Genomic DNA, 55,786 nt, shown 5'->3' on the forward strand with positions numbered 1-55,786 from the left:
GCTCCGGCATGGGGCCCTACGCGGCATCGAAGGCGGGCGTGCATCGCCTGACCGAGGCGTTGGCCAATGAATGGAAGGGCAAGGTCACCGTGAACGCGGTGCTGCCGTCGATCATCGACACGAGGGCCAATCGCGCCGACATGCCGACAGCGGATTTCGTCAAATGGGTCACGCCGCAGGAGCTTGCCGAGGTGATCCTGTTCCTCGTCAGCGACGCCGCGAGCGGCGTCACCGGCGCGCTCATTCCTGTCAGCGGACGGGTGTGATCAATCCGGCACGAGCAGCCGCAGATTGCCCCTGAAACGGATGCTCTGCTTGCCCGCGAGCGCGATGCCGCCGCCATAAGCGGTCTCGACGGTGTAGGTGCCGCTGAACCCGATGGTCACGACCTTGCGGCCCCACACCGGGCGCTCGTCGAATGAGGGCGAATGCTCCTCGTTGGTCAGCTCACCCTTCCACTTGCCGTCGGCGGAAACGTAGCTGCCATAGGCGAAGAAAAAGGAATCCCCGCCACGCATGGTGCCATCGCGCAGTACCATGACGCCCTGATTGCCGCCCTGCACGCCGTCCAGCATCTCGATCCGGATGTGATAGAGCCCGTTCCTGATCGTCATGTTCGCGAGCACCCTGTTCCCCGCGCGAGGATATAGCCGGCATGGCCGGATCCGGGCAAATCCCGATCAGCCGTGAGTCCGATCCGGGCTAGACTGCCGGCAACTGATTCTCCGATCGGAAACTCGCCTTGGAAACCGCGCTCTATCTGCCCGTCAAACGATTCCTCGAAGGCCTCGGCTTCGACGTGAAGGGCGAAATTCGCGGCTGCGATCTCGTGGGCCTGAGCGCCGGCGATCCTCCCGTGGTGGTGATCGGCGAGCTCAAGCTCGCCTTCAATCTCGAACTGATCCTGCAAGCGGTCGATCGCGCGCCGGCGGGCGACGAGGTCTGGATCGCGGCAAAGATATCGGCGCGCGGCAAGGGCCGCGAAAGCGATGCGCGTTATCGCAATCTCTGTCGGCGCCTCGGCTTCGGTATGCTCGGGGTAACCGACAAGGGCGAGGTCGAGGTTCTGGTGAAGCCGCCGACCACGGCTCCCCGCCGCGAGCCGAAAACGCGCTCGCGGCTGGTCGCCGAGCATCAGCGCCGCCAGGGCGATCCCGTGCTTGGCGGCAGCACTCGCGCGCCGATCATGACCGCCTACCGGCAGCAGGCGCTGGCCTGCGCTTCCGAGCTCGTTGCTGGCCCTCGGCGCGTGCGCGAGCTGCGCGAACGTTGTCCTGATGCCGGCAAAATCTTGCTTAACAATGTGTATGGCTGGTTCGAGCGCGCCGACCGGGGAATCTACGGGCTGACGACGGCAGGCCATGCGGCGCTGAAACGCTGGCCGCAACAGCGGGTTGAGGTCGATGCCGGTGCTGCGTCACCGCCATGACACCCGACCGGTGCATAGCTGTGATGCCACACTGATTTCATATTGCAATGCAACATCGATGGCACTAGGTATCCCGGCATCAAGACGAGGCCGTTATGAGCGCAGACTGGAATACCAAATATGGCACGCGGCGCGTGCGCCACGATCCGCCCACCCTGGATGAGGCGATCTTCGCCGCCGTCGGCATCACCGACGACCAGGAGCAGCAGGCCGAGATCGCTGCCGCGCTGATGGGGATGCCGCTCGACGTCGTTCAGGCCGAGGTGAAGAAGCAGGCCCGCACCAACAGCCGCATCACCGCCACGCGCGTAATCGCCGGCGAACAGGGCGCACAGCGCTCGGTCGTGGTCGAACGCCGCGTGGTCCGCCGCTTCGGCAACGACAAGCGCACCGGCACCTGAGCGCTCATTCATTTGCTTCGACAAGAAAGCGGACCGGCCTGGCCGGTCCGCTTTTTTGATTCAGGCCTTCGATTTCAGGCCGCGCGATTGCCGTACATGCTGGAAATCAGCTTCCAGCAGGTCGAGTTGAAGCTGAGAAGCGCACGGCCGGCCTTGAACGGCGCCGCCGCGAGATCGGCCAGCTCGTCCTCGGGAGCCTTGGTCAGATCGATCGTGCCGGTGGATTCGCCGTGGCGGAATTGCAGGTGCGCGCCGAACTTCTTGGCGAGCGCGCGCATGGCGTGGTTCTCCGCGCCTGTGGTGATGCGCAGGCTCTTGTAGCCCTTCCAGCGCGCTTCCGCGATCAGGCGGCTGAACAGCACGGTGCCGACGTTCTGGCGGCGCGCGGAGGCTTCCACGCTGAATGCGACTTCGGGCAGCGAATCGCCCTCCGGCGGATGCAGCTCGGCCGCACCGCGAACCACACCGTCGACGATATAGGCGACGATGACGGTGCCATCCTCGGCGCAGCGGGCGGCGTAACGCTCGATGAAGCCGTCGTCGAGAAATCCGTTGAATCGGTCGTGCCGGCTTTCGGCATCGAGCCTGAGCAGGTGATCGCGCAACAGCGGCAATTCTTCCTGCTGGATCAGGGTCCGCACATAGCCCGGGGCGGTGCGGACGGTGTCTTCAAGTACCACGTCAAAACTCCTCTTGGTGTCCCTCGAGGAGGCGTTCGAATCCCTAGGTCCCTAATATTGTGCGTCGCAACAAGCTTTTCAAGACGGGAACCTGCCCAAGTTTGAGGCAAAGGGAACGACTAATTCGTTAATAAAATCAAGGCCCCGTAGTCTTACAGGACCAACTGCGTCTGGGTCACAACAGCGACCAGCTTGCCGTCCTCGGTCTCCAGCCTGGTGGTCCAGACCTGGGTCCGGCGGCCACGGTGAACGGGGGTGGCGGTGGCGATGATAGTGGTTCCCTCCTTGGCGCCGCCAATGAAGTTGGTCTTGCTCTCCAGCGTGGTCGTGCCCTTGGCATCCCCCGGCAGATTGATCACGGTCGCAGCAGCTCCAACGGAATCCGCAAACGCCATCACCGCGCCGCCATGGATCGTGTGATGCAGCGTGCACAGATCGGGGCGTACGGTCATCCGCGCCACCACGCGATCCTTCTCGGCCTCGACGAATTCGACGCCCTTGAGATCGGCGAATGGCATCTTCATCGCTTTAAGCTTTTCCAGCGGCGTCATCGGATCTCCTCCCAATTCATTGTTGCCGCAACGTGAATGGCTTCGCGCGGCAAATCAATGACGTCGGAGGTAGTGGCTGTGACCTCGGAAAGACTTCGCGCCTCACGTCACCGCATTGACGACCTGATATTCCGGCCGCCGCCACACCTCGCCCGCGATCACCTCCTCGACGATTTCGGCCGCCCGGAGGACCTCGCTCTCGCCGATATACAGGGGCGTGATCCCGAACCTCATGATGTCGGGCGCGCGGAAATCGCCGATGAGACCGCGGGCGATCAGGGCCTGCATTGCAGCGTATCCGCCCTCGAAGGCGAAGGAGACCTGCGAGCCACGTTGCTCGTGTGCACGCGGCGTCATGAGCTTCAGAGACGGACAGCGACGCTCGACTTCCGCAATCAGGCGATCGCCGAGCGCCAGCGAGCGCATGCGGACCTCCTTGATGTCGACCCGGTCCCAGATATCGAGCGAGGCCTCCAGCGCCGCCATCGCCAGCACCGGCGGCGTGCCGACGCGCATGCGCTCGACGCCGCCGGCGGCCGCGTAGGCAAGCTCGAATGCGAACGGCTTTGCGTGGCCCATCCACCCGGACAGTGCGGCGCGCGCGTTATCGGCGTGGCGCGGCGAGACGTAGAGGAACGCCGGCGCGCCGGGGCCGCCGTTGATGTATTTGTAGGTGCATCCGGCGGCGAAATCGACGGCGCAGCCGGCGAGATCGACCGGCAGCGCACCAGCCGAATGCGCGAGATCCCAGACGGTGACGATGCCGAGCCCATGCGCCTTCGCAGTCAGCTTCGCCATGTCGTGGCGACGGCCGGTGCGATAGTCGACCTCGGTGATGTAGAGCACCGCGATCTCTTCCGACAGCGAAGCCTCGATCGCCTCCGGCGCCGCCAGGCGCAATTGATGGCCACGCCCGAGTGTCGCCATCAGGCCTTCGGCCATGTAGAGATCGGTCGGGAAATTGCCGGTGTCCGACAGCACGACCTTGCGCGACGAATTCATGTCGAGCGCGGCGGCGAGCGCCTGATAGACCTTGAGCGACAGCGTGTCGCCGACCATCACCGAGCCGACTTCGGCGCCGATCAACCGAGCGATGCGATCGCCGACATGGCGCGGCTGGGCATACCAGCCCGCGGTGTTCCAGGCGCGGATCAGCTCAACGCCCCACTCGGCCGTGATGACGCGATTGACGCGCTCGGCGACGCCGAGCGGCAATGCACCGAGCGAATTGCCGTCGAGATAGATCACGCCGTCAGGCAGGTGGAACAGCGCCCTTGTGTCGTCGTAGACGCGAAGCCTGGTCATGGATGGATCTCTACAGAATGGTGCGGACGCGCCAGAGCTCCGGGAACAACTCGACCTCCAGCATGCGCTTGAGATAGCTGACGCCGCCCGTGCCCCCGGTGCCGCGCTTGAAGCCGATCACGCGTTCGACCGTCGTGACGTGGTTGAAGCGCCAGCGCCGGAAATAATCCTCGAAGTCGACCAGCTTCTCCGCGAGCTCGTACAGCATCCAGTGCGTCTCCGGCGCCTCGTAGACGATACGCCAGGCTTGCAGCACGCCCTCGCTGAAACCGTGGGTCTCGCGGACATCGCGCGCCAGCACGGCGACCGGCATCTTCAGCCCGTTGCGGTCGGCGAGCCGCAGCACCTCGTCATAGAGGCTCGGCGTGGCGAGCTCGGCCTCGAGCAGCTTCGTCGTTTCCACATCGTGCGCGTGCGGCTTCAGCATGGCGTGGTTGCGATTGCCCAGCAGATATTCGATCAGCCGGTACTGGCGCGACTGGAAGCCCGAGGACTGGCCGAGCTGCGACCGGAAGCGCGTATATTCGCTGGGCGTCATCGTGCGCAGCACGTCCCAGGCGTTGTTGAGCTGCTCGAAGATGCGCGACATCCGCGCCAGCATCTTCATCGCGGGCGCCACCTCGTCCCCGGCGATGGCCCGGCGCGCGGCACTGAGCTCGTGGATCGCGAGCCGCATCCACAGCTCCGTGGTCTGGTGCTGGATGATGAACAGCATCTCGTCATGCGCTTCGGAGAGCGGATGCTGTGCGCCGAGGATCGCATCCAGCGCGAGGTAATCGCCATAGGACATGCGGCGGGCGAAATCGGTCTCGGCGCCTTCTTTTGCGGGATCGTAATCGCTGGACGTCATGACAAGCCCTCTCGATCGATCATCCCTGCCCTCATCAGTCGAGCCCGATCAGGCGCGCCGTGATCGGCGACGACGGATCCTTCAGGCCGTCGATCACGGTGAAATGGTTCAGCCCGGGATCGACGACCAGGCGCGTCGGTACGTCGAAGCCGGTCCAGACATTGGCCAGCAGGTCGGACTGGCGGATGAACTCCGGCCTTTCGCTGCCGCCGACCCAGGCAGTCACCGGCGCGTGCCCGCGCGGCAGATACAACGCCGCGCTTTCGAGCGTCGCCTCCTCCATGGTCATGCGCAGCGTCTCGTTCATCTTCGTCTTGAGCAGCGGCCGCAGATCGTGCAGGCCGCTGATCGAGAGCGTGCCGGCAATGCGGTTGAAGATTGCGGGCTCTAGCCGGCCGTCGTCGCACAGCATGCGCGTGACGAGATGGCCGCCGGCGGAATGGCCGGCGAGCCGGATCGGCCCCGCGACGAGCGAAGCCGCTTTCGCAACAGCGGCGGTGATCTCCGCGGTGATGTCGGAGATGCGCGCGGCCGGCGTCAGCGTGTAGCTCGGCAGGCAAACCGTCCAGCCATGGTGCCGCGCGCCTTCGGCGAGATCCGTCCAGGCCGACTTGTCGAAGCGCATCCAGTAGCCGCCGTGCACGAACACGACGAGGCCCTTGCTGTCGCCATCGGGCAGGATCAGGTCGAAACGCTGGCGCTCGCCCGACCCGTAGGCGATATCGGGACGAAAGCTTCTCAGCCCGGCGCGGTAAACCGCCGCCCGCTCCGCCCATTGCGCCGGCATCTTGTCCGAGCCCGGGATATGGGCCGAGTTGGCGTAAGCGTCATCCCAATCGCGCATTGCTACTCCCTCGACGGACTCAGGCCTTGCGATCGGGCGCCAGTCTGCCACCGGGAGCGGCCGCATCCTAGTCTTTATTTTAAGCTTAAAGGATTTGACGGAGCCGTTGTTTCGGGCAACTGGCACCCAGCCAAGATGCCGTAGACGGAGCGGCCTCTACGCCTTCTCCACCCCACACCATTCCGCGATGAACAGTGCCATCGCCTTGGTGGTCTTCTTCAGCGACTCCAGGTCCACGAACTCGTTGAAGCCGTGCATCTCGCCGCCGCTGGCGCCGAAGCACAGGCTCGGGATGCCGTGGTTGAGGCCGTAGAAACGGGTGTCGGTCAGCGCGGTGAAGACGAGATTTTCGACCGCGCCGCCATAAACCTTGTCGAAGGCCTTGCCGAATGCGGCCTCTGGCGCAGCGGAATCGGTCAGCTCATAGCCTTCCGACAGGAAGCCGGACCATTCAACCTCGGGCGGGTTGTTGGCGAGAAAGCGATGGTTGCGCGAGGCAGCCGCAACGCAGGCCAAAATCTCCTTCTGGTGATCGGCGACCGACCAGCCCGGCAGGATCGCGATGCGGCAATCGACGTCGCACCAGGCCGGCACGCTGGACGCCCAGTCGCCGCCCTTGATGATGCCGGGATTGAAATTGATCGGATGGTTGAGCGTCTTGAAGTGACGATCCGCTTTCGCACGCTCGTTCCACTCGATCTCGAGCTTCTGCAAGGCGTGGACGAGGTGATATGCCGCCATGATCGCGTTCGAGCCAGAGCCCGCAAACGCGACGTGGGTCGGATGGCCTTTCACGCGCAGGCGAAACCAGATCACGCCGACCTGCGAGCGCACCATCTTGCCGGCGGTAGGCTCGGGGATGAAGCAGGCATCGGCGCGGTAGCCGCGCTGCAGCGTCGAGAGCGCGCCGACGCCGGTGCTTTCCTCCTCGATGACAGACTGAAAGTGAATTCGCGCCGTCGGCCTGAGGCCGGCCGCCTTGATCGCATCCAGCGCGTAGAGCGCGCCGATGGTGCCCGACTTCATGTCGCAGGCGCCGCGGCCGAACATCTTGCCGTCCTTGATCACGGGCGAGAACGGCGGCGTGTCCCACAATTCCAGCGGCCCCGCGGGCACCACGTCGCAGTGGCCCTGCAGGATCAGCGATTTGCCGGCCTCGGTCGCCGGACGATAGGTGCCGACCACCGAACGTGCCTTGGAGAAGTCATGCTCGATCGGACCGAAGCCGCGCAGATCCTTCAAGTCGTCGACATTGATATGCCAATCGTCCACCTCATAGCCGCGCGCGCGGAGGAGATCGCCGATCATGTCCTGGCACGGTCCCTCCGCCCCGCGGGTCGAAGGGATCGCGACGAAATCGCGTGTCGTCGCAAGCTGGGCTTCGAAGCCGGCATCGACGGCGTCAAGAATCCTCTGCTGCGTTTCGGCATTCATCAGGCAACTCCGGGCATCCAAATGATCAAGGGTGCGCGCAAGCTAGCCGATTTCAGCCGTTCGGGTACTCCACAAAATATGCATCCCGCAATGCATCTTCGAGCAGTCGGCCTTCCGAATAACCAGTCAGCGTCGCAGGGCGCGTCACGCCATCGAGCAGCCGCGGACACGGCTCCGGCGCGCCGAGAACGGTGCGGACCGGAATACGCTCGGCGTAAATGGGCAATTCGTAGTCCTCATCGTCGTCGGCTACACCCTTGGCGCGGACCTTTGCCGAGGCTTCCTCGATCTCCATCGCGATGAAGGAGGTCGCCTTGATTTCCTGGACGTTGCTGGCCCGCAAGCTCGCGGTGCGACCCGGGAAGAAGCGGTCGACCATCGCGACCACCGCGCGCTCTTTCTCCTCGGGATCAGTGACCAGATAGGCGTTGCCGAACGCCATCACCGCGCGGTAGTCGGCGGAGTGATTGAAGCCGCATCGCGCCAGCACGAGGCTGTCGAGATGGGCAACCGTCAGGCACACCCGCTCGCCCCTGGTCTGGTTGCGCAGCATGCGGCTCGCGCTCGAGCCGTGCCAATAGAGCTTGCTCCCTTCGCGCCAGAAGAAGGTCGGCGTGCAATAGGGCTGGCCGTCGATCACGTAGGAGACGTGGCACAGCATCGAGGAATCCAGGATGCGGTGGACGGTGGCGTGATCGTAGAAACCGCGGTCGTGCCGGCGCTTCACCTGGTTGCGCGCTGACGTCGGATAGGAATTCGGGCTCACGGCCACTCCTGTCGTATCTGGAACAATTCCAGAGCCGTTGTAGCGACGCATTTGGTCTGCGATAGTGCCAATTCCATGCAAAAAATTCCGACCAATTCCCCTGGAAAGACCGAACTGCCGCTCGATCTAGCTGGGCCGCATATCACCCCCGGCGCGTCATCGGCACACCGGCTGTACCAGGCGCTGTGCGAGATGATCGTCTCTGGCCTGGTCAAACCGGGCGAGCCGCTGCCGCCCTCGCGCACACTGGCGAAGCAGACCGGCTTTCGGCGCAACGCCGTCGTCACCGCCTATGAGCGGCTGATCGCCGACGGATTTGCGCAAGCGACCGTCGGCTCCGGCACCTACGTCGCGGCGCGGATTCCCACACGTGCGACTGCACCGAAGAAGTCGAAGGTCATCGTCGAGACGCCGCGGCAAGGCGCGCTCGCACTCGGCTGCACGCATATCGACGAGCGCGCGGTGCAGCGTTTTCGCGCCTTCGTCGGCCGGCGGATGCGCGCCTTTGGCAGCGAGCATCTGCATTACGGCGACCCGCGCGGCAGCCGCGAGTTGCGCGTCGCGATCGCCGATCATCTGCTTTCGGCGCGGGGCCTGCGCTGCGACCCCGACCAGATCATGCTCACGTCGGGCACGCTGCACACGCTGCGCATCGTTCTCGGTGCGATCCTGAAGATCGACGATCGGGTCTGGTGCGAGGATCCCGGCTATCCCATCGCGCGCAGGACCATCGCGCAATGCGGCTATCGCACCGTACCCGTTCCCGTCGATGCGCAGGGGCTGCAAGTCGCCAGAGGCCGCACCGCCGCTCCATCGGCGCGCGCGGCCTATGTGACACCGTCGCATCAGTTTCCGCTGGGCGTGCAGATGTCGATGCCGCGGCGGCTCGAGTTGCTGGACTGGGCCAGGCAGGCCGGGGCTTTCGTGTTCGAGGACGATTACGACAGCGAGTTCCGTTATGACGGCGCGCCGCTGATGTCGCTCGCCGGCATCGATCGCCTCCAGCGTGTGATCTACATGGGCACCTTCGCCAAGACACTGTTTCCGGGCTTGCGCATCGGCTATTGCGCCCTGCCCGAGCGTCTCATCGGCGACGTCACCGCCGCGCGCGCCGCGCTCGACCGCTTTCCTGCCACGCTGATGGAGGGTGCGGTCGCCGACATGCTCAATTCCGGCGCGTTTGCGGCCAATTTGAAGCGCGTGCGAAGACTCTATCGCGAGGCACGCGATGCGCTGGCCGAGACGCTCGAGGCGGCCTCGGACGGCGCATTGTCGGTTCCGGTGCCGTCACAGGGCCTGCACCTCGTGGCGCGGTTCGATCCATCGGTTGCGCCTGTCGCCGCGACCGAGGCGAAGCAGGCCGCTGGCGCGGAAGGTTGGCTGCTCGCCGACACCTACGCGCGGGCGCGACCCCTGCCCGGTTTCGTGCTGGGATTTTCGGGGCACGCGGTTCCACACATCGTCGTCGCCGCCGAACGGCTGGCGCGGGAAGCACGCATCGCCTTGCGCAAAGTCAAGCCGGCCCGGCGGGCATAACGAAGGTTGACTATCAGAATCACCGATCGCTCCCTAACATCCCGGCTCGCTTTCGGGATCTCTCATCATGTCACATGTCACAACAATTGGCCGCGCAAGTTGCCTCGCGCTTCTGGTCTCCACTGCGCTCGTGTCAACGGCCTGCGCAACGACGGTCGGACGCGAGCAGGACATCGTCGACCTCAAGCTCGGCCAACGCGTGCAAGTGGATGACGGAACTTGCCCGGCGGGACAGGTCAAGGAAGTGCGCGGTTCGAAGATGACCGACAAGGGCGTCGTGCGAACGGCCAGTTGCGTGCCGCGGTTCGGCCCGAAGTCGAGGTGACCGCCTAAGACTTCGCCGGATCGAACATGCACTGCAGGGTCGGCTTGGCGATCTTGGTGAAGGTCGCGCCGATCTCGCTTTGCTTTGATACCGGCACCCAATCGGTCTCGATGGTGGGAACGCCGGTTTCGCTGATGCCGCGCAGCAGCGCCTCGCGAAGGTCGCGGTCCTCGACAACGGCCGCGGCATGATCATGCAGACAGCCGCAGACCTCCTCCGGATGCTCCCAGCGTCCGAGCATGCGCGGGGCACATTGCCTCACGAATTCGGTGCGCGGGTCCGGCAACCGGCTCGGTGCGCGCACCTGCGCATCAACGGAGCCGATCGTCAGAAGGGTCAGGAACGCCGCGGCGCAGAGACGAAGGTGCATGATGGACTTTGCCGGCTGATGTCTTGTTGCTGATCACAAGCGCGCTGCGAGAACCACCGGCTGCGCCGCCGTGATCGTGACCGGCGAGCCGCTGTAATGGAAGGTGCCGATACCAGGAAGATCGCCGTCCGGCGCGCCGGCGAGCGACGAACCGGCGAGCACGAAGCCGAAAGCCAGGATGAAGCTGAGCGCGCGCATGGCGATGTCCCTGAATTGCGTGGCCGGCGGTCTGCCGTCGTCGTTGTGACGCTGATAACCATCACCGGTTTCTCCCGTGATGCGCCCAAAGCCCAAAATGGTTTCATTGCCGGTGAGAATTGTTTCGTCGGCGGCGGCCTGACGAAACAATTCGCGGAAAACATCAATCATTTCAGAAGGGGCAGCGGCGCCTTGAGCCCGCTTGGGAACCAGCGTTCGGCCTGGCTGAAGCCGTGCGGTCATATCGACGACGTCAGCGCTTCACATGCATTTTACGGTTTTCTGCTGAAGAGGTCGGCATCCGAGGGTCGGATGTGAGGGATGGTCATTATGATGGCGCAAGATCGCGCAACGATGCGCGACACGACGCAGCCGCCGGACCGCGCCGATCGACGGATCAGCCGCCGCAGTGGCTCGCCTGGCGCGATGGCACTGCAATCGGGATGCGGCTACGAGGCCGCGCCGCAGGCATTCGTGCGGCTGAGCGGTTCGCACCTCGTGAAACCGCGCCTCAGCCGCGATCATACTACTGAGTAAAGAAGTCGCCGCATTTCTGGACGTTCGCGTCAGCCGGTCCCCACGGCATGATCGGCACCGTCGAGGTCGAGTTCTTCGGCGATCCCTCGATCAGCTTGTCCGAATAGACCATGTAGACCAGCACATTGCGCTTGGCGTCACAGCCGCGGACGATCTGCATCTTCTTGAAGAAGAGCGAGCGGCGCTTGCGGAACATGTCGTCGCCCTGCTCCATCTTGTCCCTGAACCTGATCGGGCCGATCTGGCGGCAGGCGAGCGAGACGTCAGAGACCTCCTCGGCAAGCCCGAGCCAACCCTTGAACCCGCCCCTCTCCGGCACCGTGAAATGGCAGGCCACGCCCTCGACCTCGGGGTCGTCCAGGCCATAGGTCGCGAGCTTGTCGTTCGGGCTCATCCACTTGAACACGGTGGAGCGGCGGAAGATCAGATCCGGTTCGTCGGCAGCTTGCGCGGTCGCCGCGGACGCGACCAATGCCAGAAGGAATAAAACGAGGCCTTTCAAGCGGATGCCGGAAAGACCGGGGAAACGAGATGACATGAAGTTCTCCGGCAACAAGTCCCCGCAATGTAGGTATGGGATGTCGCGTCAGGAAGATGACGGCAGGCGAACACGGCCGCCGTTTACCGCTCCGTGAGGCTTTTTTGTTACGGATTGGACAAAAGTCGCTGACGGCAGAACTGCCGTGCTAGTGAACGCGTATCCCCTCTGCGACACTAACGTCTGATTTGGATTGCGGATTCGAGGAATGAATAGCGTGAACGGGTCCCCTTTTTCGGCTGCGCCGGCACGGTTGTGGCAGGTCGCGATTCTGGCGGCGGCAGGTGCGATCGGGACAGTGAGCCAGGCGGAAGCAGCGTTCTATTATTATCCTGATTATTCCGACGGATCCTATGGACGGCAGGTACGGCGTATCGAGGAGCCGCGGCTGAGGCCGCAGAAGCGCAGCGCTGCTTCCGCCAGGAACAAGAAAGAGGCGCTCGTCGAGAAGGAGAGCGGCGCGAAGCCGCAAGGTCCGCTCGTCATCGTCGTCTCGATCGAGCGGCAGAAGGTGACGATCTACGATTCCAACGGCGTGTTCGCGGAATCGCCGGTGTCGACGGGGATGAAGGGCCACTCGACGCCGATGGGCGTGTTCAGCATCATCCAGAAGCACAAATTCCACCACTCCAACATCTACAGCGGCGCGCCGATGCCGTACATGCAGCGGATCACCTGGTCCGGTGTCGCCATGCATGCCGGCGTGTTGCCGGGCTATCCGGCCTCGCACGGCTGCATCCGCATGCCGATGGCGTTCGCGGTGAAGATGTGGAACTGGACCAAGATGGGCGCGCGCGTGATCGTCACGCCCGGCCAGATGACGCCGCAAAGCTTCTCGCATCCGATGCTGGCCTCGCTGCGTGTCCCGCCACAGCCCGCAGCAAGCCTCGAGCCGACGACCAGCGTTGGCGACAAGGCGGACAAGGGCGCGCCTGAAAAGGTCACGGACGCCAGCCCCGTCGAGACCAAATCGATCGAGACGAAGACCGCCAGCGCCGACGCCGTGCTCGAGTTGCGCTCCACGGTCGGTCATGCCGTGATGTCTGACGTGACCACGGGCAATGCACCGGTCCGCGAGGAAACCGCCAAGACCGAAGTTGAGACCGAGGTCAGGACCGGCGACACCAAGTCAGCCGAGGCTTCCGAGCCGGTCAAGCAGCCCGACGTAGCTGCGAAGACGGACGAAGCAGCCAAGCCTGCCGACACAGTGAGCCCGGCCGCGAAGCCAGCCGAGGCTGCCGAAGCGCCCAAGGCAATTTCGGACGACAAGGTCGAGGCCGCAAAGTCTGAGCCGGTCAAGGCCGACACGACGGCAACCGAGACGAAGCCCGACGCGGCAGTGACGGCCACGGCTCCTGCGCAAGCTGCTCCGCCGGATGCGAAGAAGGACCAGACCCGCGTCGCCGATCCCGCGCCGTCCGTGAAGCCCGACCTGCCGAAGCGGACCGGCCAGATTGCCGTGTTCATCAGCCGCAAGGATTCCAAGCTCTACGTGCGGCAGAACTTTGCGCCGCTGTTCGATGTGCCCGTGACGATCGCCGCAAGCGACCGGCCCCTCGGCACGCACGTTTTCACCGCCGAAGTCGACAAGTCCGATTCCAATGCGCTGCATTGGTCGGTCGTGTCGCTGCCGGTTTCCGTCCGTGCCGCGGCGCGCGACGATGATGGCCGTGTCGTGCGCCGGCGCGGCGCCACCGTGATCCCTGTCGCCGCAAAGCCCGTGATCACACCGGATAGCCCGGCCGAGGCTCTGGATCGCATCACGATCCCCGCCGACGCCATGGCGAAGATCAACGAGATGCTCACCACCGGCGGCTCGGTCATCGTCTCCGACCAGGGCATCAACCAGGGCGAGACCGGCGAAGGCACCGACTTCATCGTCCGCCTCTACTGAGCCTGGCTGCGATAACGCGGTGTTGAGCGGGACGGCCGCAACGGCGGAGTAAGCTTCGTGCCGGATCACATCCGGGGGACGCCGTCATGATGAACCGCAGAACCGTACTCACCGCGGCGCTGCTCGCAGCATCGGCAACGCGCGCGCGGGCCGATGGCGGCATGAGCCGGATTTCCGCCTACGCCTTCTCCTTCCCGGCGCTATCAGGCGACGACATTCGCCTCGCCGCCTTCACCGGCAAGCCGGTGCTGGTCGTGAACACGGCCTCGCTGTGCGGATACACGCCGCAATATGCGGGCCTGCAAGAGCTCTGGAGCGAGTTTCGCGCGCGCGGCCTTATCGTAATCGGCGTGCCCTCCAACGATTTCGGCGGTCAGGAGCCGGGCGGCACCAGCGAGATCTCGGAGACCGCGCATCACCAATACGGCGTTACCTTCCCCATGACGGCAAAGGCGGTGGTGGTCGGAGCCAAGGCGCATCCCTTTTACCGATGGGCCGCCGAAGCGCGGCCGAAGGAAGTTCCGAAGTGGAACTTCCACAAATACCTTCTCGGTCGTGATGGCTACATCGCCGAGGTGTTTCCATCCGCGGTGGAGCCTGCCGACACCCGCATCAAGACTGCGATCGCGCGGGCATTGGCGGACAGTTGACGCGCCTCTCCAAAGAGGCTTGGGCACAATTGTGGCGAAGCGCCAAACAGCCGTTGCAATGGCGACGGGCCACCATCTAGGCTAGGATGAACGGTAAGATATTTTGGGCAGGATAGGTTTTGCCGGAGGTGAAAAGCCACGGCGGAACAACGGGATCATCTCGAGGACAACACCATGCGTGTGGCGGCAGGACTGATTTTGGCAAGCGCGATCTCTGTTGCGCTGACAGGCGCGGCTTGGTCGCAGACCCCGGCTGCGAAACCCGTGGCGGCCACGCAGGCCGCTCCCGCGCCGGCGCCGGCTGTTGCAGCTCCGGCTCCGGCCGCCGCGGCCCCCGCTGCTGCAGCGCCCGCGTCGCAAGCCGCTGCCTTCCCGCCGCCACCGCAACAGGCGCCGCAGCCGGCGCGCGCGGCCTGCAACAATCCGAACGCACTGGGCGTCGCCCGCACCGTGGAGATCGACACCACAGGCGGTCCCGGCTTCGGCTTCGAGCATTTCAAGGAGCTCGACTTCCTGCGCGACAAGGAGGTCGTCCTGACCTTCGACGACGGTCCCTGGCCCCACAACACGCCCGCCGTGCTGAAGGCCCTCGCCGACCAATGCACCACCGGCATCTTCTTCTCGATCGGAAAGCACGCCACTTACGAGCCGGAGCTCCTGAAGCAGGTGTACGCGGCCGGCCACACCATCGGCACTCACACCTGGTCGCACGCCAACCTCAACAACAAGAAGCTGACCGAAGCGCAACGCAAGGAAGAGATAGAGAAGGGCATCAGCGCCGTGAAGTGGGCGCTCGGCGGCATTTCGCCGGCTGCGTTCTTCCGCTTCCCGGCGCTGCAACATCCGCCGGAGATGGTCACCTATCTCGGCAACCGCAACGTCGCGATCTTCTCCTGCGACATCGACTCCTTCGACTTCAAGGCCTCGAAGCCCGAGAAGGTGATCGAGACCGTGATGAAGAAACTCGAGAACAAGGGCAAGGGCATCATTCTGATGCACGACTTCCAGAAGCACACGGCGGAAGCCCTGCCCGAGTTGCTGAACCGCCTCAAGGCCGGCGGCTACAAGGTGGTGGCGATGCGCGCCAAGGCGCCGGTCGCCTCGCTCCCCGAATACGACCAGGAGCTGATGAAGGACGTCAAGCTGCCGACGGTGAGCACGCGTCCGGTCAGTTCCGTGGTGACGACCGTTTCCGAATAGTCGTCGCTTGACGTTCCATTTCGAAGGCTACGTCATCGTCTCGGCGGACGGCATGCTTGCCGACGCCAGTCGCGTCATGCCCGACAGCCTGAAGTTCGAAGGCGACAAGCTGTTCTTCGAGCAGGCGCTCGATGGCGCCGCGCTGATCGTGCACGGCCGCAACTCGTACGAACAGCAGACGAACTCGCCCAAGCGCAAGCGGCTGATCGCCACCCGCAAGATCAAGGCCCTCACCGTCGATCCGGAGATGCCGAACGCGACGCTGTGGAATCCGGAGCATGCGAGCTTCGAGGATGCCTGCGCCTTTGCCGATGTCGCGGCGGGACGGGTCGCCGTCATCGGCGGCCCCGTCGTGTTCGAGATGTTCATGCACCGCTACGACACGTTCTGGCTCTCGGAAGCCCCGCATGTGCGGTTGCCCGGCGGCGAAGGCTGTTTCGTCGATGTGCCCAGGCGGACTCCGCACGAGGTGCTGGCGTCACACGGGTTGGCGCCGGGCACGCCTTACATGCTCGACGCCGCGCACGACGTCACCGTCACGCCGTGGCGGCGGGGCTAGGCCCCGCCGATCGGCGGCTCAGGGCGTCGGCAGGTGATAGACCAGTGAACCGCGCACCGTGTGGATCGTGCCGCCCGCGCTCAGGCTGGTGAAGAAGCTGTCCGTCAGATCGTCGCGCGTCTCGACATGCGTCATGCGATATTCGGCGCGGGCCGAGATCCTGTCGCTGAAGAAACGCTCGAAGCCGCCGCCGATCGTGGCGCCGTGATATTCGCGCTCCGGACTGGTGCTCTGAATGGCGCCGAAGAGATCGTAGCTGACGGAGCGCGCCGTCGATCCGCTGTAACCGCCGAGCACGTAGACGAGTGTCTCCGGGCTGACGAGATAGCCGGCACGCCCGCCCACGGTCCAGGCCCACTTCACCGAGGCGAGATCCGACGTGATCGTTCCTCCGGCACCGGCGCCCGTCGCCGTAATGCTCGCCCCGCCGTTCGTCGCGACGTCGATCAGGCCAAATGCGCCGATCACCCATTTCGGTGCGATCTGACGATCGTAGCCGATGGTGAAGGTGCCGCCGACATCGGCGCCGCCAAGCCCCGCCGCGTTGAAATCCAGAATGCCAGGGGCCGAGGCCGCAACATGGGGCGTGATGGCGTCACCGCCAATGCCGGCGCCGACATAGACACCGGTCCAGGCCGGATTGAGCGCCGGTGCTACCGCAGTCGTCGCCGCACCGCCGAACTGGCCGAAGCGGTAGGCCGCGCCGATCCGGATCACGTGCTCGGAAAGGTCGGTGGTCCAGACTGCGCCGAGTGGATCGACCGTGGTGTTGTGGCCAAGCCCGACATAGCGATACTCGCCACGCAGCGACCAATTGTTGGCGAGGCGATACTCCGCGCCTGCACCCACCGTATAGCCGTACGCGGTCAGTGCGGGCTCCTGCACGGTGAACGACGGGCCGCCGCCGAGCACCGCGTAATTGAGATTCCAGTTGTTGATGCGCATCTGGCTGTAACCAGCGAGGCCATAGAGCAGAATATCGGGCGTCGCCAGAAATCCGGCACGACCGCCGATGGTCCAGCCCTGGTCGAGCGACGGCATGGCCGCCGTGAGGGTCTGCCCGAAACCAGCCCCGCCCACGTTCACGGTCGTCCGCTGCCGCGACCAGTCGTAATCGACGAAGCCGCCAACCACGAAGCGCGTCGCAACCTGGACGTCGAAGCCGGCGAACGCGGACAATCCGAGATCGGCGCCCTGCAAGCCGTCGAGGCTGAAGAGCGAAGGGCCGCCGCCGAGCGGCGCCAGGTTCGACTGCCCCGACGCGAAGTCGAAGCCAAGTCCTGCGCCGACATAGAACTGGGTCCAGTTCGCCGCGGGCGCCAATTTCGGCGGCGCCTTCACGGGCAGGTCGGCAGCATCAGCCGCCGTGACGGCAAGGGCTGCGGCATGCGCGGCTCCCAGAACAACCACCGCACGCGCCATCAGTCGCTTCGAATGAACCAAGTCCCGCCCCCGAATACGCCACGCCGGTCGAGCCCATCCAACCGGTCGACTGGTCGTATTCGGTTCCGGCAGAGTCCGACAAGGCTAGAAAGGTGCGCGCGGTCCAGCGGCCGCGATTTTGTAGAACCGCTGTGATCTCAAAGCCATAACGTGTGAATGAGGGTTCACGCCACGCGCACTCGCGCGTGCAGAAACGCCTGTCCGGCTAGACGTCGCCGTAGGCGGTTTCGGCCGACCGCGTGGCGCGGCCATACCCCATGATCATGAACAGCGCGCCGATGATCGAGAGATTCTTCAGCGCGTCGACCACCATCGCCGCATTGTCGGGCGCCGCCTGATTCCAGAAATCGGAGAACAGGACGGTCGAGACCGCGACGTAGATGACCATCAGCAGAGCGAAGAAACGCGCACCGAAATTCAGCGCGATCATCAGCCCCGCTATGATCTCGAGCCCGCCGGCCGCGATCGCCAGCAGCTGCGGCGTCGTCATCGCGGTCGCCGTCTCGACCTGCTTGGCATAAGGCGCGATCGCATCGGGCACCACGATCTTGCCAGCGATGAAATCGGCCGTCGCCTGGAGGGGAAAGAACTTGGTCGCGCCCGTGTAGATGAACAGAACGGCGAACAGGATTCGCCCGAAAGTCACGAACGCTGGCATGATCGGCCTCTTGGCAAAACGCTGAGCACGGGACGCACAAGGATTATGAAGAGTCCGTTCGCGGTTTACAAACGGGGAAATGGAAAACCGCAAGTTATTCAAAAGCGGCGGGGCGCCTCTTCCCCTCTCCCCCTACAAGGTCCCTACAAGGGGGGAGAAGGATTTGCACTTCCGACGACGCTTCCGTTCTACGTAAACAACGTCGGCTGCTGCCGGGCCGCGCGCTCCTGCGCTTCGACCACGGCGACCGCCGTCATGTTGAGGATGCCGCGCGCGGTCACCGAGGGGGTGAGGATGTGCGCGGTCCGCGCCGGGCCGATCAGGATCGGGCCGACGGGGAGCGCGTCCGCCAGCGACTTGATCATCTGATAAGCGACATTGGCCGTGTCCAGGCTCGGCATGATCATGATGTTGGCCTCGCCCTCCAGCTTGGAGTGCGGCAGCACCATGCGGCGCGCCGCGGCAGAGAGCGCGGTGTCGCCCTGCATCTCGCCGTCGGCCTCGATCTCCGGATGCTTCTCCTTCAACAGCTGGGTCGCCCGGCGCATCTTGCGCGAGGAGTCGGTGTCGTAGCTGCCGAAATCGGAATGCGAGACGAAGGCGATCTTCGGCTTGATGGTGAAGCGCTGGACGTGGACGGCGGCCAGCGAAGCGATCTCGGCCAGCTCTTCCGCGCTCGGATTGGGCCTCACTTGCGTATCTGCGATGAAGAACGCGCCCTTGCTGGTGATCAGCAGCGCCAGGGCGGCGTAGTCGCTGACGCCAGGCGAGAAGCCGACGATCTCGCGGACGTGGCGCAGATGGCTCATGTAGCGGCCCTCGACGCCGCAGAGCATCGCATCCGCCTCCCCGCGCGTCACCGCGAGCGCTGCGATCACGGTGTTGTTGGTGCGCACCACCGTCCGCGCCGCGTCCGGCGTCACGCCGCGGCGGCCGGCGACCTCGACATAGGACTGCACGTAGGAGCGGTAACGCGGATCGTCCTCGGGATTGACGAGGTCGAAATCCTTGCCCGCCTTGATCGACAGGCCGAAGCGCTTGATGCGCGCCTCCACCACCGAGGGACGCCCGACCAGGATCGGCGTCGCCAGCTTCTCCTCGAGCACCACTTGCGTGGCGCGCAGCACGCGCTCGTCCTCGCCTTCGGCGTAGATCACGCGAACCGGCTGGGTCTTTGCCTTGGCGAACATCGGCTTCATGACGAGGCCGGAGCGGAAGGCGAAGCGCTCGAGCAGCGCGGTGTATTCGTCGAAATTGGTGATGGGGCGCGTCGCGACGCCCGACTCCATCGCAGCCTTTGCCACGGCGGGCGCGATGCGGAGAATCAAACGCGGATCAAAGGGACTGGGGATCAGCGAGCCCGGGCCAAAACCCTGCGTCTCGCCGGTGTCAAAGCCCTGCGCGACCGCATCGGACGGCGCCTCGCGCGCGAGCTGCGCGATGGCCTCGACGGCGGCGTGCTTCATCTCCTCGTTGATGGCGCTGGCGCCGACGTCGAGCGCGCCGCGGAAGATGAAGGGGAAGCAGAGGACGTTGTTGACCTGGTTCGGGTAGTCGGAGCGGCCGGTGCAGATCATCGCGTCGGGACGCACCTTGCGTGCCTCCTCCGGCATGATCTCCGGGGTCGGGTTGGCGAGCGCCATGATGAGCGGCTTCTCGCCCATCGACTTGGCCATCTCGGGCTTGAGCACACCGGGTGCCGACAGGCCGATGAAGATGTCGGCGCCGCCGATGACGTCGCCGAGCGTGCGCTTGTCGGTCTTCTGCGCGTAGACCGCCTTCCAGCGGTCCATCGAGGTGTTGCGCCCTTCGTGCACGAGGCCGTCGATGTCACAGACCCAGATGTTCTTGCGCTGCGCGCCCATCGACACCAGCAGGTTGAGCGTCGCGATGGCCGCGGCCCCTGCCCCCGACGCCACGATCTTGACGTCCGACAGTTTCTTGCCGTTCAGGCGGAGGCCATTGGTGATGGCGGCGGCGACGATGATGGCGGTGCCGTGCTGGTCGTCATGGAAGACCGGGATCTTCATGCGCTCCTTCAGCCGCGCCTCGATCTCGAAGCACTCCGGTCCGCGGATGTCTTCGAGATTGATGCCGCCGAAGGTCGGCTCGAGCGCCGCAACCGTCTCGACCACGCGGTCGATGGTGTCGGCGGCGATCTCGATGTCGAACACGTCGATGCCGGCGAATTTCTTGAACAGGACGGCCTTGCCCTCCATCACCGGCTTGGAGGCCAGCGGGCCGATATTGCCGAGGCCGAGCACCGCGGTGCCGTTGGAGACCACGGCGACCAGATTGGCGCGCGTCGTCAGGGTCGCGGCTTCCGCCGGGTTCTTGGCGATCTCGGTACAGGCGGCGGCAACGCCCGGGGAATAGGCAAGCGCGAGGTCGCGCTGGTTGGCGAGTGGCTTGCTCGCCTGGATCTCGAGCTTTCCGGGGCGCGGCAGACGGTGATAGGCCAGCGCCGCCTGGTGGAGATCATCGGAGTAGGACGACATGCGGTCTCTTGCCTCGCGTTACCGGCCTCAAAATGCATCATCCGGAGCAGCCTTCCAAGCGGTTGGTATTTCCGGGTCGTGGAAACCGGATGAAGCACGGCCGAAGGCCCGGTGGCAACATCCGATTGCGCCCCCATCAACAGGGCGCACTGTCAAACATCTGATAGCGCTAGCTTTCCCTGGGCCTTGCGACGTTCCCCGAAGGTGGCAGCTTGCGCAGCGCACAATGAGCAACGGAGAACGAGGACGAGGACGAGTCACGCTGCCGGGCGACCGAAGCGTCGCTGATGCAGATGATGCAGCTCCTGCAATCCGACCCGCAGAACGCGCTGGCGCAATTCAGGATCGAGGCATCGATGGGATTGCAGGAAGATAGCAAACCCTCGTGTCCCGGACGCGCTGCAACGCGCAAGCGCTGCGCAGCGTCCGGAGCACGAGATCACTTCTGCGGCAGGTTCACCCGCACGTGCAGTTCGCGGAGCTGCTTGGTCGTCGCGTCCGACGGCGCGCCCATCAGCAGGTCCATCGCCTGCTGGTTCATCGGGAACAGCGAGATTTCGCGCAGATTGTTGGTGCCACAGAGCAGCATCACGATGCGGTCGACGCCGGCGGCCATGCCGCCGTGCGGCGGGGCGCCGTACTGGAAAGCGCGATACATGCCGCCGAAGCGGTCGACGACTTCCTGCTCGCCATAGCCCGCGATCTCGAACGCCTTCACCATCGCTTCCGGCACGTGGTTGCGGATGCCGCCCGAGGCGATCTCGTAGCCGTTGCAGGTGATGTCGTACTGGAACGCCTTGATGGTCAGCGGGTCCTGGCCCTTCAACGCGTCGAGACCGCCCTGCGGCATCGAGAACGGGTTGTGGGAGAAGTCGACCTTCTTGTCGTCCTCGTTGTACTCGTACATCGGGAAGTCGACGATCCAGGCGAGTTCGAACCGCTCCTTGTCGGTGAGGTTCAATTCCTCACCGACCTTGTTGCGGGCGAGCCCCGAAAACTTCCAGAACTTGTCGGGATCGCCGGCGACGAAGAAGGCGGCATCGCCTTCCTTGGTACCGATCTGCGCGCGGATCGCGGCCGTCCGCTCGGGCCCGATGTTGTTCGCGAGGGGACCAGCGCCCTCGCCGCCCTCGCGCCACATGATGTAGCCGAGGCCGGGCTGGCCTTCACCTTGCGCCCACGAGTTCATGCGGTCGCAGAACGCGCGGCTGCCGCCGCCGGTCGCGGGGATCGCCCAGACCTGGTTCTTGGGGTCTTCGAGCATGCGCGCGAACACCTTGAAGCCGGAGCCGCGGAAATGCTCGGAGACGTCCTGCATCTCGATCGGGTTGCGCAGGTCGGGCTTGTCGCTGCCGTATTTGCGCAGCGCCTCGGCGAACGGAATCCGGCGCCAGTTCTTGCTCACCGGCTTGCCGTTGGCGAACTCCTCGAACACGCCGGTGATGACGGGCTCCATCGCCGCGAACACGTCTTCCTGAGTCACAAAGCTCATCTCGACGTCGAGCTGGTAGAACTCGCCCGGCAGACGGTCGGCGCGCGGGTCCTCGTCGCGGAAGCAGGGCGCGATCTGGAAATAGCGGTCGAAGCCCGACATCATCAGCAGCTGCTTGTACTGCTGCGGCGCCTGCGGCAGCGCATAGAACTTGCCGGGATGGATGCGCGAGGGCACCAGGAAGTCGCGCGCGCCTTCCGGCGAGGACGCGGTCAGGATCGGCGTGTTGAACTCGAAGAAGCCCTGCCCTTCCATCCGCCGGCGCATCGACTTGATGATCTCGACGCGCGTCATGATGTTCTGGTGCAGCTTCTCGCGACGCAAATCGAGGAAGCGATATTTGAGCCTGATGTCTTCCGGATATTCCTGGTCGCCGAACACTGGCAGCGGCAGGTCGCCGGCCGGGCCCAGCACCTCGATCTCGCTAACGTAGATCTCGATCTTGCCGGTCGGCAGATCGTCGTTGTCGGTGCCTTCGGGGCGGCGGCGAACCTTGCCGTCCATCTTGACCACGAATTCCGAACGCAGCTTTTCGGCCAGCGAGAATGCCGGCGAGTCCGGGTCGACCACGCACTGGGTCAGGCCGTAATGGTCGCGCAGGTCGATGAACAGCACGCCGCCATGGTCGCGAACGCGATGAACCCAGCCCGAGAGGCGGATGGTCTCGCCGATGTTGCTCTCGCGGAGCGCGCCGCATGTATGTGACCGGTAGCGATGCATGGTCGTCCCAAAAATCAATGTCGGAGGATACGAATCGGACGGCCTGAAACGACCGGTCCGACGTTGCGGCAGGGTTTACCCGACGAGGCCGGATGCGGCAACCAAGGGAACGGCCTGTTTTGGGGCTTGAAGCGCCCATTTTTGGCCGATTGGGCCCCAAGCCTTTGCCATCAGGCGTTCCCCGCCTATCTTTACCTCCATGACCGTCCATTTCCCCTTCCAGAACTCCTATTCGGCACTGCCGGACAGCTTCTTTGCCCGCGTCGCGCCGACCCCCGTGGCCGCGCCCCGGCTGATCAAGCTGAACCGGCCGCTGGCGGTCCAGCTCGGGCTCGATCCTGATGTGCTGGAGACCCCCGAGGGCGCCGAGATCCTGGCCGGAAAGACGGTTCCGTCAGGCGCCGATCCCATCGCCATGGCCTATGCCGGCCACCAGTTCGGGCATTTCGTGCCCCAGCTCGGCGACGGCCGCGCCATCCTGCTCGGCGAGGTCATCGACATCGACGGCGTTCGCCGCGACATCCAGCTCAAGGGCTCGGGCCCCACTCCGTTCTCTCGCCGCGGCGACGGCCGCGCCGCGTTGGGTCCGGTCTTGCGCGAATACATCGTCAGCGAAGCGATGTTTGCGCTCGGCATTCCGACCACGCGCTCGCTCGCCGCCGTCATCACCGGCGAGCCCGTGATCCGCGAGACCGTGCTGCCCGGCGCCGTGCTGACGCGCGTCGCGTCGAGCCACATCCGCGTCGGCACCTTCCAGTTCTTCGCGGTGCGCCGCGACACCGATGCGATCCGCCGGCTGGCCGACCATGTCATCACCAGGCACTATCCGGATCTGCTTCAGGCCGAACGGCCCTATCACGCCCTGCTCGGCGCCGTCGTCGCGCGCCAGGCCGAACTGATCGCGCGCTGGCTGCTGGTCGGCTTCATCCATGGCGTGATGAACACCGACAATTCCTCCATCTCCGGCGAGACGATCGATTACGGCCCGTGTGCTTTCATGGACGCCTACAACCCCGCGCAGGTCTTCTCGTCGATCGACGAGATGGGCCGCTACGCCTATGCCAACCAGCCTCGCATCGCGTTGTGGAATCTGACACGCCTCGCCGAATGCCTGCTGCCGCTGTTGTCCGACGACCAGGAAAAGGCCGTCGCGGAAGCCCAGGACATTCTCGGCGCCTTCAGCGAGACGTTCAGCGCCGCCTATCAAGCCGGCCTGCGCAAGAAGGTCGGCCTGTTCACGGAACGCGACGGCGACGAGGCGCTGATCCAGGATCTGCTCGACGCCATGGCCAAGAACCAGGCCGACTTCACCCTCACCTTCCGCAAGCTCGGCGACGCCGCGGCCGATGACGGGGCCGACGTGCGTGCACAGTTCATGGAGCCCGCAGCCTTCGACGAATGGGCCGGCCGATGGCGCGCGCGCATCGCGCTGGAGCCGCAGAGCGCGACCGAGCGGCAAGCCGCGATGCACGCCGCCAATCCGATCTTCATCCCGCGCAACCACCGCGTCGAGGCCGTGATCCAGGCCGCGGTCAACAACGACGACTACGCGCCTTTCGAGGAATTGGTGAAGGTGCTGGCGAAGCCGTTCGAGGACCAGCCGGAGTACGCCGCCTACGCCGATCCGCCGCTGCCGGACCAGCGTGTGTTGCAGACGTTCTGCGGGACGTGACGGTTAGCCACCAGAAGCATCATCACCACTCAAAATCGAGCGCAAGCCGCCAATACCGACCCACTCGACGATTCCGTGATCATCAAGGTCTCGCCGGTCCGATCCAGCGCCACGTTGGTGCAGGTCTGCCCGGTGCATGATTTGATCCGTGCGATGCACTCCCCGTTCGGCGCCAGCACGAAGACATGGCCAAGCGAGGCATGCGCAACGAACAGGCGCCCGGCGCGATCCATTGTAAGCCCATCCGGCCCGCTGGTGCCGAAGAACGAGGCGACGCGCCCGACCTTGGCGACGCCGCCGTCGCGCATCAGCGGCACGCGCCAGACGCTGTTGTCGCGCGTCATCGCGACGAACAGCACCGCCTCATCCGGGCTCAACACAAGCCCGTTCGGGCTTGGCCCGTTCGCGATCAGGCAGTCGAGACGGCCGTCCGCGCGCAAGCGAAACACCCGGCCGCTCGGATCATGCAGCCCGGTCTGGCCCTGATCGGTGAAATAGACATCGCCGTTCGAGGCGATGTGCAGGTCGTTGCAGCCTTTGAAGGACTCCGAGTTGCGATGCGCCAGGATTGGCCTGATCGTGCCGCGTCCGGGATCGAGCTCCATGATGCCTTCATGTAATCTGCCACGAGAATGCGGCCGTCCGGCGCGATCTTCAGGCCGTTCGGCCATCCCCGGTATTCCGTGATCAGAGACCATGTCCCCTCGGGCGCAATCCGGAAGATGCGGCCGAACGGAATGTCGACGACGTACAGATTGCCATTCGCATCGAAGGCCGGCCCTTCGATGAAACTGTCGACGGGATGGCCGCCGCGGTTGGCATCGGCCCAGTCCGAGCGAACGCCGGTGCGACGAAATTCCGCCGGCATCGCCGAAAAGACGCGGCTCTCAAGCCGCCGCGGCGGCGTGTCGAGATACATCATGGCCGTTCGCCGAGCGCGCGGTGCGGCTGCCCCTCATATTTGTAGGCGAACTGCTTCGGCATCGGCCCCTTGTTGCGGTCCTTGCGTCCGGTCTGCTCCCAGGCGTGCGCGAGAATGCCGACCGCGCGCGACAGGCAGAACACGCCTCGCGCCAGCGGCGGCGCAAAGCCGAGTTCGCCATAGATGACGGCGGTGGCACCGTCGATGTTCATCGGGATCAGCTTGCCCTTGCGCGCCTGCATGACGCGCTCGATCGCGCGAGCTGCTGCGGCGTAACGGCCACCGACGTTGCCCTCGGTCGCGGCAGCATCCACCAGCGCGAGCAGCGGTGCGGCACGCGGGTCGACCGGATGAAAGCGATGGCCGAAGCCCGGCAGATATTTGCTGCGGGTCGCGGTGAAATGGTCAATGGCCGCGCCAGCCGCTGCATCGATGTCCTCAGTTTCGCTTCGCCGCAACACGTCGTCATAGAGCTCGACCGCCTGCTCGCCGGCGCCGCCATGGACGTCGTCGAGCGTGTTGATGGCGGAGGCCATCGCGCCATTGAGCGGCAGGCCGCAGCTCACCGCCATCTGGGCGATCGCAATCGACGGCGCATGCGGGCCATGATCGACGGAGGCGACCAGCGCGGCCTGAAGCAATCGTTCCTGCGCCGCCGTTGGCAACTCCCCGCGCAGCATCAGCCAGATCATCGCCGGAAAGGAGATCCGGCCGATCAGGGCCTGGATCGGATAGCCCCGATAGGCAATGCGCCCAGGCGCGATATCGCAGATCGACGTCCGCCACCAATGCGCGGCCGCTTCCCGCAATGCGGTTTCATCGCTCATGGTGCCCCCCAGCGGCTTGCTCTACCTTCTTTCCTGCGACCGCTCCGCTCGCCACGAGCTGGGCGATGGCCGCCGCGGAGTAGCCGAGTTGCGCGAGCCAGCCTTCGGTGTCGGCGCCGAGCTCGGGCGGCAACGTCGGCACCGGAAACTCCTCGCCGAGCCGGAAGCCCGGCCGCGTGATCCGCAGCGGTTTTCCCTCGTCCGGATCTGCCGGCAATGCTTCGACAAATCGACGCTCGAGCAACTGCGGCTGGGTGAGGATTTGCGGCACCGTCAGCACGCAGCCTGCAGGCACGCCGGCCGCGTTGAGCTCGCGCTCCCAATCCTCCGCCGCCTTCGCGCCCAGCGCATCGTTCAGCGCTATGTTCAGGGCCGCGCGGTTGGCCTTGCGCGTCTCGCGTCTGGCGAAGCGTGGATCGGTCGCGAGCTCGGGCCGGCCGACCAGATCGCACAAAGTCTGAAACTGCTTCTGCTCGTTGGCTGCGATGTTGAGCGGCCCCGTCGCGGTCCTGAACGTGCCGGAGGGCGCGGCGGTGAAGTTCTCGTTGCCCATCGGCTCCGGTTCGACGCCGGCGTTGAGGTGGTTGGAAACCACCCAGCCCATCGCAGCGACGGTGGCTTCCAGCAGCGACACGTCGATGAAGCGGCCGCGGCCGGTTTGCCGCTGATCGACCAGCGCAGAACTGATGGCAAAGGCCGCGGTCAGCCCGGCGATGGTATCGGAGATCGGAAATCCCGTGCGCAGCGGCGCGGATTGCGCATCGCCCGTCACGCTCATCGCACCCGACAGGCCCTGCACGATCTGGTCATAGGCCGGCCTCTTCGCCCATGGCCCGGTCTGGCCGAAGCCCGAGATCGCGCAATAGACCAGCCGCGGATTGTGCCGGCTCAGCACGTCATAACCGAGGCCGAGCCGCTCCATCACCTTGGGTCGAAAATTCTCCAGAACGACGTCTGCCTTGGCGACGAAGCGCAGGAACACCTCCCTCCCCGCCTCCGACTTCAGATCGAGCGCAACCGATTGCTTGCCGGCGTTGACGGCGACGAAGGACAGGCCCTGGAGCCGCTCCGCCCGCTTCGGGTCGGCGCCGAGGCGTCGCGCCAGGTCACCGCCATCAGGTTTCTCGATCTTGATCACCTCGGCGCCGAGGCGCGCGAGATGGTAGCCGCAGAACGGACCCGCCAGCACGTTGGACAGGTCGAGGACGCGGATGCCGGTGAGCGGCAAGGACATTCCGGTTGCCCCTTACTTCAGTAACTCGGCAGCGCGCTCGGCGAAGCGGTTGGTGAAGGTCTTGGTGAGGTCGATCTTGGCGGCCGCGATCTTGGGATCGTAGTCGCTCAGGACTGCGAGCGGGACCTTGGCGGCTTCGGCGTCCATCTGGCCGGTCTGCGAGAACAGCGCCTTCGAGGCCTTCATGATCTCGATGTTCACGTCGCGATTGTCGGTCTTGTAGCCGGCAGGGATCGCATCGACGAGCTGCTCGGTCGGGACCGAGTTGATCCAGCGGTGCGTCTTCAGGAAGGCGTTGACGAGACGCTGCACCGTCTCCGGATTCTTGTCGATGAACGACTGCTGGAGATAGAGGCAGGCTGTCGGATAGATGCCGCCGAAGGCCTGCTTCGAGCCCTCGATCGTGCGCGCGTCGAACAGCGGCGCCGCGGAGCCCTTGCGTGCCAAGAGCGTCGCGACCGGATCGAAATAGACGAGCGCGTCGATGTTCTTGGCTTCGAGCGCGACCATGCCCGGCGCGCCGCTGCCGACCGCGATGATGTTGACGTCGCGCGGCCCGAGCCCGGCCTTCTTGATGTAGTAGCGCGCCATGGTGTCGGTCGACGAGCCGGGCGCCGTAATGCCGAGCTTGAGCCCCTTCAGGTCGGCTCCGGTCTTGACCTTGTCGGCGAGATCGTTGCGCACGCCAAGCAGCACGCCTGGAATGTCGTTGAGCAGGAACACGCAGGAGATCTCCTTGCCTTGCGCCTGCATCTGGATCGTGTGGTCGTAGAAGCCGACGGTGCCGTCGACCGAACCGCCGATCAGCGCCTGGAGTGCCTTCGAGCCGCCGGCCTGGAAATTCTCGACGGTGACGTCGAGCCCCTCCTCCTTGAACATGCCGAGCTTCACGCCGAGCTCGAGCGGCATGTAGTTGAGGATCTGGGAGCCGACGGCGATCTTGAGCTTCGCCGTTTCGGGTTCGCCGGCCTGCGCGGACAGGACGGAAAGACAGATCGCCGATGTGGCCAGGATCAGCCGGGTGAAAACGCGCATGCGAACCTCCATGATTATCTCGTTGTTCAATCAGACTTCGTGGGCCGGCGCGGGACGCCACACCAGGAGCCGTTTCTCGGCGCGATCGACCAGCGCATCGAGGGCGACGACGAAGGCGGACAGCACGATGATGCCGGCGAACACACCGGCGGCATCGAGCACGCCCTCGGCCTGGGCAATCAGGTGACCGAGCCCGGCCGACGAGCCGAGATACTCGGCGACCACCGCGCCCATCACGGCCATGCCGACGGAGACCCGCAAGCTCGACAAGATCCAGGTCGTGGCCGACGGCAGGTAGACGTGGCGCAGCAAGGACCATTTGGACGCGCGCAGCAGGCGGGCATTGGCGAGCACCACCGGGTTAACCTCGCGCACGCCCTGGAAGGTGTTGAAGAAGGCGACGAACAGCACCAGCGTGACGCCCAGCGCCACCTTCGAGGTCAGGCCGAGGCCGAACCAGATCACGAAGATCGGTCCGAGCAGAATGCGCGGGATGGCGTTGAACATCTTGATGAAGGGCTGCACGACCTCGGCCGCAAACGGGCTCAGGCCGAGCCATATTCCAAGCGTGGTGCCGATCGCGATCCCCGCCGCGAAGGACAGGATCGTCTCCAGCAGCGTGACGCCTACATCGGTCCAGAAATCCGCGGTCGACATCCATTCGCCGATCCGCGCCACCAGCGTCGATGGCGCCGGAAAGAAGAACGGGTCGATCAGTCCTGCCCGCACGCCGGCTTCCCAGACCAGGAGCAGACTCAGCACGATCGCGACCTGAACGAGAACGACCTTACCCTTGCGGGGCATAGCTCTTCTCCACTTCGGCGCCGAGCAGCGACCAGATCTGACGATAGAGTGCGACGAATTCATCCGTAGTCTGGAGCGCGGATACGTCGCGCGGGCGTGGCAGCGTGATCGGGACGTCCCCGACCATGCGACTGCCCGGTCCCGCCGACATCACCACGACACGGTCGGCGAGCGTGATCGCCTCGTCGAGATCGTGGGTGATGAAGATCAGGGAGCGCCGCTCCGCCTGCCAGAGATCGAGCAGGATGCGGTGCATCAGCCGGCGGGTGTGCACGTCGAGCGCCGAAAACGGCTCGTCCATCAGGACGATCCTCGGCTCCATGATCAGGGTCTGGGCCATCGCCACGCGCTTGCGCTGGCCGCCCGACAACTGATGCGGATACCGCTCCTCAAAACCCTTCAGGCCGACCTTGGCGAGCCAGGGGCGCGCCTGCGCCCGCGCCTCTTCGACCGATTTGCCCTGAAATACGAGGCCGAGCCCGACATTGTCCTGCGCGGTCTTCCACGGCAGCAGGCCCTCCTGCTGGAGCATGTAACCGGACTGGTCGTTCAGGCCCGTGAGCGGCTTGCCGAAGATGCAGACATCCCCGGCGGCTGGCTTCAGCAATCCTGTGACGGTGTTGAGAATGGTCGACTTGCCACAGCCGGTCGGCCCGACCACAGCGACGAACTCGGCCTCGCCGACCTGGAGGTTCATGCTTTTGACGGCGGTGAAGTCGCCGAAGCGGATCATGACGTCGCGCAAATCGACGGCCGAGGCCGGCTGCCCTTCCATTGTTTCGCTCCGTAGAACCAGTTCTATTAATCGAAACCCGTAGCCCGACGCGCCACTTGAGTCAAATTAATTTCACCAAACAGAACCTGTGTGTCGGCCTTTTTATCGACTTCTGAGTGTCTCCGTGATATTTGTTCTGTCTGACAGAACAGGAGCAGAGATGGTCAAGACAGGGGTTGATGCGGTGGCGCGGGCGCTGGCGATCCTCAAGGCCTTTGGGCCGGAGCGCAGCGCCATGACGCTGACCGAGATCGCCGAGGCGACCGATCTCTACAAGAGCACGGTGCTTCGCCTCGCCGCGACGCTGGAGAGCGACGGCTTTCTTGTCCGCGGCGCGGACCGGCTGTTCCACCCCGGGCCAGAACTCTGGCGCCTCGGTGCGCTCTATCAGCGCGGCCTTGATCTCGGTGACCTCGTGAGACCGACGCTGCATCGCCTGGTCGAAGCGACCGGCGAGACGGCTTCGTTCTACATTGCCGACGGTGACGAGCGCATCTGCCTCTACCGGGTCAACTCCCCGCGCTCCGTCCGGCATCATCTCGACGAGGGCCAGCGACTGCCGATCGATCGCGGCGCCGCCGGTCGCGTGCTCACTGCCTATCGCGATCCCGCGTCGGCCGAAGCCAGGAAAATCCGCGAGCGCGGGTTCTACGTATCGCTCGGCGAACGTGATCCCGAGGTCGCCGCTGCCGCAGTCCCCGTGATCGATGTCCAGGGCAAGCTGCGCGGCGCCTTGTCAGTGTCCGCGATCCGGACCCGCTTCGACGCAGAGGCGCGCAAGGCCGCCGTCGACGTCCTGACTAACGAGGCCAAAGCCCTGAGCGGTCTGCTGCCCGCCGGCGAGCGCTGACGCATCGCGCGTGCCGCCGGAACGGTCAATCTGCGCCGCCGCGCCTCGAAGGCGCAGCCGCTGCCGGAGCAGCAAGCGTTGCAGACGTTCCGCGGGGCGTGAGGCGAGCCGGGCTTCGCACGCTGGTCCTGCGTCGAACCCTACCCTCGGCTGATCATCTGCGGATTTTCCGATATTGGCAACATGCCCCTGTTTTGCCCGACGTGTCAACTTGTGTCGAACGACGCGTAGGGCATTGCCCCGGCAATCCTCGGCTACTGTGCATGGGGTTGTTTTCGATACTTTTTTGCGCGATCGACGAATACCGCACCGCGAGACGAGCGGATTGACCCGCGCTGCCGTTCTGCCCAACAATTCGAGGCATCGGCAATCGCTGTCATCAAACTGAAACACTCGCACTCTAACCGGCTGGCGGGCCGTCTTGCCGGAGGCGACCGTCCTCCCAGAGACCTGACAAGAGCGCCATGCCCTTCAAATTCATCCACATCACCGACACGCATCTGGCGAACCCCGGGCTGAAGCTCTATGGCCTCGATCCGCGCGCCCGGCTGGACGCGGCCGTTGCCGACATCAACAAGCACCAGTCGGATGCGGCGTTTGCGGTCGTGACCGGCGACCTCACCCATTGGGGCGAGCCTGAATCCTACGCCAACTTCGCCGAGGCGATGGCCGCGCTGAAAATGCCGTACATCGCCATGGTCGGCAATCACGACAAGCGCGTGGCCTGCCTCGACGGCCTCAAGGCCGCGCCGCGCGATCCCAACGGCTTCGTGCAGGGCACCCGCACCACCGAGCACGGCCTGTTCGTCTTCCTCGACACGCTGGACGAGACCAGCCATGCTGGCGAGATGTGCGCCAGGCGCTTCGACTGGCTGGCGAAGACGCTGGCCGCCGCGCCGGCCGACCAGCCGTTCGTCGTCTTCATGCATCATCCGCCCTTCCCGGTCGGCGTGCACGCCATGGACGAGATCGCGCTGAAGCAGAGCGCCGAATTCGCCGAGGTGATCGCGCCCTATCGCGCGCGCATCCGCCATCTCTTCTTCGGCCATGTGCACCGGCCGATCTTCGGCAGCTACGGCAAGATCCCGTTCTCGACGCTGCGCGGCACCAACCACCAGGTCTGGTTCGAGCTCGACGCCAACCCCGCCGACCATCTGGCGAGCCACGAGCCGCCCGCCTATGGCGTGGTGCTGATCGACGACGAAAACCTCGTCGTGCACAGCCACGACTTCCTCGACACCAGCCTGCGCTTCCCGTTCGAGCCTCCCGCCGGCGTGGACGGCCGCGACTATGCGCTCAATTTCCCGGCGCGATGACATGAGCCTCGCAGAACCCGCGGCTCTTCCGGTCGCGGCATCCGCGCCGCCGCGCCTGCGCGTCGCAAAGCGGTTCACCAGCCGCCTCAAAGCCTCGCTGCCGGCCTATCTGCTGTTGCTGCCCTCGTTGATCTTCCTTGCGCTGTTCACCTATGGCGCGATGGGACGGGTGCTGATCGATGCGCTCTATCAGCGCGCCACGCCGAAGGCGCCGCTTCGCTTCGTCGGCCTCGAGAACATCGGCGCCGTGTTGGGCGATCCCGCCTTCACCGGCGCCGTCGTCAACAACCTCATCTACGCCGTCGGCACCGCGATCCCCAGCATCGGCCTTGCGCTCCTGTTCGCGCTGGCACTCGCGCGCACCAATGTGGTCACCAGCGCGCTGCGCGCCGCGTTGTTCCTGCCGGTGCTGATCCCGATGGTGGCTGCGTCCGCGCTATTCCTGTTCATCTTCCTGCCCAATGTCGGCCTGCTCGACCACTATATCGGAGGCCTGCTGCCGGTGCTGCCGAACTGGCTCGGCGATCCCGACATCGCGCTCTACGCGATCATGATCATCACCATCTGGAAGAACGCCGGCTATTACATGCTGTTCTTCCTGGCCGGCCTCCAGGCCGTGCCGGAGGACGTGATGGAGGCGGCGCATCTCGACGGCGCCGGTCCCTTCATGCGACTGCGCTACATCATCCTGCCGGAGCTCAAGCCGACCTTCCTGTTCGTCATCGTGATCGCCACGCTGAACGCGGTCACGCAGGTCGACCACGTCTTCGTCCTCACTCAAGGCGGTCCGTCGAACTCCACGAATCTCGTGCTGTTCTACATCTACCAGCAGGCGGTCGAGCATTTCGACGTCGGCAAGGCCTCGGCCGCGACGCTGCTGACGCTCGCAGCGCTGATGGCTCTCACCGCGCTCTCGTTCCGGACCATGGCGAACCGGGAGGGCGGGCCATGAAGCTGATCGACGCGCTCTACAAGGACGCCCCGCTCGCCACCCGCAACGAGATCACGCCGAAGCTCGGCTTCCTGCTGACGATCCTGCTCGCACTCGCCTGGCTGATCCCGTTCCTGTGGATGGGCGTCGCGACCCTGCGACCGTCCTCCGACGGCATCAATTTGATGGCCGAGCTGATGCCGAGCCTGAAGCCGACGCTCGACAATATCAGGGATGCCTGGGAGATCGGCGATTTCCCGCGCTACTTCCTCAACACCACGATCATCTGCACGGGCATCCTGCTGGTGCAGTTCGTCACGATCACCCTTGCGGGTTTTGCCTTTGCGCGGCTCGACTTCGCCGGCAAGACACCGATCTTCTATCTGTTCCTGATGCAGCTGATGCTGGTGCCGGTGCTGCTGATCGTGCCGAACCTGAGCCTGGTGGTCCAGCTCGGCCTCTACGACACGCTCGCCGGCGTGATGATGCCGTTCTTCGCCTCGGCCTTCGGCACCTTCCTGATGCGCCAGGCCTTCGAGGCGATTCCGACCGAGCTGGAAGACGCCGCGCTGATCGATGGCGCGAGCCTGATCCAGCGCATCCGCCACATCTACGTGCCGCTGTCGCTGCCGAGCTTCTCGGCCTTCGCCATCATCTCGGTCACCAGCCACTGGAACGACTTCCTTTGGCCGCTGATGGTGATCAATTCGCCGGACAAGCGGCCGCTCACCGTCGGGCTCTCGGTCTTCACCAAGACCGCGGAAGGCACGCAGGACTGGGGCACCATCGCCGCCGGCACGCTGATGGTGATCGCACCGCTGCTCGTCACGTTCCTCATTTTCCAGAAGCGCTTCATCAGCTCTTTCGTCACCTCAGGCATCAAATAGGAGATTTATCGATGCTGTTCTCCCGCAGGCTCATGCTTGGCCTCGCCATGGCAGGCTCCATGGCAGGCGCCCTCGCCTTACCGGCTCACGCCGGTGAAGGTCCGACCGAGATCGACCTGTTCTTCCCCGTGCCCGTCGACGGCAAGCTCGCCCGCGACATGGGCACGCTGATCAAGGAGTTCAACGACGGTCACCCCGACATCAAGGCGACCGCGGTCTACACCGGCTCCTATGACGACACGCTGATCAAGACGCGCGCCTCGATCAAGGCCGGCAAGCCGCCGGCGGCCGTGATCATGTCGGCCAACTTCCTGCTCGACATGCAGATCGAGAACGAACTGACCAATCTCGATCCGTTGATCAAGGCGGACGGCAGCACCAAGGAGCAGTTTCTTGGCCAGTTCTTTCCGGCGCTGAGCGGCAATGCGGTGATCAATCGCTCGGTCTATGGCGTCCCGTTCCAGAATTCGACGCCGTTGCTCTACATCAACGCCGACAAGGCCAAGGAAGCCGGCCTCGATCCGAACAAGCCGCCGCAGACCTGGGCCGAGCTCACCGACTGGGCCAAGAAGCTCACCAAGCGCGAGGGCGACAAGGTGACCCAATGGGGCATCGCGATCCCCTGCGCCTATGACTATTGCGGCTGGATGATGGAAACGCTCACCATGACCAATGGCGGGCGCTACTACAACGAGGAGTTCGGCGGCGAGGTCTACTACGATACGCCCTCGATGCTCGGCGCGCTGACCTGGTGGAGCGACCTCGTGAGCAAGCACAAGGTCCACCCACCCGGCGCCACGCCCGGTCCCGCGGTCAGCACCTCCTTCATTTCCGGCAACGCGGCGATGATGATGCTGTCGACGGGCTCGCTGACCTATGTGCGTGAGAACGCCAAGTTCAACTACAAGGTCGCGTTCATCCCGCGCAACGTCCGCAACGCCGTGCCGATCGGTGGCGCCTCGCTGATCATTCCGGCGGGCGTCGAGGCCGACAAGCAGAAGGCCGCCTGGACGCTGATCAAGTGGATGACCTCGCCGGAAAAGAGCGCCTGGTGGAGCCGCGCCACGGGTTACTTCGCGCCCAACATGGCCGCCTACAAGACGCCCGACATGGTCGACTTCCTCAACAAGAACCCGGACGCGAAGATCGCCGTCGAGCAGCTCGACGTCGCCAAGCCCTGGTTCGCGACCTACAAGACCGTACCGGTCCGCAAGAACCTCGAGGACGAGGTGATGCTGGTGCTGAACGGCAAGAAGCAGCCGAAGGAAGCCCTCGTCGCCGCCCAGAAGGCCGCCGACGAGACGCTCAAGCCGTACAACGCCGAGACCTCGCTGAAGCTGCCGTAAGACCAACGACGACGGCCAACGAACATCGGCGCTCCGTCATGCGGGGCGCCGAATTTGTTTTGGATGGTTACCCCCGTTAACCCGCCGTCCACCATCCCGTCCGGCCCTCCGCCGGTAACCATTGGAATTAACAGACCCTCAACGCACCCACGACAAATCTACCGATGTTTCTGGAGATTTCCGCCGTGGATTTGCTGGTTTTTGAGTTCCTGGGGTTGGCCCTGGTTGGCATGTGCCTGGTCGTGGTGGCACTGCCCTGCGCCCGGAAATCCTCAGGTCGGGTCCGCTACGAATAGGAATTTCGGCCGCAAGGAGTGATTCCGGGGCGATGCAAGCCTCGAATTCGCTTAGAGCCCCTTGACATCACAGCGCTTTCGGCAGAACGGCTGATACCAAGTGTCATGGGCCGTTCATGGATTTGATTACCACCACCGCTGACCTCGCGGCTGCCTGCAGCCGGCTGGCCAAGCACCCCGTCATTACCGTCGATACCGAGTTCCTGCGCGAGACCACCTATTACCCGCTGTTGTGCGTGGTGCAGATGGCCAGCCCCGAGGAAGCGATCGTCATAGATACCCTGGCCGAGGGTATCGACCTCAAGCCGTTCTTCGAGCTGATGGCCAACGAGGCCGTGCTGAAGGTGTTTCACGCCGCGCGCCAGGACATCGAGATCATCTGGCACCAGGCCAACATCATCCCTCACCCGGTGTTCGACACCCAGGTTGCGGCCATGGTGCTCGGATACGGCGACAGCATCGCCTATGACGCCCTGGTCGAGAAGGTCACCGGCCACCGCCCGGACAAGACCCACCGCTTCACCGACTGGTCGCGCCGGCCGCTGACCAAGGAGCAGATGCACTACGCGGTGTCCGACGTCACGCATCTGCGCGACGTGTTCGCAGCGCTGGATGCCGATTTGAAGAAGCGCCGCCGCAGCGAATGGGTCTCGATCGAGATGGAGATACTGACCTCGCCCAAGACCTACGACTTCCACCCCGAGCGCGCCTGGGAGCGGCTGAAGACGCGGGTTCGCAAGCCGAAGGACCTCGCCGTGCTGATGGAGGTCGCCGCCTGGCGCGAGCAGGAAGCGCAGAGCCGCGACGTGCCGCGGGGTCGCGTGCTGCGCGACGAGGCCGTCACCGACATCGCCACCCACGCGCCGAACACGCTCGAAAAGCTCGCCCATCTGCGCTCGGTCCCGAAGGGCTTTGAGAAATCCAAATGGGGCGCGGACATCGTTGCCGCCGTCGAGCGCGGGCTCAAGCGCGATTTCTCGACGCTGCCGAAGCTGGAGAAACCGCGCAACAACTCCAATGGCGCAGCCACGGTCGAGCTGTTGAAGGTGCTGCTGCGCATGACTGCCGAGCGTCACGCGGTGGCCAGCAAGGTCATCGCGACCGTCGATGATCTCGAGGAGATCGCAGCTGACGACGACGCGGACGTCCCGGCCCTGCGCGGCTGGCGCCGCGAGCTGTTCGGGGACGCCGCACTGAAGCTCAAGCGCGGCGAGCTGGCGCTCGCGATCGAGAAGGGTCGCGTGATCGGAGTTCAGCGGGTTTAGCTCGCTGCATCCGCCTCGTCGTTGCGAGCGTACCGAAGCAACCCGGACTGCCTCCGCGGAAAGATTCTGGATTGCTTCGTTCGCAATGACCGAGTTCTGCGCACCGGCTTCACCTACGCCGCGTGAGCTTGGCCACTTCCGGCTTCATGTCATTCAACACGCCAGTGATCGCCGCCAGCAGGTCGTCGATCTGTGCCTTGGTGGTGATCAGCGGCGGGCAGATGGCGATGGCGTCGAGCATGTTGCGCGAGATGACGCCGCGCTCCTGGAGCATGCGGCTCGCCATGCCGCCGACGGCGCCGGGCGTTGCGGCCGCGGTCTTGCGGCCCTTGTCGAGCACGAGCTCGAGCGCTGCGATCATGCCGACGCCGCGAACCTCGCCGACCAGCGAATGGCTGGTGAGTTCACGTAAGCGGCTCTGCATGTAGCCGCCGAGTTCGGCGGCATGCGCGACGAGGCCGCGCTCCTCGATGATCTTGAGGTTTTCCAGCGCAATCGCCGAGCCGACCGGATGGCCGCCGGCAGTGAAACCGTGGCCGAGCACGCCGATCTTGTTGCTCTCGTCCGCAATCGGCTCGAACATGCGGTCGTTCATGATGATGGCCGACAGCGGGAAATAGCTCGAGGTAATCTGCTTGGAGACCACCATCGCGTCGGGCTTGATGCCATAGGTTTCGCAACCGAACATTTTGCCAGTGCGTCCGAAGCCGCAGATCACCTCGTCGGCGACCAGCAGGATGTCGTACTTCTTCAACACCGCCTGGATCTTGTCCCAATAGGTGGCCGGGGGCACCACGACGCCGCCCGCCCCCATCACCGGCTCGCCGAAGAAGGCCGCGATCGTATCAGGCCCTTCCTTCTGGATCAGCGCGTCGAGCTCCTCGGCCCGGCGCGTCGCGAAGGCTTCCTCGGTCTCGCCGGGCGCGCCGTCCTTGTAGAAATGCGGCGAGCCCGTGTGCAGGATGTTCGGCAACGGCAGGTCGAACGAACGATGGTTGTTGGGCAGGCCGGTAAGGCTTGCGGATGCAATGGTGACGCCGTGATAGGCGCGCATGCGGCTGATGATCTTCTTGCGCTGGGGCTGGCCGAGCGAATTCGAACGATACGCGATCAGCTTGAGGACAGTGTCGTTGGCTTCCGAACCGGAATTGGTGAAGAACACCTTGCTCATGGGCACCGGCGCGAGCGCGACCAGCTTCTCTGCGAGGTCGATCGACGGCCCGTGCGATTTGGCGGAGAACGTATGGTAGAACGGCAGCGCCTGCATCTGCTTGTGCGCGGCCTCGACCAGCCGCTTCTCGTTGAAGCCGAGCCCGACGCTCCACAGGCCTGCCATCGCTTCGAAATAGCGCTTGCCCGACGCATCGAACACGTAGGGCCCCTCGCCGCGCTCGATCACAAGGGGACCCGCCTGCTGATGCGCGCGCGCATTGGTGTAGGCGTGGAGCTGGTAAGCCACATCCCGGGCTTCTTGCGAATTGGGCAGCATGGACATTTGCAGGGATCCCTTGAGTCATGACGTCGCCGGCACGGCCGACGTCACCACTTGGCTATTGCGACGGGACAAAACTTGCAACGCCAATTCGTCGGCAGCAAGCGCTCAGCAGCGTTGCACAAAGCCGCACCAGGGACAGTGTTCAGGTCGCGCCGTCGTCATTTCCGTCGTCGGCTGCGGCCTCCCTTACCTCGACCAGCGCCATCGACAGCAAATAGACGGTCGTGGGCAGGCCAACCCGGCGCGCCGTCTCGACGGCCCGCGACAGCTCGCTCGCCAGTTCCTTGAGCTCGTCCTCCCGCAACAATGTCCCACCCCATCCATCCGCCGATCGGGTCTGCCTAGACCGCGACGGCGCCGCTGGTTCTGATCAGCTCGGCGCTGGACTGGAGTGTAGCAAAGTTGGCGATGACATCCACCACCGACTGTCGGTAGACGGCCGCCTCGCTTGTGCCCGGCTGCCGACAGGCCACGGCATCGGTGACCACCTGATAGCGGTGGCTGCGATGAAATCCCTCGATGACGGTGGCCAGAATGGTCTCGTCGAGGGAAAAGCCCGTCAGCACGCAGCGCAGATTGCGGACGCTGGATACGTAGTCGGCGAAACGGGAGGAGCTGTAAGCCGACGGCAACGCGTGCTCGAACGTCATCTCGCCCGGCCTGGGTTTCGCCTCCGCAATCCAATCAGTCAGCCTGGATGACGGATTGAACCACGTCGCCTCCGCGATGCGTTTCAAATGCATCACCGGCCAGAGATTGCTCCGCCACAACGCCAGCAACTCCAGGCAGCGAATGATCGTGACGTCGCCGTCGAGGATGACGTGGCGACGCCCCGGGATCAGATATTCCACCTGAAGGTCGGCGCAGACCAGAACCAGCGGATCGTCGTGGGACACCGGCATTGTCTTGCGCAGAGCTGCACCCGTTTCAGCGGTCGGCGAGCGCGAGGTCCCGCAGCGGCGAAGTGACCGCGCGCCCCGCAGAGGCGTCGAGCACCCCCGGACGATCCCAGTCGCCCTCCGGGCGAATGATCACATAGGGATCGCTGTCCAGCGTGATGGCGTCCGGCCCCGGCTCGATCTCCAGCAACATTTCCGTATAGGAAAAGTCCGAGAAGGTGATCTTGCGGTTGTGGCCGAGCGGCTTGGCGCCGAAATGAGCCCAGAAGTCGACCAGCCGATCCTGCGCCTGGCCATAGATCTTGCGGAACCCCTTGCGCTTCACATAGTCCACGCTCGCCTGCACCAGCTTGAACGAGACGCGCGAGCGTCGATATTGGTGCCGCACCGCAAGCCGCTCCACCTTGGCGAAATCGCCGAAGAACCGCACGCGCAGGCAACCCGCCGGCTCGTTGCCGACATAGCCGATGAAATGCGCGGCAACCATGTCGTTGCCGTCGAACTCCTCGTCGAACGGACAATCCTGCTCGGCGAGATAGACCGCGGAGCGAATGGCCGTGACCAGCATGAGATCGCTTGGATCGCGCGCAAGACGGATGGTGATTGCGCGGGAGTCAGGCTTGGCGAGGGGAATCCTAGTGCCGTGCATCTGCATAACTCCTTGCTTGGATGATCGCGCCCGGCATCCGCATCGGCTGCCGATGCCAGGGGCGCTCGTAACACCAGAGGTCGGGCTGGAAGCTCGAGATCGGCGCAAATCCCGTTGCCCTCATGATCTCGCGGCCGGCTGCGGTCGACGGCTGCGCATAGCAATCGGCGCCGCGAAATCTCGTCTGCCGCAGATGAGCCGCGGCCTTGCCAAGACCAGCGATGCCGCGGCCCGTCGTCGCGATTGCCCAGATGTAGATGGCGGCCACGTCGTCATTCGCGGAAGCGAGATAGCGTGTCTCGGGCGCGGTCAGACAGATATCGTCCAGCATCAGCGCATCATGTCCGCAGTCATTCAGGAACAGGAAAGCCATGCCGCCGAGCAGATTGCCTTTCCGGGTAAACGTCAGGATGCTCTGCGGATCGAAGGCCAGATATCTCGCGAGCTCAACCGCCCCGATCTGCACACCCGGCACCAGTCGGTGCGCCATCTCGGAAAGTGCGGCGATTTCGGAAAATTGCGCGCAACGGACATCCACGTCCGGGTTCAGCGGCAAGGCATCGAAATCATGCCTCGCGGCAAACGAGCCCCTTTCCATACTCATGTCGTCCCTCTATCGTCCAGGGGTTTTGAACGCCGCCACGAGCAGGAGCTTAGCGGCTGGAGATCAGGAGTATGCAGCAAGTATTGCACCGGGGTGCTGCAATGATGCAGCACCATGAAGAAGCGCTAAATGCGTCCTGGGACGATTTGAAACTCTTTTTAGCTTGCGCAAAATCTAAAAGTTTCCGCAACGCGGCCGAGGAGCTCGGGCTCACCTCCACCACATTGATGCGCAGGATCGACCGGCTCGAAGAGAGCATCGGTTGCAAGCTTTTCCTGCGTGACCAGAGCGGGCTCACGCTCAGCGACGAGGGCACCGCGATGATTGCCGACGTCGCGCACATGGAACGTCACGCCTTCAACGTCTTCCGCCGCGCCTCGCGCTCGTCGAACGACACATCGGGCACCGTACGCGTCGCGGTGACGGAAGGTCCCGGCAATTTCTGGATCCTGCCGCGGCTGATCGATTTCCAGAAGACCTACCGCAAGATCACCGTCGACCTGCGTTGCGCCATGGAACAAGCGGATGTGGCGCGCCTGGAGTCGGACATCGCGATTCAACTCGAGCCGCCGACCAATCCCGATCTCATCGTCGCCAAGCTGGGGCGTTTGCACATCTATCCGTTCGTCTCGAAAGACTATGCGGATCTTTATGGCGTACCGGCGACGCTCGCCGAATTGCCGAGTCACCGCATCGTCAAGCAGAGCGCACCGCAGGTCGACGACGGCGCTTACGCCCGCGTGCTCGGGTTGAAGTCGCTGGAGGGCATCGTCGGGATCAAGACCAATTCTTCGGTGGGCGTGCTCTACGCGGTCGAGCGCGGCGCGGGCATCGGCTTCCTGCCAACGGTGTCAATCGCCCTCGGTGCGCAGCTCGTCGCCGTCGACCTGGGCGTCAGCCACCACGCCGACCTCTGGCTGACCTATCACAAGGAGTTCCGCGCCTCCGAGCGGCACAAGATCGTGGTCGACTGGCTGAAGAAGATCTTCGACCCCAAGACCTATCCCTGCTTCCGCGACGAATTCATCCATCCGAACGCGCTGGTGCCTATGATGACGGCGGCGCGAGAAGGCTTTGGATTGACCGGCTATGTCGCGGCGACGCCGACGTAGAGTCGAACGCGCGGCGTCTCACCACCGATACTCGAAGCCGACGGTGCCTTGGTGCGACGTCAGTTCGTTGCGGAACTTGCCGTCGTAGTTGACGTAGAGGCGCGCGGTGTTGGTGAGGCTGAGCGAGGCCGACGCCCCGGCGTCCATGCCGTAGCGACTCTCACCGATGCCCGGGACGATGATGTTCTGGGTCCCGAGGCTGACCTGCACCGAGCCCAAATCCTGATAAAAATTATCGACGAACTTGCCATAGGCCGAGAGGTCCAGAATCTTCCGGTCGAAAATGAAATACCGCCCGATTTCGGCGCCGATCATGACGCGCGCGCGCGCGATCGCGCTCGAGCCGACGGTAAGCGGGTCGAGGCCGCCCGCCTCCTGGAATGCCGCGCCCGTGGCGCGCACATATTCGAACGCCCCCTTGGGCACGATGCGCATCTGGTCTTTGGTCCAGTAATAGCTGATCTCGGTCAGCGCGCCGTCGACCGCCGCGCGATAGCCCGCCGTCGCGAAGCCAAAGCCGGTGTCCCTGATGGAATGGACCTTGCCGAAGCCGTGGACGACCGCGAAGGCCCAGGTCCAAGGCCCCTTGTCGACGGAACCGTTGAAACCGATCTGGGTCAGATCGAGGGTCGCAGACTGGAGCGCAAGCGGCACGTCGATGTCGGTATGGCTCTGGTCGACGGAGAAACCGAGATTGACACCCGGCACGATGCGCGCCCCGAAGCCTGCGACGCCGCCGAACGTCTTGCGCTTGTCGCCGACGAAATCGCCCTGCGGATCGGTCCGCATCGAAATGCCGTAACCCTCGTACCAGGTGCGGTAGCGCGGATCCTCGGTACTCTCGGACGCGCCGCCCCCACCCGGATTGGTGCGCGACGCCCGGTTGATTCCGCCGGAGGCCTGGTTGCCGAGCCGCTCGAGGAAGTTCGAGCCGAGATCCAGCGCACTGTTGCCGGCCGACTGGTCGTAATTGGTCGACGTCGGACTCGGAGACGGTATGGGCGTCGGAGACGCTGCCGGCGTCGGGGTCTGCGCGAAACCTGATGTCGCCGGTATCATCACCACAACCGCAAGGGCCAAGGCGAGTGCCGTCACGATCCGGCGGACACGGTCCAGCCCGATCGTCTGCCGTATCCCCTGGAGCTGCGGAGTGCAGCACATGACGACTAATCCCGAAGCAAATAAGCTGCCCGCAAGAATGCAATACGAACGGCGGCAGGTGCGGCGATTTGTGCCGAACTGCCACGAGGGGTCAACCGTTGGGCAGGACGTCGCCGGGGCAATTGCGCCTGATTGTGGTTCCGCTGCCACAGGTCGCAAATTGCAGCGGTACATTTTCGATACGGTCTTGAAATTCGCGCGCGGCTTGCTAGCGCGCAAATTTCGTGTTGGAATACCATACACAATCGGAATTGGCCGCTCGACTGTGCGTTTCGCGACAGCCTCAAGACTCGAACAGACTTCCGGAAGCCCGTTTGTGACGTGGCACGCGAAACAGCGGCCGCGTCTTTTTAGTATCTAGCGGAGGAGACTAACGATGCCACAAAAGGGCACCGTCAAATGGTTCAACCCCACCAAGGGTTACGGGTTCATCAAGCCAAACGGCGGCGACAAGGACGTGTTCGTCCACATCTCCGCAGTCGAGCGTGCCGGACTCTCCACCCTGAATGAGAACCAGGTGGTTGAATACGACCTCGTGGAGAACCGCGGCAAATCGTCCGCGGAGAACCTCAAGGTCTCCTGATTTCTCTCGACGCTAAGCGCGAGAGATCATGACGTTGCCCCCGGCTCTGCCGGGGGATTTTGTTTTGGAGGACGAAACGCAGGCCGCGCTTCAGTTCGCCACCGGCGCGATCAGGAAATTCTCTGACGCCGAACTGCCCGTCGTCTTGCAGACATCGCCCTCGATCTTGACCTTGCCGGTCGCAAGCAGGCTCAGCGCCGCCGGATAGATGCGATGCTCGACTTCGAGGATGCGCTCGGACAGCGTCTCCGCCGTATCGTGATCGCTGACGGGCACTGCACCCTGCATCACGATCGGACCGGCATCGGTCTCGGGGATCACGAAGTGCACCGTCGCGCCAGACAGCTTGACGCCGGCGCGCAAGGCCTGACCATGCGGATCGAGGCCGGGGAAGGACGGCAGCAGGGAGGGATGGATATTCAGCATCCGCCCGTACCATGCCTTCGCGAACTCGGCCGTGAACAGGCGCATGAAACCGCCGAGACAAATCAGCTCGATGCCGTTCTCATCAAGGGCTGCCTGCAATACCGCTTCAAAGCCGGCGCGGTCCTTGCCGAATGGCTTGCTCTCGATCACCAGCGTCTTCGCGCCGGCCGCCTTGGCCCGTTCGAGGCCAAGCGCATCGGCCTTGTTCGAGATGACGAGCGAAATCTCCGCCGGAAAATCCGCGGCGCTGGCTGCCTTGATCAGCGCGGACATGTTGGAACCACGGCCGGAGATCAGGATGGCGACGCGGCGCTTCATCACAGCGCCAGATCGAGATGGCCGTTATAGACGACGCGGTTCTCGCCCTCGGCCGGGATCACGGTACCGAGCCGCGCCACGGTCTCGCCGGCATCGGTGAAGACCCGCACGACCTCGTCGACCTTCTCGGGCTCGACGATCGCGATCATGCCTATGCCGCAGTTGAACGTGCGCAGCATCTCGAGTTCGGCAATGCCGGCCTGGGCTGCAAGCCATTTGAACACCGGCAGCACCGGCAAGCGGGCGAGATCGATGCCGACGCCGAGATTCTTCGGCAGCACGCGGGGAATGTTATCGGTAAAGCCGCCGCCGGTGATATGGGCGAGGCCCTTCACCGCACCGGTCTCGCGGATCGCCCGCAGGCAGGATTTGACGTAGAGCCGGGTCGGCGTCAGCAGCGCGCCACCCAGCGTCATCACCGGCGCAAACGGCGCCTGCGCCTCGAAGCCGAGGCCGGACTGTTCCACGATCTTGCGCACCAGCGAGAAGCCGTTGGAGTGGACGCCCGACGAGGCGAGGCCAATCACGGCGTCGCCCGCAGCGATGTCCTTGCGCGGCAACAAGGTGCCACGCTCCGCGGCGCCTACGGCAAAACCGCCGAGATCATAGTCGCCGTCCTTGTAGAGGCCGGGCATTTCGGCGGTCTCGCCGCCGATCAGAGCGCAGCCGGACTCGCGGCAGCCTTCGGCGACGCCGGCGACGATCGCAGCCGTCGCCTCCGGGTCGAGCTTACCGCAGGCGAAATAGTCCAGGAAGAACAGCGGCTCGGCACCCTGGACCACGAGGTCGTTGACGCTCATCGCGACGAGGTCGATGCCGATTCCGCCATGCAGGCCGGTCTCGATCGCGATCTTGACCTTGGTCCCGACGCCGTCGGTGGCCGCAACCAGGACGGGGTCCTTGAATCCGGCCGCCTTGAGGTCGAACAAGCCGCCGAATCCGCCGATCTCGGCGTCGGCGCCCGGCCGTGCGGTGGCGCGCACCATCGGCTTGATCAGGTCGACGAGGCGGTTGCCCGCGTCGATATCCACGCCTGAATCGGCGTAGGTGAGGCCGTTTTTGCGGTCGGTCATGCCCGATTTCCAGTGGGTTTGCGGCTGGTTACGTCGAATTCCGGGGACACGCAATGGCAAGCGTGGCGCCCCGCCCTATACTATGTAGATATCAACCGGTTCAGCCTCCAAGGGCCGGATTTCGAGGTCAAGTCGGGTGCCGGGAAGCGCCGCGTGAGTATTCCGAACATCATTACCCTGGGCCGCATCATGCTGGTCCCGATCATCGTCTGGGCCATCGTGTCGAGCCAAATGGAGGTGGCATTCGCCGTCTTCCTGATCGCGGGCTTCAGCGACGCGGTCGACGGTTTCCTCGCCAAGCGCTTCAACATGGCCAGCGAACTCGGCGCCCTGCTCGACCCGTTGGCCGACAAGGCACTGCTGGTGTCGATCTACCTGTCGCTCGGCATCTGGGGCGACATCCCCCGCTGGATCGTGATCCTGGTGGTCTCCCGCGACATCATGATCGTCACCGCGGTGATCGTGTCCTGGCTGTTCGACAAGCCGGTCGAGATGAGGCCCTCGAAGGTCTCCAAGCTCAACACAGCCGCACAGGTCGCGTACGCGGCGCTGGTGCTGGCCGCGCTCGCCTTCGGCTTCAAGCCGACGCCCTATGATATAATCCTCATGGGCTTCGTCACGCTGTTCACGCTGTCCTCCGTATCGCTCTATCTGGTCGAGTGGCTGCGGCACATGAGCACGATCGAAGCCAAATGAGAGGGACGCGGCCCCGTAAAAGGCCAACTCCCGATCGAATAAATCGAATCTCTTTCAGTTAGCGCCGGCGTGCCGGCACGGAGCAGAGCAAGCGTGGCAGGCCGCGTTCACCCCCGACAATTGGCATTTTCGCTTCCGCATGCGGAAAGCCTCAGCCGGGACAATTTCCTCGAGGGCCCTGCCAACGCCGCCGGCCTTGCCCTGATCGACGGCTGGCCCGAATGGCCAAACCGGATCATGTGGCTCGCCGGACCCGAAGGCTCAGGCAAGAGCCATCTCGCCGCGATCTGGGCCGAGGTATCAGGCGCCCGCTCCACCACTGCCAATGCGCTGAGCGCCCCTGACGTGCCCGGCGCGCTCGCGACCGGCGCGCTGGTGGTCGAGGATCTCAAAGCCGGTGATTTTGACGAGCGCGCCCTTTTCCATCTGATGAACCTCGCCCGCGAGGACGGCGCCTACATGCTGTTCACCGGACGTGAGCCGCCGGCGGCAATCGAAGTCGAGCTCCGCGACCTCAGATCCCGGTTTCGGACGATTCCCCTTATTTCGCTGCTGCCGCCTGACGACCAGCTGTTCCGCGGCCTGATCATCAAGTTCTGCGCCGACCGCCAGCTCACGGTGGACGAAACCGTGGTGAGCTACCTCGCGACCCGGCTCGAGAGGTCCTCAGCCGCGGCCAGGCGCGCCGTGGAACTGCTCGATGGCGAGGCCCTGCGGCTTGGCCGCCCCGTCACCCGTGCGCTCGCCGCTGAGTTGCTTCGCGACGTCTGACCGCCAGGCGGCGCTTGGCCCCCAGGCCCGCTTGACGCGGCTCTGCAGCGGAACATCAATGTCATCGAAACGTCATCGCACTAACACATGCTCCGGCCGGTTTTGCGCATAAGTCGCAAATTGGGGCAAACTGGATGGACCGACTTCTCATGGACTCCGCGCAAGATGTTGAAACAAAAGAGAAAGCAACGGAGACCGAGAGCCTGCCGGCGATCGCCTCGAGCCCTGAGCGATTCATCAATCGCGAGCTGTCCTGGCTGCATTTCAACCGCCGCGTCCTCGAGGAATCGGTCAACGCCAGCCACCCCATGCTGGAGCGGGTGCGATTCCTGTCGATTTCGGCAAATAATCTCGACGAGTTCTTCATGGTCCGCGTTGCCGGCATCAAGGCGCAGGTCCGCGAGGGCATTGCCGAGCGCGCGCCTGACGGCCTGACCCCGTCCGAGCAGCTCGCCCTGATCAACCGCACCGTGTCGCAGCTTGCCAGCGATCAGCAGGCGATCTGGCGCGACCTGCGGGGCACGCTCGCCGATGTCGGCATCGTGCTGGTCGACGGCAAGGAGGTCACCAAGGCGGAGCGGACCTGGCTCGAGGACTACTTCCTCAACAACGTCTTCCCGCTGCTGACGCCGCTGGCGATCGATCCGGCCCACCCCTTCCCGTTCATCCCGAGCCTCGGCTTCACCATCGCGCTCCAGCTGACGCGCGAGGCCGACGGCAAACCGATGAACGCGCTGATCCGCATGCCCGGCAAGATCGACCGCTTCATCCGCCTGCCGGCCGAGGGCAAGGTTCGCTTGATCTCGCTGGAGCAGTTGACCGGCCTGTTTATCAACCGCCTGTTTCCGGGCTACAGCCTCCACGGCCAGGGCGCCTTCCGCATCATCCGCGACTCCGAGCTCGAAATCGAGGAAGAGGCCGAAGACCTCGTCCGCCTGTTCGAGACCGCGCTGAAGCGCCGCCGCCGCGGATCGGTGATCCGGCTCGAAATCGACGCCAAGATGCCGGAGCAGCTGCGCAGCTTCGTGCAACACGCCCTGTCCGCCGCCGACGACGAGGTGTTCCTGGTCGACGGCGTGCTCGCCATGAACGAGCTGTCGCAGCTCACCCGGCTCGACCGGCCCGACCTCGAATTCACCCCTTACGTGCCGCGCCATCCCGAGCGCGTGCGCGAGCATGGCGGCGACATCTTCGCCGCCATCAGGCAGAAGGACCTGATCGTCCATCATCCCTACGAATCCTTCGACGTGGTGGTGCAGTTCCTGCAACAAGCCGCGCGCGACCCTGACGTCGTCGCGATCAAGCAGACGCTCTATCGCACCTCCAACAATTCGCCGATCGTGCGCGCCCTCGCCGAAGCGGCCGAAGCCGGCAAGTCCGTGACCGCGCTGATCGAGCTGAAAGCGCGCTTCGACGAAGAGGCCAACATCCGCTGGGCGCGCGACCTGGAACGTGCCGGCGTGCAGGTCGTCTACGGCTTCCTCGAATTGAAGACGCACGCAAAGCTCTCGATGGTGGTGCGCCGCGAGGGCGGCAGCCTCACCACCTACGTCCATACAGGCACCGGCAACTATCACCCGGTGACCGCACGTATTTATACGGACCTCTCCTACTTCACCTCAGAACCGACCATCGGCCGCGACGCTGCTCGCGTGTTCAACTTCATCACGGGCTACGCCGCGCCGAGCGATCTGGAAAAGATGGCGGTCTCGCCGCTGACCCTGCGCAAGCGCATCATCGAGCATATCCAGGGCGAGACCGAGCACGCCCGTCACGGCAAGCCTGGTGCGGTCTGGATGAAGATGAATGCGCTCGTCGACCCCGACATCATCGACGCGCTGTACGAAGCGTCACAGGCCGGCGTGCAGGTCGAGCTGGTGGTACGCGGTATCTGTTGCCTCAGGCCCGGAATCCCTGGCCTGTCGGAAAACATCCGCGTCAAGTCGATCATTGGGCGTTTCCTGGAACACGGCCGAATCTACTGCTTCGGCATGGGCCAGGGCCTGCCGAGCGCGAAAGCGGCTGTGTATATCTCGTCGGCCGATATGATGCCGCGCAACCTCGACCGCCGCGTCGAGGTGCTGTGTCCGCTGCAAAATCCCACGGTGCATCAGCAGGTTCTCGAACAGATCATGGTCGCGAACCTGAAGGACAATGAGCAGAGCTGGCAATTGTTGCCGGACGGGTCCTCAACGCGTATGAAGGCCGCGAAGGGCGAGGAGCCTTTCAACGTGCACAATTACTTCATGACAAATCCGAGTCTGTCTGGCCGTGGAAAGTCGCTCAAGGAATCCTCGCCGCGCCGTCTCACGCGCCGAAACGAACGCCATCAGTCCTGACCGGAGATTGTTGCCGTGAAACGGCCGCGCAAGCGTGGCGCTAGCGTCGCGGTCATCGACATCGGCTCCAACTCGGTGCGTCTCGTCGTCTACGAGGCGCTGGCGCGGAGCCTGATTCCGATCTTCAACGAAAAGACGCTGTGCGGCCTCGGGCGCGAGGTGCAGAGCACGGGCCTGCTTGCGCCCGACGCCGTCGACAAGGCGCTGACCTCGCTGAAGCGCTTTCGCGCGCTGTGCCGCGTGATGCAGGTCGGCCGCGTGTTCGCGATTGCGACCGCCGCCTGCCGCGACGCCTCCAATGGCGCCGACTTCATCGCGAAAGCCGAGCGCATTTGCGCCGTGAAGATCGAGATCCTGTCGGGACCGCGCGAAGCAAAGCTGTCGGCGCTCGGCGTGATCTCGGGCATTCACCAGCCCGACGGCATCGTCGGCGATCTCGGCGGCGGCTCGCTCGAGCTGATCGACGTGCGCAGGAACAGCGTGCGCAGCGGCGTGACGTTGCCGCTCGGCGGCCTTGCGCTTCAGGACCTCGCCCACAAATCGCTGAAGCGCGCCGATCGCATCGTCCGCGAGGCGCTCGACGAAGTCGAGCAGCTCGCCGCCGGGCGTGGCCGCACCTTCTACGCCGTCGGCGGCACCTGGCGCGCGCTCGCGCGCATCCACATCATCCAGAGCGGCTATCCGCTCCAGGTGATGCACGGCTACTCCATTCCCGCGGCCGAGGCGCTCGATTTTGCCCGTCGCCTGCGGCGCCTCGCCGCCGTCGACATGCTCGCCGACATCGAAGTCGTCGCCGATGCGCGGCGCCCTCTCCTCACCTATGCAGCGCTGGTACTCGAGCACATCATCCGGGTCGCAAAACCGAAGACCATCGTGTTCTCGACCTTCGGCGTGCGCGAAGGCCTGTTGCACGAGAAGCTGCCGGAGGCCGAGCGCAACAAGGACGGCCTGATCTGCGCCGCCGAGGAGCTGAACGAGCTGTTGTCACGCTCGGCCAAACACGCGCGCGAGCTGATGGCCTGGACCGATCGCCTCGCACGCGTGGTGAAGCTGCGCGAGACCGAGGAAGACCGCCGCCTGCGTCATACCGCCTGCCTGCTGTCCGACATCGGCTGGCGCGTCCACCCCGATCATCGCGGAGAGCAGACGCTGAGCCTCGTCGTGAACGCCAATTTCGGCGCGATCGACCACCGCGAGCGCGCCTTCGTAGGCCTGTCGGTGTTCTATCGCTATGCGGGCCTCAGCGAAGAGAACCAGCCGCCGCTGACCATGCAGGAACTGCTGACGCCGGCGCAGCTCGAACGCGCCCGCCTGTTAGGTGCGGCGTTCCGTGTCGCGCATCTGATCTCGGCCGCGCGCCCCGGCGTGTTGCCGGCCACGCATTTCCGCAGCCGGGGCCGCAATCTGATGCTGGTTTTCGAGCACAGGCTCGGCGATCTCGTCGCCGACCGTGTCGGCAGCCGTTTCAAGCAACTCGCCCGCCTGATCGGGCGCAGCGGCTCGATCGTCCGGCGCTAAGCGGCGCTCCGTTCTGTCGCGGAATGAGGCAGGTTGATGCAAATCAACCCGACCGCGTCGTGCCGGACTAACGTGCCGCCACGTTGTTTCGGACCACTGCTGCCATGCTGCTCCAACCTGGGCTTCGTCTCCCGATCCGCAGTCGGAAAATGGCTGCCTGCGTCTTGTCCGCGCTCGCCTTTGGCCTTTCGCCGCCGGTTCTTGGAGCGCAGGACGAGCTCAAGCTGAGCGAGCAGCAGGCGAGAAATCTTGGCGTGCGAGTCGCTCATCCGATCGCGAGCCGGACGGACCTGACGCTGCCCTACCCCATCCAGATCGTGATCCCCACGCCGCAATTGTGGGTGGTCAGCGCACCCGTCGCCGGCATGGTCGCCAACTTGCTGGTCGGCCGCGGCGATCGCATCTCGGCCGGACAGCCGCTGGTCGTTCTGGAAAGCCCCAGCTTCGTCTCCCAACAGCGCGACTACCTGCACGCGATCGCGCAGGAGCAACTGACAACGCAGCAGCTCAAACGCAACATCGATTTGTTCGACGGCAAGGCAGTGCCACAACGCGTGCTCGAGGCGAGCCAGGCCGAGGCGCGCCAGGCCACGCTCGTGGTCGCCGAACGTCGACAGATGCTGCGCCTGAGCGGAATGTCCGATGAAGCGATTGCGCGGCTGGTCGAGGAAACTGCAATCAGCGCGACGCTGACGGTCAACGCACCGCAGACCGCATCCGTAGTCGATCTCGTGGTATCGCCGGGGCAGCGGCTCGAACAATCCGCACCGCTGGTCAAGTTGGCGCGGCTTTCACCGCTATGGGCCGAAATCGCGGTTCCCGCGGCTAGCATTCGAGCGATCCGTACCGGAGCGAAAGTCGAGATCGAAGGCTATTCCACGCCCGGCAAGGTCGTGCTGGTCTCCGAGACGACGGATCCTGCAACCCAGACGATCCTGGTCCGCGCGGAAGTCCCCAACGACGGCGAGCTGCATCCCGGCCAGACGGCCGCCGCTCGCATCGGCTTTCTCTCCGCCGGCCAGAGCGCCTGGGAGATTCCTTATGCCGGGCTCGTCCGGCGAGGCGAGCAGACGTCGGTATTCGTCGCCTTTGACGGCGGTTTCCGCCTCGTTCCGGTCACGCTCCTTGCAGAAGACCAGGACCATGTCGTGGTATCCGGCCCGATCACCGACCGCGACGAGATTGCGAGCGGCGGCATCTCGGCGCTTCGCGGCATCCTCTTGGGGCTGGGGCAATAAATGCTCCGGCGTCTGGTCGCATTCGCGCTTGCGCAGCGGCTGTTCGTCGTCCTGAGCGTGTTGCTGTTGATCGGCGCGGGCGCCGTGCTGCTGCCCAGCCTGCCAATCGACGCATTTCCCGACGTCTCGCCGGTTCAAGTCAAGATCATCATGAAGGCGCCCGGCCTCACCCCCGAAGAGGTCGAGCAACGCATCACGGTGCCCGCCGAGCTCGAGCTACTTGGATTGCCGAACAAAAAGATCCTGCGTTCAACCACGAAATACGCTCTGGCCGATATCACCGTCGATTTCGAGGACGGTACCGACATCTACTGGGCGCGCAACCAGGTTTCGGAACGGCTATCGAACATCTCGCGTGATTTCCCTGACGGGGCGAGCGGCGGCCTTGCCCCGATCACAAGCCCCCTGGGCGAAATGTTCATGTTCACGATCGACAGCGACGAGCTTTCGCTCGCCGAGCGTCGTACCCTGCTCGACTGGGTGATCCGACCGGCCTTGCGCACGGTGGCCGGCGTCGCGGACGTCAACGCGCTGGGCGGTTACGTGCGCGCCTTCGAGATCGTTCCGCGCAATGACGCACTTGCCGCCCGCGGCATTTCCTACGACGTGTTTCGCCGGGCGATCGAAGCCAACAGCCGCAACGACGGCGCCGGACGGGTGAACCAGGGCGAAGACAGCGCCCTGGTTCGGATTGAAGGCAGCATCCGTTCGATCGACGATATCAAGGCCATTGTCGTGGACACGCGCGAGGGGGTCCCGATCCTCGTCAACGACGTCGCGAGCGTCAAAGTCGGGACGCTGACACGCTATGGTGCAGTCACGTCGAACGGGCGCGGCGAAACCGTCGAGGGGCTCGTCCTCGGTTTGCGCGGTGCCAACGCGGGGCAGCTCGTCCGCGACGTACGTGCCCGCCTTGCCGAGTTGCAATCCTCGCTGCCGAAAAGCGTTTCGATCAACGTGTTCTATGACCGCAGCCGCCTGGTCGATCGCGCCGTCGGGACCGTTGTGCGTGCCCTTGGTGAGGCCACCGCTCTCGTCATCGTGCTCCTGCTGCTCTTCCTGGGCAACTGGCGGGCCTCGCTCGTGATCGCTCTCAGCCTGCCGCTCGCCATCGTCATTGCGCTGATCGTCATGCGGGTAGTGGGGATGTCGGCCAACCTGATGAGCCTCGGCGGACTTGCGATCGCGATCGGCATGTTGATCGACGCGCTGGTCGTCGTGGTCGAGAACATTGTCGGCAACCTCGGCAAGCACGAAGCCGGCAAGACGACCCCGCTGATCCACCTGGTCTACCGCTCGGTTTGCGAGGTCCTGGAGCCGGTAACCTCGGGCGTCGTCATCATCATCATCGTGTTCGTTCCCCTGCTGACGCTCCAGGGACTGGAGGGAAAGCTGTTCATCCCCGTCGCGCTGGCGATCATTTTCGCGCTCGCCGGCTCGCTGCTGCTTGCGCTCACGGTGATCCCGGTCGCGACGTCCTTCCTGCTCAGTTCTGCCTCTCATCGCGATCCCCTGATCGTTCGCGCGGCCCAGCGCGTCTATGCACCGGCACTGAACTGGGCCTTGAGCAACGAGCGCAAGGTAATGGCTGCGGCGCTGATCGGTCTGGCCGCCGCCGGCTTTGCCTATGGAAGGCTGGGCAAGACCTTCATGCCGACCATGGACGAAGGCGACGTCATCGTCAGCGTGGAGACGCTTCCCTCCGTCAATCTCGACGAATCGCTTGCGATGAACGGGAGGCTGCAGGCCGCGCTCCTCGCAGTGCCGGACATTGCCGGCATCGTCGCACGGACCGGGTCCGACGAGCTCGGCCTCGACCCCATGGGGCCCAACCAGACCGACACGTTCCTCGTGCTAAAGTCGGCAGCCGAAAGACAGACCGACGATCGTGAGGCTCTGCTGCAGAAATTGCGCGAGGTTCTCTCCGGACTTCCCGGCATCTCGCTCAGCTTCACCCAACCCATCGACATGCGCGTGCAGGAGATGATCAGCGGCGTGCGTGGCGACGTCGCGGTCAAGATCTTCGGTCCGGATATCGCCAGGCTGAACGAAGCCGCGGCTAAGCTGTCCGCCATTCTGTCCGGCATCGACGGTGCCGAGGATGTCTACACCACGCTCAACGAAGGAGCTCAATATTATACGGTTTCCGTCAATCGAATGGAGGCCGGACGTCTCGGCCTGACGGTTGACGCGATCGCCAATTCGCTCCGTACCCAAATCGAGGGGCGAACGATCGGAACCGCGCTCGAGGAGGGACGCCGCACACCCATTCTCGTCCGGGGCAGCAAGACGACCAGAGAGGCGCCGACCCTGCTCGCGAGCCTTCCGCTGACGCTCACGTCCGGTCAGCACGTCGCGCTGTCGCAGGTCGCCCGAATTCAACGCGTCGACGGCCCGGTCAAGATCGACCGCGAAGACGGCGCTCGCATGAGCGTGGTTCGGGCCAACGTCCGGGGCCGTGACATGGTCGGCTTCGTCGAAGCGGCCCGCCAGAGGGTCACGGCGGAACTTCAGCTCCCGGAGGGCTATCGGTTGACCTGGGGCGGACAGTTCGAGAACCAGCAACGTGCCTCCGCACGTCTGTCGGTCGTCGTGCCTGTGGCGATCGGCCTGATTTTCGTCCTGCTCTTCACCACGTTCGGCGCCATCCGGCAGGCCTTGCTCGTGCTCGTGAACATCCCCTTCGCCCTGATCGGCGGCGTGTTCGCGCTGGTCGTCACGGGCGAGTACCTATCGGTGCCGGCCTCGGTCGGGTTCATCGCGCTGCTCGGGATTGCCGTCCTCAACGGCGTCGTTCTGGTTTCCTACTTCAATCAACTGCGCGCCCACGGCCTGAGCGAGCATCGCATCGTCGTCGAAGGCGCCATGCGCCGGCTTCGGCCGGTGTTGATGACCGCGAGCATCACGGCGCTCGGCTTGATTCCCCTGCTGTTTGCCTCAGGTCCGGGATCCGAGGTCCAGCGACCGCTCGCCGTCGTCGTGATCGGAGGGCTGTTGTCCTCTACGGTGCTGACGCTGATCCTGCTGCCGATCTTGTATCGCCGCTACGGCGGCGCGTCGAAGGTGGCCAAATGACCGACCAGCAGGTCTGCCTCACGCTGATTGTGCCGCGCCAACTCCGTGAAGAGATGTTCGACTATCTCGCCGAACAGAGCGACATTGTCTCGGGCTTCACCGCCTCGCGCACCGCCGGCCACGGCGGCGAAGTCCGACTGTACACCGCCGCCGAACGCGTCCAGGGCCATGCCGATCAAGCCATGGTCCAGGTCATTCTGGCGCACGATGAAGCCGTCCGCCTGCTCGATCGGATTCGGGGTTCGTTTGCCGGCACCAGGCTCGTCTATTGGACGACGCCCGTGACGGAATTCGGCATCATCGACTGAACACTAGCCTTCAGCCGACGCCTTGGCGTGCTGCTTGGAGGCTTCGAGCGCGGCGGCATTCATGCTGCGGCGGCGCCAGATCGAGCCGATCAGCAGCACGACGACGATACCGAGCACAGCGCAAAGATATTCAGCCCCACCGCCGCCATGGGCGAATTGCGGCGGAACGTGCAGAGTGCCGAGCATCCGGTCCAGCGAGACGCCGAACCGACCTTCGGAGAGTGCATGCAGCTTTGGTGCAATGCCGGGATCGGTCGCGATCACCTCGCCGGCGATCCAGCCCAGCAGCGCCGCACCGGCCCAAACCAGGATCGGCAATTGTGCGAGCAGCGCCATGATCAGCGCCGCGCCCGCAACGATCAGCGGCACGCTGACCGCGAGGCCGAGCACCAGCAGCGGCACGCTGCCATTGGCGGCGGCGGCGACCGCGATGACGTTGTCGAGGCTCATGACGATGTCGGCGACCACGACGATCTGCACCGC

General features: G+C 64.6%; 55 protein-coding genes and 1 pseudogene (2 of these 56 running past the window's edge). 26 read left to right on the top strand and 30 right to left on the bottom strand.

Translation table 11 applies throughout. From position 1 onward, the window contains the following. A protein-coding gene (locus XH90_RS20810; protein ID WP_194476215.1) for an SDR family oxidoreductase crosses the window boundary here: on the top strand, positions 1-266 show its final stretch. Its footprint begins 415 nt before the window's first position; the window shows 266 of its 681 coding nt (coding positions 416-681); its start codon lies beyond the left edge, outside the window; it ends in the stop codon at positions 264-266. Here the strand turns inward: XH90_RS20810 and XH90_RS20815 are convergent, their stop codons facing one another. After that, complete coding sequence (locus tag XH90_RS20815; protein WP_194476216.1) at positions 267-614, bottom strand: GrlR family regulatory protein; 348 nt, start codon at positions 612-614, stop codon at positions 267-269. It abuts the gene before it with no gap. A 128-nt stretch (positions 615-742) separates the two neighbouring features. Here XH90_RS20815 and XH90_RS20820 point away from each other — a divergent pair, with 128 nt between their 5' ends. Continuing rightward, on the top strand, positions 743-1,429 hold the full coding sequence (locus tag XH90_RS20820) for a DUF2161 domain-containing phosphodiesterase (protein ID WP_194476217.1): 687 nt from the start codon (positions 743-745) through the stop codon (positions 1,427-1,429). Positions 1,430-1,524: 95 nt separating this feature from the next. After that, complete coding sequence (locus tag XH90_RS20825) at positions 1,525-1,830, top strand: hypothetical protein (protein ID WP_015686575.1); 306 nt, start codon at positions 1,525-1,527, stop codon at positions 1,828-1,830. Between the two features lie 74 nt (positions 1,831-1,904). Here XH90_RS20825 and XH90_RS20830 read toward each other — a convergent pair whose 3' ends face one another. From XH90_RS20830 to XH90_RS20860, 7 genes are all read right to left on the bottom strand, one after another. Next, a complete protein-coding gene (locus tag XH90_RS20830; protein WP_194476218.1) occupies positions 1,905-2,510 on the bottom strand; it encodes a GNAT family N-acetyltransferase in 606 nt (201 codons plus the stop codon). Between the two features lie 152 nt (positions 2,511-2,662). Then, positions 2,663-3,061 carry a PaaI family thioesterase gene (locus tag XH90_RS20835; protein WP_194476219.1) on the bottom strand — a complete coding sequence of 133 codons (399 nt, stop codon included), beginning with the start codon at positions 3,059-3,061 and terminating at the stop codon, positions 2,663-2,665. Positions 3,062-3,163: 102 nt separating this feature from the next. Further along, a complete protein-coding gene (gene kynU, locus XH90_RS20840) occupies positions 3,164-4,366 on the bottom strand; it encodes a kynureninase (RefSeq protein WP_194476220.1) in 1,203 nt (400 codons plus the stop codon). A gap of 10 nt (positions 4,367-4,376) precedes the next feature. After that, a complete protein-coding gene (kynA, locus tag XH90_RS20845; RefSeq protein WP_194476221.1) occupies positions 4,377-5,216 on the bottom strand; it encodes a tryptophan 2,3-dioxygenase in 840 nt (279 codons plus the stop codon). 34 nt (positions 5,217-5,250) lie between these two features. After that, entirely contained in the window at positions 5,251-6,060 is an 810-nt protein-coding gene (locus XH90_RS20850; protein ID WP_194476222.1) for an alpha/beta hydrolase, read from the bottom strand. Positions 6,061-6,216: 156 nt separating this feature from the next. Beyond that, on the bottom strand, positions 6,217-7,494 hold the full coding sequence (locus XH90_RS20855; RefSeq protein WP_194476223.1) for an ArgE/DapE family deacylase: 1,278 nt from the start codon (positions 7,492-7,494) through the stop codon (positions 6,217-6,219). Positions 7,495-7,546: 52 nt separating this feature from the next. Further along, complete coding sequence (locus tag XH90_RS20860) at positions 7,547-8,311, bottom strand: pyridoxamine 5'-phosphate oxidase family protein (protein WP_194476224.1); 765 nt, start codon at positions 8,309-8,311, stop codon at positions 7,547-7,549. A 24-nt stretch (positions 8,312-8,335) separates the two neighbouring features. Between XH90_RS20860 and XH90_RS20865 the strand changes: the two genes are divergently transcribed. Next, positions 8,336-9,796, top strand: a complete 1,461-nt coding sequence (locus XH90_RS20865; RefSeq protein ID WP_194476225.1) for a PLP-dependent aminotransferase family protein — start codon at positions 8,336-8,338, stop codon at positions 9,794-9,796. A gap of 67 nt (positions 9,797-9,863) precedes the next feature. Beyond that, positions 9,864-10,121: a DUF6719 family protein gene (locus XH90_RS20870; RefSeq protein ID WP_194476226.1), complete on the top strand. Its 258-nt coding sequence runs from the start codon at positions 9,864-9,866 to the stop codon at positions 10,119-10,121. Positions 10,122-10,125: 4 nt separating this feature from the next. On the opposite strand, the gene XH90_RS20875 is transcribed toward XH90_RS20870, so the two are convergent. Both XH90_RS20875 and XH90_RS20880 read right to left on the bottom strand, forming a co-directional pair. Continuing rightward, positions 10,126-10,491, bottom strand: coding sequence for a hypothetical protein (locus XH90_RS20875; RefSeq protein WP_194476227.1), 366 nt, complete (start codon positions 10,489-10,491; stop codon positions 10,126-10,128). A gap of 33 nt (positions 10,492-10,524) precedes the next feature. Further along, positions 10,525-10,932, bottom strand: coding sequence for a hypothetical protein (locus XH90_RS20880; RefSeq protein ID WP_194482909.1), 408 nt, complete (start codon positions 10,930-10,932; stop codon positions 10,525-10,527). Between the two features lie 78 nt (positions 10,933-11,010). Here XH90_RS20880 and XH90_RS20885 point away from each other — a divergent pair, with 78 nt between their 5' ends. Continuing rightward, complete coding sequence (locus tag XH90_RS20885; protein WP_371748257.1) at positions 11,011-11,226, top strand: hypothetical protein; 216 nt, start codon at positions 11,011-11,013, stop codon at positions 11,224-11,226. Here XH90_RS20885 and XH90_RS20890 read toward each other — a convergent pair. Next, positions 11,216-11,764: a CreA family protein gene (locus XH90_RS20890; protein ID WP_194476228.1), complete on the bottom strand. Its 549-nt coding sequence runs from the start codon at positions 11,762-11,764 to the stop codon at positions 11,216-11,218. The two genes, XH90_RS20885 and XH90_RS20890, sit on opposite strands and share 11 nt — an antisense overlap. A gap of 208 nt (positions 11,765-11,972) precedes the next feature. On the opposite strand from XH90_RS20890, the gene XH90_RS20895 reads away from it, so the two are divergent. From XH90_RS20895 to XH90_RS20910, 4 genes are all read left to right on the top strand, one after another. After that, positions 11,973-13,658: a L,D-transpeptidase gene (locus XH90_RS20895; protein WP_194476229.1), complete on the top strand. Its 1,686-nt coding sequence runs from the start codon at positions 11,973-11,975 to the stop codon at positions 13,656-13,658. Between the two features lie 86 nt (positions 13,659-13,744). Further along, positions 13,745-14,308, top strand: a complete 564-nt coding sequence (locus XH90_RS20900) for a glutathione peroxidase (protein WP_194476230.1) — start codon at positions 13,745-13,747, stop codon at positions 14,306-14,308. A 174-nt stretch (positions 14,309-14,482) separates the two neighbouring features. Further along, complete coding sequence (locus XH90_RS20905) at positions 14,483-15,508, top strand: polysaccharide deacetylase family protein (RefSeq protein ID WP_194476231.1); 1,026 nt, start codon at positions 14,483-14,485, stop codon at positions 15,506-15,508. Positions 15,509-15,515: 7 nt separating this feature from the next. Then, positions 15,516-16,067, top strand: a complete 552-nt coding sequence (locus tag XH90_RS20910) for a dihydrofolate reductase (RefSeq protein WP_194476232.1) — start codon at positions 15,516-15,518, stop codon at positions 16,065-16,067. A gap of 18 nt (positions 16,068-16,085) precedes the next feature. On the opposite strand, the gene XH90_RS20915 is transcribed toward XH90_RS20910, so the two are convergent. The 4 genes from XH90_RS20915 to aspS all read right to left on the bottom strand — a co-directional run bounded on the left by XH90_RS20915 (position 16,086) and on the right by aspS (position 22,878). After that, positions 16,086-17,489: an outer membrane protein gene (locus tag XH90_RS20915; protein WP_194476233.1), complete on the bottom strand. Its 1,404-nt coding sequence runs from the start codon at positions 17,487-17,489 to the stop codon at positions 16,086-16,088. A 226-nt stretch (positions 17,490-17,715) separates the two neighbouring features. Next, positions 17,716-18,168, bottom strand: a complete 453-nt coding sequence (locus XH90_RS20920; protein ID WP_194476234.1) for a DoxX family protein — start codon at positions 18,166-18,168, stop codon at positions 17,716-17,718. A gap of 188 nt (positions 18,169-18,356) precedes the next feature. Continuing rightward, a complete protein-coding gene (locus XH90_RS20925) occupies positions 18,357-20,666 on the bottom strand; it encodes an NADP-dependent malic enzyme (RefSeq protein ID WP_194476235.1) in 2,310 nt (769 codons plus the stop codon). Positions 20,667-21,105: 439 nt separating this feature from the next. Continuing rightward, entirely contained in the window at positions 21,106-22,878 is a 1,773-nt protein-coding gene (aspS, locus tag XH90_RS20930; protein ID WP_194476236.1) for an aspartate--tRNA ligase, read from the bottom strand. A gap of 199 nt (positions 22,879-23,077) precedes the next feature. Here aspS and XH90_RS20935 point away from each other — a divergent pair, with 199 nt between their 5' ends. Beyond that, positions 23,078-24,550 (top strand): YdiU family protein, encoded by a 1,473-nt coding sequence (locus XH90_RS20935; RefSeq protein WP_194476237.1) that lies wholly within the window; start codon positions 23,078-23,080, stop codon positions 24,548-24,550. A 29-nt stretch (positions 24,551-24,579) separates the two neighbouring features. On the opposite strand, the pseudogene XH90_RS20940 reads toward XH90_RS20935, so the two are convergent. The 6 genes and pseudogenes from XH90_RS20940 to XH90_RS20965 form a co-directional block, all read right to left on the bottom strand. After that, positions 24,580-25,472 (bottom strand): annotated as a pseudogene (locus tag XH90_RS20940) (SMP-30/gluconolactonase/LRE family protein). Then, on the bottom strand, positions 25,469-26,299 hold the full coding sequence (locus XH90_RS20945; RefSeq protein WP_194476238.1) for a citryl-CoA lyase: 831 nt from the start codon (positions 26,297-26,299) through the stop codon (positions 25,469-25,471). Before XH90_RS20945 ends, XH90_RS20940 begins: the two are co-directional and overlap by 4 nt. Further along, positions 26,289-27,533: a CaiB/BaiF CoA-transferase family protein gene (locus XH90_RS20950; protein WP_194476239.1), complete on the bottom strand. Its 1,245-nt coding sequence runs from the start codon at positions 27,531-27,533 to the stop codon at positions 26,289-26,291. Before XH90_RS20950 ends, XH90_RS20945 begins: the two co-directional genes overlap by 11 nt. A gap of 12 nt (positions 27,534-27,545) precedes the next feature. Continuing rightward, positions 27,546-28,568, bottom strand: coding sequence for an ABC transporter substrate-binding protein (locus XH90_RS20955; RefSeq protein WP_194476240.1), 1,023 nt, complete (start codon positions 28,566-28,568; stop codon positions 27,546-27,548). Between the two features lie 30 nt (positions 28,569-28,598). Then, positions 28,599-29,372, bottom strand: coding sequence for an ABC transporter permease (locus XH90_RS20960; RefSeq protein ID WP_194476241.1), 774 nt, complete (start codon positions 29,370-29,372; stop codon positions 28,599-28,601). After that, a complete protein-coding gene (locus XH90_RS20965) occupies positions 29,356-30,147 on the bottom strand; it encodes an ABC transporter ATP-binding protein (protein WP_194476242.1) in 792 nt (263 codons plus the stop codon). Before XH90_RS20965 ends, XH90_RS20960 begins: the two co-directional genes overlap by 17 nt. A 160-nt stretch (positions 30,148-30,307) precedes the next feature. Between XH90_RS20965 and XH90_RS20970 the strand changes: the two genes are divergently transcribed. The 6 genes from XH90_RS20970 to rnd all read left to right on the top strand — a co-directional run bounded on the left by XH90_RS20970 (position 30,308) and on the right by rnd (position 37,038). Beyond that, positions 30,308-30,997 carry an IclR family transcriptional regulator gene (locus XH90_RS20970; RefSeq protein WP_194476243.1) on the top strand — a complete coding sequence of 230 codons (690 nt, stop codon included), beginning with the start codon at positions 30,308-30,310 and terminating at the stop codon, positions 30,995-30,997. Positions 30,998-31,461: 464 nt separating this feature from the next. Further along, positions 31,462-32,313, top strand: a complete 852-nt coding sequence (locus XH90_RS20975) for a phosphodiesterase (RefSeq protein ID WP_194476244.1) — start codon at positions 31,462-31,464, stop codon at positions 32,311-32,313. Position 32,314: 1 nt separating this feature from the next. Further along, positions 32,315-33,265: a carbohydrate ABC transporter permease gene (locus XH90_RS20980; protein WP_194476245.1), complete on the top strand. Its 951-nt coding sequence runs from the start codon at positions 32,315-32,317 to the stop codon at positions 33,263-33,265. Next, on the top strand, positions 33,262-34,131 hold the full coding sequence (locus XH90_RS20985) for a carbohydrate ABC transporter permease (protein ID WP_194476246.1): 870 nt from the start codon (positions 33,262-33,264) through the stop codon (positions 34,129-34,131). The genes XH90_RS20980 and XH90_RS20985 overlap by 4 nt, the downstream gene beginning before the upstream one ends. An 11-nt stretch (positions 34,132-34,142) precedes the next feature. Next, entirely contained in the window at positions 34,143-35,477 is a 1,335-nt protein-coding gene (locus XH90_RS20990; protein WP_194476247.1) for an ABC transporter substrate-binding protein, read from the top strand. Positions 35,478-35,889: 412 nt separating this feature from the next. Beyond that, positions 35,890-37,038, top strand: coding sequence for a ribonuclease D (gene rnd / locus XH90_RS20995; RefSeq protein WP_194476248.1), 1,149 nt, complete (start codon positions 35,890-35,892; stop codon positions 37,036-37,038). A gap of 109 nt (positions 37,039-37,147) precedes the next feature. Here rnd and XH90_RS21000 read toward each other — a convergent pair whose 3' ends face one another. The 5 genes from XH90_RS21000 to XH90_RS21020 all read right to left on the bottom strand — a co-directional run bounded on the left by XH90_RS21000 (position 37,148) and on the right by XH90_RS21020 (position 40,685). Further along, entirely contained in the window at positions 37,148-38,533 is a 1,386-nt protein-coding gene (locus tag XH90_RS21000; RefSeq protein WP_194476249.1) for an aspartate aminotransferase family protein, read from the bottom strand. A gap of 142 nt (positions 38,534-38,675) precedes the next feature. Beyond that, entirely contained in the window at positions 38,676-38,840 is a 165-nt protein-coding gene (locus XH90_RS21005) for a hypothetical protein (RefSeq protein ID WP_194476250.1), read from the bottom strand. 34 nt (positions 38,841-38,874) lie between these two features. Continuing rightward, positions 38,875-39,435 (bottom strand): isochorismatase family protein, encoded by a 561-nt coding sequence (locus XH90_RS21010; RefSeq protein WP_194476251.1) that lies wholly within the window; start codon positions 39,433-39,435, stop codon positions 38,875-38,877. Between the two features lie 25 nt (positions 39,436-39,460). Then, entirely contained in the window at positions 39,461-40,081 is a 621-nt protein-coding gene (locus XH90_RS21015; RefSeq protein WP_194476252.1) for a GNAT family N-acetyltransferase, read from the bottom strand. Beyond that, the gene (locus tag XH90_RS21020; protein WP_194476253.1) at positions 40,068-40,685 is read right to left on the bottom strand and encodes a hypothetical protein; all 618 of its coding nucleotides are present in this window, start codon (positions 40,683-40,685) and stop codon (positions 40,068-40,070) included. The genes XH90_RS21015 and XH90_RS21020 overlap by 14 nt, the downstream gene beginning before the upstream one ends. 71 nt (positions 40,686-40,756) lie before the next feature. Here XH90_RS21020 and XH90_RS21025 point away from each other — a divergent pair, with 71 nt between their 5' ends. Next, positions 40,757-41,797 carry a LysR family transcriptional regulator gene (locus XH90_RS21025; protein WP_194476254.1) on the top strand — a complete coding sequence of 347 codons (1,041 nt, stop codon included), beginning with the start codon at positions 40,757-40,759 and terminating at the stop codon, positions 41,795-41,797. Positions 41,798-41,815: 18 nt separating this feature from the next. Here XH90_RS21025 and XH90_RS21030 read toward each other — a convergent pair whose 3' ends face one another. Next, complete coding sequence (locus tag XH90_RS21030) at positions 41,816-42,958, bottom strand: autotransporter outer membrane beta-barrel domain-containing protein (RefSeq protein WP_194476255.1); 1,143 nt, start codon at positions 42,956-42,958, stop codon at positions 41,816-41,818. Positions 42,959-43,334: 376 nt separating this feature from the next. On the opposite strand from XH90_RS21030, the gene XH90_RS21035 reads away from it, so the two are divergent. After that, complete coding sequence (locus XH90_RS21035; protein ID WP_008551638.1) at positions 43,335-43,541, top strand: cold-shock protein; 207 nt, start codon at positions 43,335-43,337, stop codon at positions 43,539-43,541. A gap of 90 nt (positions 43,542-43,631) precedes the next feature. Here XH90_RS21035 and purN read toward each other — a convergent pair whose 3' ends face one another. Beyond that, positions 43,632-44,285, bottom strand: a complete 654-nt coding sequence (purN, locus tag XH90_RS21040; RefSeq protein WP_194476256.1) for a phosphoribosylglycinamide formyltransferase — start codon at positions 44,283-44,285, stop codon at positions 43,632-43,634. Beyond that, entirely contained in the window at positions 44,285-45,358 is a 1,074-nt protein-coding gene (gene purM / locus XH90_RS21045; protein ID WP_194476257.1) for a phosphoribosylformylglycinamidine cyclo-ligase, read from the bottom strand. Before purM ends, purN begins: the two co-directional genes overlap by 1 nt. Before the next feature lie 153 nt (positions 45,359-45,511). On the opposite strand from purM, the gene XH90_RS21050 reads away from it, so the two are divergent. From XH90_RS21050 to XH90_RS21080, 7 genes are all read left to right on the top strand, one after another. Further along, a complete protein-coding gene (locus tag XH90_RS21050; protein WP_194476258.1) occupies positions 45,512-46,054 on the top strand; it encodes a CDP-alcohol phosphatidyltransferase family protein in 543 nt (180 codons plus the stop codon). A gap of 93 nt (positions 46,055-46,147) precedes the next feature. Beyond that, complete coding sequence (locus XH90_RS21055; RefSeq protein ID WP_194476259.1) at positions 46,148-46,825, top strand: DnaA ATPase domain-containing protein; 678 nt, start codon at positions 46,148-46,150, stop codon at positions 46,823-46,825. 149 nt (positions 46,826-46,974) lie between these two features. Then, positions 46,975-49,164 carry an RNA degradosome polyphosphate kinase gene (locus tag XH90_RS21060; RefSeq protein WP_194482753.1) on the top strand — a complete coding sequence of 730 codons (2,190 nt, stop codon included), beginning with the start codon at positions 46,975-46,977 and terminating at the stop codon, positions 49,162-49,164. Between the two features lie 15 nt (positions 49,165-49,179). After that, on the top strand, positions 49,180-50,682 hold the full coding sequence (ppx, locus tag XH90_RS21065) for an exopolyphosphatase (RefSeq protein ID WP_194476260.1): 1,503 nt from the start codon (positions 49,180-49,182) through the stop codon (positions 50,680-50,682). A 149-nt stretch (positions 50,683-50,831) separates the two neighbouring features. Further along, on the top strand, positions 50,832-51,920 hold the full coding sequence (locus XH90_RS21070; protein WP_194476261.1) for an efflux RND transporter periplasmic adaptor subunit: 1,089 nt from the start codon (positions 50,832-50,834) through the stop codon (positions 51,918-51,920). Continuing rightward, positions 51,921-54,995 carry an efflux RND transporter permease subunit gene (locus XH90_RS21075; RefSeq protein ID WP_194476262.1) on the top strand — a complete coding sequence of 1,025 codons (3,075 nt, stop codon included), beginning with the start codon at positions 51,921-51,923 and terminating at the stop codon, positions 54,993-54,995. After that, positions 54,992-55,303, top strand: a complete 312-nt coding sequence (locus XH90_RS21080) for a DUF3240 family protein (RefSeq protein WP_194476263.1) — start codon at positions 54,992-54,994, stop codon at positions 55,301-55,303. The genes XH90_RS21075 and XH90_RS21080 overlap by 4 nt, the downstream gene beginning before the upstream one ends. A 3-nt stretch (positions 55,304-55,306) precedes the next feature. On the opposite strand, the gene XH90_RS21085 is transcribed toward XH90_RS21080, so the two are convergent. Further along, a protein-coding gene (locus tag XH90_RS21085; protein WP_194476264.1) for a TerC family protein crosses the window boundary here: on the bottom strand, positions 55,307-55,786 show its 3' portion. It continues 381 nt past the right edge of the window; 480 of the gene's 861 nt are visible here — the last part of the coding sequence; the start codon falls outside the window, past its right edge — the gene reads right to left on this strand; it ends in the stop codon at positions 55,307-55,309.

The sequence above is a fragment of the Bradyrhizobium sp. CCBAU 53338 genome (genome assembly GCF_015291665.1).
GTDB lineage: Bacteria > Pseudomonadota > Alphaproteobacteria > Rhizobiales > Xanthobacteraceae > Bradyrhizobium.

What these genes read in the sequence shown, in the direction of transcription:
- XH90_RS20815 (WP_194476216.1), bottom strand. Translation starts at nt 614, where the DNA reads ATGACGATCAGGAACGGGCTCTATCACATCCGGATCGAGATGCTGGAC.
- XH90_RS20935 (WP_194476237.1), top strand. Translation starts at nt 23,078, where the DNA reads ATGACCGTCCATTTCCCCTTCCAGAACTCCTATTCGGCACTGCCGGAC.
- XH90_RS20950 (WP_194476239.1), bottom strand. Translation starts at nt 27,533, where the DNA reads ATGTCCTTGCCGCTCACCGGCATCCGCGTCCTCGACCTGTCCAACGTG.
- XH90_RS20920 (WP_194476234.1), bottom strand. Translation starts at nt 18,168, where the DNA reads ATGCCAGCGTTCGTGACTTTCGGGCGAATCCTGTTCGCCGTTCTGTTC.
- XH90_RS20825 (WP_015686575.1), top strand. Translation starts at nt 1,525, where the DNA reads ATGAGCGCAGACTGGAATACCAAATATGGCACGCGGCGCGTGCGCCAC.
- XH90_RS20970 (WP_194476243.1), top strand. Translation starts at nt 30,308, where the DNA reads ATGGTCAAGACAGGGGTTGATGCGGTGGCGCGGGCGCTGGCGATCCTC.
- XH90_RS21030 (WP_194476255.1), bottom strand. Translation starts at nt 42,958, where the DNA reads ATGTGCTGCACTCCGCAGCTCCAGGGGATACGGCAGACGATCGGGCTG.
- XH90_RS20925 (WP_194476235.1), bottom strand. Translation starts at nt 20,666, where the DNA reads ATGTCGTCCTACTCCGATGATCTCCACCAGGCGGCGCTGGCCTATCAC.
- XH90_RS20865 (WP_194476225.1), top strand. Translation starts at nt 8,336, where the DNA reads ATGCAAAAAATTCCGACCAATTCCCCTGGAAAGACCGAACTGCCGCTC.
- XH90_RS20990 (WP_194476247.1), top strand. Translation starts at nt 34,143, where the DNA reads ATGCTGTTCTCCCGCAGGCTCATGCTTGGCCTCGCCATGGCAGGCTCC.
- XH90_RS20900 (WP_194476230.1), top strand. Translation starts at nt 13,745, where the DNA reads ATGATGAACCGCAGAACCGTACTCACCGCGGCGCTGCTCGCAGCATCG.
- XH90_RS20975 (WP_194476244.1), top strand. Translation starts at nt 31,462, where the DNA reads ATGCCCTTCAAATTCATCCACATCACCGACACGCATCTGGCGAACCCC.
- XH90_RS21075 (WP_194476262.1), top strand. Translation starts at nt 51,921, where the DNA reads ATGCTCCGGCGTCTGGTCGCATTCGCGCTTGCGCAGCGGCTGTTCGTC.
- XH90_RS20955 (WP_194476240.1), bottom strand. Translation starts at nt 28,568, where the DNA reads ATGCGCGTTTTCACCCGGCTGATCCTGGCCACATCGGCGATCTGTCTT.
- XH90_RS20985 (WP_194476246.1), top strand. Translation starts at nt 33,262, where the DNA reads ATGAAGCTGATCGACGCGCTCTACAAGGACGCCCCGCTCGCCACCCGC.
- XH90_RS20895 (WP_194476229.1), top strand. Translation starts at nt 11,973, where the DNA reads ATGAATAGCGTGAACGGGTCCCCTTTTTCGGCTGCGCCGGCACGGTTG.
- XH90_RS21010 (WP_194476251.1), bottom strand. Translation starts at nt 39,435, where the DNA reads ATGCCGGTGTCCCACGACGATCCGCTGGTTCTGGTCTGCGCCGACCTT.
- XH90_RS20945 (WP_194476238.1), bottom strand. Translation starts at nt 26,299, where the DNA reads ATGAGCGATGAAACCGCATTGCGGGAAGCGGCCGCGCATTGGTGGCGG.
- XH90_RS20915 (WP_194476233.1), bottom strand. Translation starts at nt 17,489, where the DNA reads ATGGCGCGTGCGGTGGTTGTTCTGGGAGCCGCGCATGCCGCAGCCCTT.
- XH90_RS21060 (WP_194482753.1), top strand. Translation starts at nt 46,975, where the DNA reads ATGGACTCCGCGCAAGATGTTGAAACAAAAGAGAAAGCAACGGAGACC.
- XH90_RS20885 (WP_371748257.1), top strand. Translation starts at nt 11,011, where the DNA reads ATGGTCATTATGATGGCGCAAGATCGCGCAACGATGCGCGACACGACG.
- purN (WP_194476256.1), bottom strand. Translation starts at nt 44,285, where the DNA reads ATGAAGCGCCGCGTCGCCATCCTGATCTCCGGCCGTGGTTCCAACATG.
- XH90_RS20890 (WP_194476228.1), bottom strand. Translation starts at nt 11,764, where the DNA reads ATGTCATCTCGTTTCCCCGGTCTTTCCGGCATCCGCTTGAAAGGCCTC.
- XH90_RS20835 (WP_194476219.1), bottom strand. Translation starts at nt 3,061, where the DNA reads ATGACGCCGCTGGAAAAGCTTAAAGCGATGAAGATGCCATTCGCCGAT.
- XH90_RS21020 (WP_194476253.1), bottom strand. Translation starts at nt 40,685, where the DNA reads ATGAGTATGGAAAGGGGCTCGTTTGCCGCGAGGCATGATTTCGATGCC.
- XH90_RS21015 (WP_194476252.1), bottom strand. Translation starts at nt 40,081, where the DNA reads ATGCACGGCACTAGGATTCCCCTCGCCAAGCCTGACTCCCGCGCAATC.
- XH90_RS20965 (WP_194476242.1), bottom strand. Translation starts at nt 30,147, where the DNA reads ATGGAAGGGCAGCCGGCCTCGGCCGTCGATTTGCGCGACGTCATGATC.
- kynU (WP_194476220.1), bottom strand. Translation starts at nt 4,366, where the DNA reads ATGACCAGGCTTCGCGTCTACGACGACACAAGGGCGCTGTTCCACCTG.
- XH90_RS20855 (WP_194476223.1), bottom strand. Translation starts at nt 7,494, where the DNA reads ATGAATGCCGAAACGCAGCAGAGGATTCTTGACGCCGTCGATGCCGGC.
- XH90_RS21035 (WP_008551638.1), top strand. Translation starts at nt 43,335, where the DNA reads ATGCCACAAAAGGGCACCGTCAAATGGTTCAACCCCACCAAGGGTTAC.
- aspS (WP_194476236.1), bottom strand. Translation starts at nt 22,878, where the DNA reads ATGCATCGCTACCGGTCACATACATGCGGCGCGCTCCGCGAGAGCAAC.
- XH90_RS20875 (WP_194476227.1), bottom strand. Translation starts at nt 10,491, where the DNA reads ATGCACCTTCGTCTCTGCGCCGCGGCGTTCCTGACCCTTCTGACGATC.
- XH90_RS20980 (WP_194476245.1), top strand. Translation starts at nt 32,315, where the DNA reads ATGAGCCTCGCAGAACCCGCGGCTCTTCCGGTCGCGGCATCCGCGCCG.
- kynA (WP_194476221.1), bottom strand. Translation starts at nt 5,216, where the DNA reads ATGACGTCCAGCGATTACGATCCCGCAAAAGAAGGCGCCGAGACCGAT.
- XH90_RS21080 (WP_194476263.1), top strand. Translation starts at nt 54,992, where the DNA reads ATGACCGACCAGCAGGTCTGCCTCACGCTGATTGTGCCGCGCCAACTC.
- rnd (WP_194476248.1), top strand. Translation starts at nt 35,890, where the DNA reads ATGGATTTGATTACCACCACCGCTGACCTCGCGGCTGCCTGCAGCCGG.
- XH90_RS20860 (WP_194476224.1), bottom strand. Translation starts at nt 8,311, where the DNA reads ATGCGTCGCTACAACGGCTCTGGAATTGTTCCAGATACGACAGGAGTG.
- XH90_RS20850 (WP_194476222.1), bottom strand. Translation starts at nt 6,060, where the DNA reads ATGCGCGATTGGGATGACGCTTACGCCAACTCGGCCCATATCCCGGGC.
- XH90_RS20870 (WP_194476226.1), top strand. Translation starts at nt 9,864, where the DNA reads ATGTCACATGTCACAACAATTGGCCGCGCAAGTTGCCTCGCGCTTCTG.
- XH90_RS21070 (WP_194476261.1), top strand. Translation starts at nt 50,832, where the DNA reads ATGGCTGCCTGCGTCTTGTCCGCGCTCGCCTTTGGCCTTTCGCCGCCG.
- XH90_RS20905 (WP_194476231.1), top strand. Translation starts at nt 14,483, where the DNA reads ATGCGTGTGGCGGCAGGACTGATTTTGGCAAGCGCGATCTCTGTTGCG.
- XH90_RS20880 (WP_194482909.1), bottom strand. Translation starts at nt 10,932, where the DNA reads ATGACCGCACGGCTTCAGCCAGGCCGAACGCTGGTTCCCAAGCGGGCT.
- XH90_RS21025 (WP_194476254.1), top strand. Translation starts at nt 40,757, where the DNA reads ATGCAGCAAGTATTGCACCGGGGTGCTGCAATGATGCAGCACCATGAA.
- purM (WP_194476257.1), bottom strand. Translation starts at nt 45,358, where the DNA reads ATGACCGACCGCAAAAACGGCCTCACCTACGCCGATTCAGGCGTGGAT.
- XH90_RS21000 (WP_194476249.1), bottom strand. Translation starts at nt 38,533, where the DNA reads ATGTCCATGCTGCCCAATTCGCAAGAAGCCCGGGATGTGGCTTACCAG.
- XH90_RS20960 (WP_194476241.1), bottom strand. Translation starts at nt 29,372, where the DNA reads ATGCCCCGCAAGGGTAAGGTCGTTCTCGTTCAGGTCGCGATCGTGCTG.